At 71.5% G+C, this 56,585-nt stretch carries 50 protein-coding genes (2 of these 50 running past the window's edge); 28 read left to right on the forward strand and 22 right to left on the reverse strand.

All coding sequences use genetic code 11. The annotated features are described in order from the left end of the window. The 6 genes from PQI07_RS10525 to PQI07_RS10550 form a co-directional block, all read left to right on the forward strand. Positions 1–2,238, forward strand: the 3' portion of a protein-coding gene (locus tag PQI07_RS10525; RefSeq protein ID WP_274926575.1) for an ATP-binding protein. Its footprint begins 18 nt before the window's first position; only the last 2,238 of its 2,256 coding nucleotides appear in the window; its start codon lies off the left edge, out of view; the stop codon is at positions 2,236–2,238. Between the two features lies 1 nt (position 2,239). Then, positions 2,240–2,701: a response regulator gene (locus tag PQI07_RS10530; RefSeq protein ID WP_043353847.1), complete on the forward strand. Its 462-nt coding sequence runs from the start codon at positions 2,240–2,242 to the stop codon at positions 2,699–2,701. After that, positions 2,698–4,425, forward strand: a complete 1,728-nt coding sequence (locus tag PQI07_RS10535) for a hybrid sensor histidine kinase/response regulator (RefSeq protein ID WP_274926576.1) — start codon at positions 2,698–2,700, stop codon at positions 4,423–4,425. The genes PQI07_RS10530 and PQI07_RS10535 overlap by 4 nt, the downstream gene beginning before the upstream one ends. A gap of 200 nt (positions 4,426–4,625) precedes the next feature. Continuing rightward, on the forward strand, positions 4,626–5,756 hold the full coding sequence (locus PQI07_RS10540) for an FAD-binding domain-containing protein (RefSeq protein WP_274926577.1): 1,131 nt from the start codon (positions 4,626–4,628) through the stop codon (positions 5,754–5,756). An 88-nt stretch (positions 5,757–5,844) separates the two neighbouring features. Then, entirely contained in the window at positions 5,845–6,450 is a 606-nt protein-coding gene (locus PQI07_RS10545; protein WP_274926578.1) for an SOUL family heme-binding protein, read from the forward strand. A 290-nt stretch (positions 6,451–6,740) separates the two neighbouring features. Continuing rightward, positions 6,741–9,347 (forward strand): TonB-dependent receptor, encoded by a 2,607-nt coding sequence (locus tag PQI07_RS10550; RefSeq protein WP_043759558.1) that lies wholly within the window; start codon positions 6,741–6,743, stop codon positions 9,345–9,347. 169 nt (positions 9,348–9,516) lie between these two features. Here the strand turns inward: PQI07_RS10550 and paoC are convergent, their stop codons facing one another. From paoC to PQI07_RS10580, 6 genes are all read right to left on the reverse strand, one after another. Further along, a complete protein-coding gene (gene paoC, locus PQI07_RS10555) occupies positions 9,517–11,736 on the reverse strand; it encodes an aldehyde oxidoreductase molybdenum-binding subunit PaoC (protein WP_043759557.1) in 2,220 nt (739 codons plus the stop codon). A 3-nt stretch (positions 11,737–11,739) separates the two neighbouring features. Continuing rightward, positions 11,740–12,690, reverse strand: coding sequence for an FAD binding domain-containing protein (locus PQI07_RS10560; RefSeq protein ID WP_182592673.1), 951 nt, complete (start codon positions 12,688–12,690; stop codon positions 11,740–11,742). Next, positions 12,687–13,277, reverse strand: a complete 591-nt coding sequence (gene paoA, locus PQI07_RS10565; RefSeq protein WP_043759553.1) for an aldehyde dehydrogenase iron-sulfur subunit PaoA — start codon at positions 13,275–13,277, stop codon at positions 12,687–12,689. Before paoA ends, PQI07_RS10560 begins: the two co-directional genes overlap by 4 nt. A 356-nt stretch (positions 13,278–13,633) precedes the next feature. After that, complete coding sequence (locus PQI07_RS10570; protein WP_043353828.1) at positions 13,634–13,831, reverse strand: hypothetical protein; 198 nt, start codon at positions 13,829–13,831, stop codon at positions 13,634–13,636. Between the two features lie 140 nt (positions 13,832–13,971). After that, positions 13,972–16,434, reverse strand: a complete 2,463-nt coding sequence (locus PQI07_RS10575; protein WP_274926579.1) for a bifunctional diguanylate cyclase/phosphodiesterase — start codon at positions 16,432–16,434, stop codon at positions 13,972–13,974. A 195-nt stretch (positions 16,435–16,629) separates the two neighbouring features. Beyond that, on the reverse strand, positions 16,630–17,097 hold the full coding sequence (locus PQI07_RS10580) for an NUDIX hydrolase (RefSeq protein WP_246410830.1): 468 nt from the start codon (positions 17,095–17,097) through the stop codon (positions 16,630–16,632). 245 nt (positions 17,098–17,342) lie between these two features. On the opposite strand from PQI07_RS10580, the gene PQI07_RS10585 reads away from it, so the two are divergent. After that, on the forward strand, positions 17,343–17,816 hold the full coding sequence (locus PQI07_RS10585; protein WP_274926580.1) for a CYTH domain-containing protein: 474 nt from the start codon (positions 17,343–17,345) through the stop codon (positions 17,814–17,816). Between the two features lie 267 nt (positions 17,817–18,083). Here PQI07_RS10585 and PQI07_RS10590 read toward each other — a convergent pair whose 3' ends face one another. From PQI07_RS10590 to PQI07_RS10600, 3 genes are all read right to left on the reverse strand, one after another. Next, entirely contained in the window at positions 18,084–18,614 is a 531-nt protein-coding gene (locus tag PQI07_RS10590) for a hypothetical protein (protein ID WP_043761504.1), read from the reverse strand. Positions 18,615–18,801: 187 nt separating this feature from the next. Further along, positions 18,802–19,068, reverse strand: coding sequence for a hypothetical protein (locus PQI07_RS10595; protein ID WP_274926581.1), 267 nt, complete (start codon positions 19,066–19,068; stop codon positions 18,802–18,804). 29 nt (positions 19,069–19,097) lie between these two features. Then, positions 19,098–19,706, reverse strand: coding sequence for a PAS domain-containing protein (locus PQI07_RS10600; RefSeq protein WP_274926582.1), 609 nt, complete (start codon positions 19,704–19,706; stop codon positions 19,098–19,100). Between the two features lie 167 nt (positions 19,707–19,873). On the opposite strand from PQI07_RS10600, the gene PQI07_RS10605 reads away from it, so the two are divergent. The 4 genes from PQI07_RS10605 to PQI07_RS10620 all read left to right on the forward strand — a co-directional run bounded on the left by PQI07_RS10605 (position 19,874) and on the right by PQI07_RS10620 (position 24,447). Continuing rightward, positions 19,874–20,209, forward strand: coding sequence for a hypothetical protein (locus tag PQI07_RS10605; RefSeq protein ID WP_274926583.1), 336 nt, complete (start codon positions 19,874–19,876; stop codon positions 20,207–20,209). A 74-nt stretch (positions 20,210–20,283) separates the two neighbouring features. Next, positions 20,284–21,855 (forward strand): ABC transporter substrate-binding protein, encoded by a 1,572-nt coding sequence (locus PQI07_RS10610; protein ID WP_274926584.1) that lies wholly within the window; start codon positions 20,284–20,286, stop codon positions 21,853–21,855. A gap of 526 nt (positions 21,856–22,381) precedes the next feature. Further along, complete coding sequence (locus PQI07_RS10615; protein WP_274926585.1) at positions 22,382–23,692, forward strand: MFS transporter; 1,311 nt, start codon at positions 22,382–22,384, stop codon at positions 23,690–23,692. 341 nt (positions 23,693–24,033) lie between these two features. Then, on the forward strand, positions 24,034–24,447 hold the full coding sequence (locus PQI07_RS10620) for a VOC family protein (RefSeq protein ID WP_043386105.1): 414 nt from the start codon (positions 24,034–24,036) through the stop codon (positions 24,445–24,447). 120 nt (positions 24,448–24,567) lie between these two features. On the opposite strand, the gene PQI07_RS10625 is transcribed toward PQI07_RS10620, so the two are convergent. Next, positions 24,568–25,404: an outer membrane protein gene (locus tag PQI07_RS10625; RefSeq protein WP_083683604.1), complete on the reverse strand. Its 837-nt coding sequence runs from the start codon at positions 25,402–25,404 to the stop codon at positions 24,568–24,570. A 392-nt stretch (positions 25,405–25,796) separates the two neighbouring features. Here PQI07_RS10625 and PQI07_RS10630 point away from each other — a divergent pair, with 392 nt between their 5' ends. From PQI07_RS10630 to PQI07_RS10655, 6 genes are all read left to right on the forward strand, one after another. Further along, positions 25,797–26,327, forward strand: a complete 531-nt coding sequence (locus PQI07_RS10630; protein ID WP_274926586.1) for a GAF domain-containing protein — start codon at positions 25,797–25,799, stop codon at positions 26,325–26,327. 104 nt (positions 26,328–26,431) lie between these two features. Then, complete coding sequence (locus tag PQI07_RS10635; RefSeq protein ID WP_164706361.1) at positions 26,432–26,581, forward strand: hypothetical protein; 150 nt, start codon at positions 26,432–26,434, stop codon at positions 26,579–26,581. A gap of 132 nt (positions 26,582–26,713) precedes the next feature. Next, positions 26,714–27,319, forward strand: coding sequence for a PAS domain-containing protein (locus tag PQI07_RS10640; protein ID WP_043348037.1), 606 nt, complete (start codon positions 26,714–26,716; stop codon positions 27,317–27,319). A 643-nt stretch (positions 27,320–27,962) separates the two neighbouring features. Beyond that, positions 27,963–28,421: a Ros/MucR family transcriptional regulator gene (locus tag PQI07_RS10645; protein WP_274926587.1), complete on the forward strand. Its 459-nt coding sequence runs from the start codon at positions 27,963–27,965 to the stop codon at positions 28,419–28,421. A gap of 394 nt (positions 28,422–28,815) precedes the next feature. Beyond that, positions 28,816–29,082 (forward strand): DUF6894 family protein, encoded by a 267-nt coding sequence (locus tag PQI07_RS10650; RefSeq protein WP_210274908.1) that lies wholly within the window; start codon positions 28,816–28,818, stop codon positions 29,080–29,082. A 29-nt stretch (positions 29,083–29,111) separates the two neighbouring features. Further along, positions 29,112–29,390 (forward strand): hypothetical protein, encoded by a 279-nt coding sequence (locus tag PQI07_RS10655; RefSeq protein WP_043348032.1) that lies wholly within the window; start codon positions 29,112–29,114, stop codon positions 29,388–29,390. 9 nt (positions 29,391–29,399) lie between these two features. Here PQI07_RS10655 and PQI07_RS10660 read toward each other — a convergent pair whose 3' ends face one another. After that, a complete protein-coding gene (locus PQI07_RS10660) occupies positions 29,400–29,528 on the reverse strand; it encodes a hypothetical protein (RefSeq protein ID WP_257787387.1) in 129 nt (42 codons plus the stop codon). A gap of 218 nt (positions 29,529–29,746) precedes the next feature. Here PQI07_RS10660 and PQI07_RS10665 point away from each other — a divergent pair, with 218 nt between their 5' ends. From PQI07_RS10665 to PQI07_RS10675, 3 genes are all read left to right on the forward strand, one after another. Further along, on the forward strand, positions 29,747–30,301 hold the full coding sequence (locus PQI07_RS10665) for a DUF3016 domain-containing protein (RefSeq protein ID WP_274926588.1): 555 nt from the start codon (positions 29,747–29,749) through the stop codon (positions 30,299–30,301). Positions 30,302–30,633: 332 nt separating this feature from the next. Further along, a complete protein-coding gene (locus PQI07_RS10670; RefSeq protein ID WP_274926589.1) occupies positions 30,634–32,124 on the forward strand; it encodes a sensor histidine kinase in 1,491 nt (496 codons plus the stop codon). Next, positions 32,121–32,486 carry a response regulator gene (locus PQI07_RS10675; RefSeq protein WP_075380990.1) on the forward strand — a complete coding sequence of 122 codons (366 nt, stop codon included), beginning with the start codon at positions 32,121–32,123 and terminating at the stop codon, positions 32,484–32,486. Before PQI07_RS10670 ends, PQI07_RS10675 begins: the two co-directional genes overlap by 4 nt. Positions 32,487–32,677: 191 nt before the next feature. Here PQI07_RS10675 and PQI07_RS10680 read toward each other — a convergent pair whose 3' ends face one another. Together PQI07_RS10680 and PQI07_RS10685 are read right to left on the reverse strand one after the other, a co-directional pair. After that, complete coding sequence (locus tag PQI07_RS10680) at positions 32,678–32,875, reverse strand: hypothetical protein (RefSeq protein ID WP_043348020.1); 198 nt, start codon at positions 32,873–32,875, stop codon at positions 32,678–32,680. Positions 32,876–32,921: 46 nt separating this feature from the next. Then, on the reverse strand, positions 32,922–37,400 hold the full coding sequence (locus tag PQI07_RS10685; RefSeq protein WP_342462320.1) for a S8 family serine peptidase: 4,479 nt from the start codon (positions 37,398–37,400) through the stop codon (positions 32,922–32,924). 412 nt (positions 37,401–37,812) lie between these two features. Here PQI07_RS10685 and PQI07_RS10690 point away from each other — a divergent pair, with 412 nt between their 5' ends. Both PQI07_RS10690 and PQI07_RS10695 read left to right on the forward strand, forming a co-directional pair. Then, positions 37,813–38,835 carry a helix-turn-helix domain-containing protein gene (locus PQI07_RS10690; RefSeq protein WP_236961936.1) on the forward strand — a complete coding sequence of 341 codons (1,023 nt, stop codon included), beginning with the start codon at positions 37,813–37,815 and terminating at the stop codon, positions 38,833–38,835. A 1-nt stretch (position 38,836) separates the two neighbouring features. Continuing rightward, complete coding sequence (locus PQI07_RS10695; protein WP_274926591.1) at positions 38,837–40,051, forward strand: transporter substrate-binding domain-containing protein; 1,215 nt, start codon at positions 38,837–38,839, stop codon at positions 40,049–40,051. On the opposite strand, the gene PQI07_RS10700 is transcribed toward PQI07_RS10695, so the two are convergent. The 6 genes from PQI07_RS10700 to PQI07_RS10725 form a co-directional block, all read right to left on the reverse strand. Beyond that, entirely contained in the window at positions 40,039–41,418 is a 1,380-nt protein-coding gene (locus tag PQI07_RS10700) for an LLM class flavin-dependent oxidoreductase (protein ID WP_274926592.1), read from the reverse strand. The two genes, PQI07_RS10695 and PQI07_RS10700, sit on opposite strands and share 13 nt — an antisense overlap. Continuing rightward, positions 41,418–42,656, reverse strand: coding sequence for an SfnB family sulfur acquisition oxidoreductase (locus PQI07_RS10705; protein WP_274926593.1), 1,239 nt, complete (start codon positions 42,654–42,656; stop codon positions 41,418–41,420). Before PQI07_RS10705 ends, PQI07_RS10700 begins: the two co-directional genes overlap by 1 nt. 10 nt (positions 42,657–42,666) lie before the next feature. Beyond that, positions 42,667–43,899 (reverse strand): SfnB family sulfur acquisition oxidoreductase, encoded by a 1,233-nt coding sequence (locus tag PQI07_RS10710; RefSeq protein WP_446720944.1) that lies wholly within the window; start codon positions 43,897–43,899, stop codon positions 42,667–42,669. Between the two features lie 101 nt (positions 43,900–44,000). Further along, positions 44,001–44,654 carry a methionine ABC transporter permease gene (locus PQI07_RS10715; RefSeq protein WP_043352323.1) on the reverse strand — a complete coding sequence of 218 codons (654 nt, stop codon included), beginning with the start codon at positions 44,652–44,654 and terminating at the stop codon, positions 44,001–44,003. 90 nt (positions 44,655–44,744) lie between these two features. Beyond that, positions 44,745–45,914 carry a methionine ABC transporter ATP-binding protein gene (locus PQI07_RS10720; RefSeq protein ID WP_043386625.1) on the reverse strand — a complete coding sequence of 390 codons (1,170 nt, stop codon included), beginning with the start codon at positions 45,912–45,914 and terminating at the stop codon, positions 44,745–44,747. Beyond that, positions 45,914–46,714, reverse strand: a complete 801-nt coding sequence (locus PQI07_RS10725) for a MetQ/NlpA family ABC transporter substrate-binding protein (RefSeq protein WP_043352335.1) — start codon at positions 46,712–46,714, stop codon at positions 45,914–45,916. The genes PQI07_RS10720 and PQI07_RS10725 overlap by 1 nt, the downstream gene beginning before the upstream one ends. A gap of 782 nt (positions 46,715–47,496) precedes the next feature. On the opposite strand from PQI07_RS10725, the gene PQI07_RS10730 reads away from it, so the two are divergent. The 6 genes from PQI07_RS10730 to PQI07_RS10755 all read left to right on the forward strand — a co-directional run bounded on the left by PQI07_RS10730 (position 47,497) and on the right by PQI07_RS10755 (position 54,174). Further along, positions 47,497–48,720, forward strand: a complete 1,224-nt coding sequence (locus PQI07_RS10730) for a metallophosphoesterase family protein (protein ID WP_274926595.1) — start codon at positions 47,497–47,499, stop codon at positions 48,718–48,720. Between the two features lie 67 nt (positions 48,721–48,787). Then, positions 48,788–50,056 (forward strand): arsenic transporter, encoded by a 1,269-nt coding sequence (locus tag PQI07_RS10735; RefSeq protein WP_182592688.1) that lies wholly within the window; start codon positions 48,788–48,790, stop codon positions 50,054–50,056. Positions 50,057–50,086: 30 nt separating this feature from the next. Continuing rightward, on the forward strand, positions 50,087–51,022 hold the full coding sequence (locus tag PQI07_RS10740; protein ID WP_075380984.1) for a DMT family transporter: 936 nt from the start codon (positions 50,087–50,089) through the stop codon (positions 51,020–51,022). Between the two features lie 12 nt (positions 51,023–51,034). Next, positions 51,035–52,432 (forward strand): TAXI family TRAP transporter solute-binding subunit, encoded by a 1,398-nt coding sequence (locus PQI07_RS10745; RefSeq protein WP_043352333.1) that lies wholly within the window; start codon positions 51,035–51,037, stop codon positions 52,430–52,432. A gap of 1 nt (position 52,433) precedes the next feature. Then, complete coding sequence (locus PQI07_RS10750; RefSeq protein WP_274926596.1) at positions 52,434–53,822, forward strand: adenylate/guanylate cyclase domain-containing protein; 1,389 nt, start codon at positions 52,434–52,436, stop codon at positions 53,820–53,822. A gap of 112 nt (positions 53,823–53,934) precedes the next feature. Beyond that, positions 53,935–54,174 carry a hypothetical protein gene (locus PQI07_RS10755; protein WP_043386634.1) on the forward strand — a complete coding sequence of 80 codons (240 nt, stop codon included), beginning with the start codon at positions 53,935–53,937 and terminating at the stop codon, positions 54,172–54,174. A 43-nt stretch (positions 54,175–54,217) separates the two neighbouring features. Here the strand turns inward: PQI07_RS10755 and sorB are convergent, their stop codons facing one another. The 3 genes from sorB to PQI07_RS10770 all read right to left on the reverse strand — a co-directional run. Further along, complete coding sequence (gene sorB, locus PQI07_RS10760) at positions 54,218–54,535, reverse strand: SorB family sulfite dehydrogenase c-type cytochrome subunit (protein ID WP_274926597.1); 318 nt, start codon at positions 54,533–54,535, stop codon at positions 54,218–54,220. Positions 54,536–54,558: 23 nt separating this feature from the next. Further along, on the reverse strand, positions 54,559–55,767 hold the full coding sequence (gene sorA, locus PQI07_RS10765) for a SorA family sulfite dehydrogenase catalytic subunit (RefSeq protein ID WP_043759524.1): 1,209 nt from the start codon (positions 55,765–55,767) through the stop codon (positions 54,559–54,561). 98 nt (positions 55,768–55,865) lie between these two features. Next, positions 55,866–56,585 carry the 3' portion of an NAD(P)-dependent oxidoreductase gene (locus PQI07_RS10770; protein ID WP_274926598.1) on the reverse strand. 222 nt of this gene lie beyond the right edge of the window, so the window shows 720 of its 942 coding nt (coding positions 223–942); its start codon lies off the right edge, out of view — the gene reads right to left on this strand; the stop codon is at positions 55,866–55,868.

Here is a 56,585-nt window from a genome sequence, read left to right on the forward strand (position 1 = left end):
GCGGCTCAGCGTCTTGATGTGACTGCGTGCGATCGCGAGCCCATCCATATCGTCGGCAGCGTCCAGCCGCACGGATTCCTGCTCGGGCTCGACGCCCGGTCCCTCGCCATCGTCCAGGCGAGCGCCAACGCCCCAGCGGCGGCGGCGGTCGGGACCATCCTCGACGCGGCTCTGCCCGACCTTGCGGCCGTCGTCCGGCACCATCTGGCGGCGGCGGAGACCCAGGACGGGGCCCTCTATCTTCGCACCGTCACGCTGGAGACCGGCAGCGGGCGCCAAGCCTACGAGGTGGCGGCCCACCGGGTCGATGACCTTGTGGTGGTGGAACTGGAGGAGATCGACGCGGCCGCCGCCGACATCGGCGTCGACCTGCTCACCCCGCGCCTGCGCGCCTTCGTCGAACGCCTGCACACCGCCAGAACCGTCGAGGACCTCTGCCGGTTCGTCGCCGAGGATATCCGCCAGATCACCGGTCTCGACCGCGCCCTGGTCTACCGGTTCGACCGCGACTGGCACGGGACGGTGCTGGCCGAGGCCGGGAACGGCGTCCTGCCCTCCTACCTCGACCTGCGCTTCCCGGCCTCCGACATCCCCGTCCAGGCGCGCGAACTCTACCGCCGGAACCGCCTGCGCATCATCCCCGATGCCGGCTACGTCCCCGTGCCGATCCGGCCGGCCACCACGCCGTCCGGCCGGCCCCTGGACCTCAGCCAGTCGGTGCTGCGCTCGGTCTCGCCGGTCCATGTCGAGTACATGCGCAACATGGGCACGATGGCGTCCATGTCGGTATCGATCCTCGTCGACGGCGCGCTCTGGGGCCTGATCTCCTGCCACAACCGCGCGCCCAAGCGCGTGCCCCTCCAGGCGCGCAACGCCTGCGACGTGCTCACCCAGATCTTCGCGCTGCAGCTCTCGGCCCGCGAGCGCGGCGCCCAGTCCGAGAGGCGTCTGGCCCTGGGCGCCGTGCAGGCGCGCCTCCTCGGCTTCATGGCCGAGGAGGACAGCTTCGTCGACGGCCTGCTCAACCATCCCGACGACGTCCTGGCCCTGGTGGACGCGACCGGCGCCGCGGTGGTGACGGCGGACCGCTGCCGGCTGCTCGGGGCCACGCCGACCGAGCGCGAGATCCGTGGCCTGTACCGGTGGCTGTCCGCGCGCGAGGAGGCCGAGGAGGTCTTCGTCTCCGAAGCCCTGTCGGAGGCGTTTCCGGCGGCCGCGGTCTTCGCCGGGCGGGCGAGCGGTCTCCTGGCGGTCTCGGTCTCGAAGAAATACGCGAGTTACATCCTCTGGTTCAGACCCGAGGTCGTGCGGACGGTGAAGTGGGGCGGCAATCCCGTGAAGGCCGTCGAGCCCGATCCGGACGGCGGCCCGGACCGGCTGCACCCGCGCAAGTCGTTCGAGATCTGGAAGGAAACCGTGAAGGGCCGCTCCCTGCCCTGGTCCGACCCGGAGGTGGAGGCCGCCAAGGACCTGCGCGCCTCGGTGCTCGGCATCGTGCTGCGCCGGGCGGAGGAACTCGCCGCCATGAGCGAGGAGCTGCAGCGCACGAACAAGGAGCTGGAGGCCTTCTCGTACTCGGTCAGCCACGACCTGCGCGCGCCCTTCCGCCACATCGTCGGCTACGCGAACCTGCTCAAGACCCGCGAGGGGGCCCAACTGTCCGACAAGGGCCGGCACTACGTGGAGACGATCATCGAGGCGGCCTTCTCGGCCGGAACCCTGGTCGACAGCCTCCTGAGCTTCTCGCAGATGGGCCGGCACGCCCTGAACAAGGTCTGGGGCGACATGAACGCCCTGGTCGAGGAAGTCCGCCGCAAGGTCCTGCGCGACGTCACCCCCGACCGGACCATCCGCTGGGAGATCGCCCCGCTCGGCCGCGCCTATGCCGATCCGGTGATGCTGCGCCTCGTCCTCGAGAACCTGCTGTCGAACGCCGTGAAGTACACCCGCGACACCGCGGAGGCGGTGATCGCTGTGGGCAGCCTGCCGCCCCGGGACGGGGAGGCGGTCTACTACGTCCGCGACAACGGCGCCGGCTTCGACATGGCCTATGTCGACAAGCTGTTCGGCGTCTTCCAGCGGCTGCACCGGGTCGAGGAGTTCGAGGGCACCGGCATCGGTCTCGCCAACGTCCGGCGCATCGTCGAGCGCCACGGCGGGCGGACCTGGGCCGAGGGAACGCTCGGCCGGGGCGCCACATTCTACTTCACCCTGCCCATCCGGGAGGAGGCGCACTGAGATGGCAGGACTGAAACCCATCCTCCTGGTCGAGGACAATCCGAACGACATCGAGCTGACCCTCGCGGCCCTCGAATCGAGCCAGCTCGCCAACGAGATCGTCATCTGCCGCGACGGCGCCGAGGCCCTCGACTTCATCTACTGCCGCGGCGCCCACGAGAAGCGGCAGGCCCAGGATCCCGCCGTGGTCCTGCTCGACCTGAAGCTTCCCAAGGTCGACGGCCTGGAGGTGCTCGCCAAGATCAAGGGCGACCCGGTCACCCGCAAGACGCCCGTGGTCATGCTGACCTCGTCCCGCGAGGAGACCGACCTGGTGCGCTCCTACGACCTCGGGGTGAACGCCTTCGTGGTGAAGCCCGTGGGCTTCGAGGAGTTCTTCGCCGCGATCAAGGAGATCGGGGTGTTCTGGGCCCTCCTCAACGAGCCGCCGCCATACCGGGGAGGCTGGCCATCGAACGCGTGATCGGACGTTCCGCGGGCCCGCTGCGCATCCTGCATCTGGAGGACAGCGATCTCGACGCCGAGCTGATCGAGGCCGAGCTGGAGACGCTCGGGCATCCGGTCGAGATCGAGCGGGTGATGACGCGCGACGCCTTCGCCCGCGCGGCGGTGCCCGGCCGGTACGATCTGATCCTGGCGGACTACGTCCTGCCGACCTTCGACGGGGTGAGCGCCCTCGGCATCGCCCGGGCGCAATGCCCGGACACCCCGTTCATCTTCTGCTCGGGCACGCTGGGCGAGGACGTGGCCGTCGAGGCCCTGAAGAACGGCGCCACCGACTACGTCGTCAAGCAGCGCCTCGACCGGATGCCGCGCACCATCGTCCGGGCGCTGGCCGAGGCGCGGGCGCGCGCCGAGAAGCGCGAAGCCGAGGCCGCCCTGCAGGCGCTCAACGAGACCCTGGAGGCGCGCATCGCCGAGCGCACCCGGGAACTCGCCGCGGCGAACGACGCTCTGCAGGCTCAGATCGTCGAACGCGAACGGGCGGAGGACGCCCTGCGGCTCGCCCAGCGCCTGGACGCGGTCGGGCAGCTCACGAGCGGTGTCGCGCACGACTTCAACAACCTGCTCACGGTGATCGCCGGCAACATCGAGTTCCTGGAGCGCGCCGTCTCCGACGCCCGCTCGAAGCGCCGCCTCGACATGATGCGCGGGGCCGCCGAGCGCGCCGCCCGGCTCACGGCACAGCTCCTCGCCTTCTCCCGGCGCCAGCGCCTGGAACCCACCCCGGTCAGCCTGAACCAGACGGTCGCCTCGATGCGCGACCTGCTGCAGAGTTCGATCGGCGGCGCGGTTCGCATCGAGACCGCGCTCCAGCCCGATCTGTGGCCGGCCCTGGTCGACGCCACCCAGATCGAGCTCGTGATCCTCAACCTCGCCATCAACGCCCGCGACGCGATGGCGGTGGGCGGCCGGCTCGCCATCGAGACCGCCAATGTCAGCGTCACCGGGGCGCCGACGCGGCCCGAACAGCCGGCGCCCGGCGCCTACGTCATGGTGGCGGTGAGCGATACCGGCACCGGGATGACGCCGGACGTGCTGGCCCGGGTGTTCGAGCCGTTCTTCACCACCAAGGAGGTCGGCAAGGGGTCGGGTCTCGGGCTCGCCCAGGTCTACGGCTTCGTCAAGCAGTCCGGCGGCGGCATCCGCATCGACACGGTCGCCGGCGAGGGCACCTCGATCAAGGTCTACCTGCCCCGGGCCGCGGAGGCGAAGGGGGACGCACCCCGCAATGCCGCCGCGGCCGAGGCCGCGCGGATGCATCCGCCCGGAAGCGGCCCCCAGCTCTTGGTGGTCGACGACGACGCCGAGGTGCGCGAGGTGACGACGACCCGCCTGACCGAGGCCGGCTACGCGGTGCGCGAGGCGGCCTCCGGCCTGCAGGCCCTGGCGGCCCTCGAAGCGGATCCGGGCGTCGACCTCGTCGTGATGGATTTCGCCATGCCCGGCATGAACGGAGCCGAGACGGCTCTGGAGATCCGGAAGCGCTGGCCGACGCTGCCGGTGCTGTTCGTCACCGGCTTTGCCGACACCACCGCCCTGACGAAGGCCGGGGCCGTCGGCAGCGACGCGATCGTGCTGAAGCCGTTCCGGGTCGGCGAGCTCGAGGGCAAGGTCGCCGCCGCCCTGGCGGCCCGCCCGCCGGCGCAGCTTCGCCTGATCTCGGGCCGCGACAGGAGCGCCTGAGGCGTCCTCGACCCGGGCCGTGGCCATCGGACGGCCCGCGTCGGCGAAAGGCCGCCCCCGGCAGTCGGCGCTGCGACCGGAGCGGGGTGTCTGGCCCTGCCGGTGGTGCCGGCCTCCGGCTACACCCGCGCCCGGGCCGAGATGGGGGATCCGCGCTTTCGCGCAGCTGCCAATCGCGGCACGGGGCCTAGATCAGGGTCATGCCCCCTTCGCGCCCCATGACCCGCGCCGCCGGCCTCGAGGCCCTGGCGACATTCCTGACCGGTCCCGGCGCCGCCTACGCGGCGTCCCGGAACACGGATCGCGGCCCCGGTGCGACGCCGACGACGTCGGTTCTGTCGCCCTACCTGCGCCGCCGGCTGCTCACCGAGGAGGAGGTCGCCCGGGCCGCGCAGAGCGCCTTCGGCATCTCGGGCGCGGAGCGTTTCGTCTCCGAGGTGTTCTGGCGGACCTACTTCAAGGGCCACCTCGAAACCCATCCCGGCGCCTGGACCGGCTATCGGGAGGGTCTGGCGGCCGCACGGACGCGCCTTGCCGCCGAGCCCGGCCTGCGCCGGACCTACGAGCGGGCCGCCGCGGGGCGCACGGGCCTCGACGGCTTCGACGCCTGGGCCGGTCAGCTCGCCGAGGAGGGCTGGCTGCACAACCATGCCCGCATGTGGTTCGCCTCGATCTGGATCTTCACCCTGCGCCTGCCCTGGGAGCTGGGCGCCGACCTGTTCCTGCGCCACCTGCTCGACGGCGATCCGGCCAGCAACACCCTGTCGTGGCGGTGGGTCGCGGGCCTCCACACCCGGGGCAAGCCCTACCGCGCCCGGCGCGACAACATCCGGCAGTACACGGAGGGCCGCCACGATCCCGCCGGGCTCGACGAGGGGGCCGCGCCGCTGGAGGAGGACATGCCCCCGCGGGAGGTGCCCCTCGCCCCGGCCGACACCCCGCCGGACGGGGCGGTCGCCCTGCTGCTGCACCTCGACGACCTTCATCCCGAGAGCCTTCCCCTCGGACCGGCCCGCGTGGTCCGCGTCGGCGGCCTTCTCGCCCACGCGGAGGGGGCGGTCGACCGGGTCCGCGCGGCCGACGCGGCGGCGCTGGCGGATGCCCTGACCCGGGCGCAGGCGCAGTTCGGCTGCCCGGCCGTGCCCGTGCAGGACGGCTGGGCCGGCGACCTGCCCGTGGTGACGGCCTGGGCGCCGGCAGGCCCCTCGGCGGAGGTGCTGCCGCGGGATTGCCTCCGGGTCCGCCGCCCCTGGGATTCGCGGGCTTGGCCCCTCGCGAACCGCGGCTTCTTCCGCCTGCGCAGCGCCATCCCCGGCCTGATGGAGGCCTGACGCCGCAGATGGTCGGCGGCAGGCGCCCCCGACGCCATGTTCCCGGGACCGCGGGGCGACGCCCGCGCCCGCATCCGGAGGTTCTGCCATGGACAGGGTCCTGTACGTGCTCGTCACCCTCGTGGAATCGGTGCTCGGGATCTTCGGCGTGCGGGCGCTCTACGAGCAGCCCGCCTACACGGTGGTCGAGCGTCTCGACCGCGGGGTCGAGATCCGGTCCTACGCGCCGCGCCTGGCGGTCGAGACCGATTCCCGCGGCCAGGGCGACGGCGAGGCCTTCGGCCGGCTGTTCCGCTACATCACCGGTGCGAACCGGGGGGGCGACCGCATCGCCATGACCGCGCCGGTGGAGACCGGCGAGCGGCGCATCGCCATGACGGTCCCGGTGGAGCAGGACGGGGCCGGCACGATGCGCTTCTTCCTGCCGCGTGCGGTGGCGGCGGCCGGGGCGCCCGCGCCGACCGAGCCGGGGATCCGGCTGGTCGAGATCCCGGCCGAACGGATCGCGGCGTTGCGCTTCTCCGGCCGTCTCACCCCGGAGGCGCGGGCCGCACAGGCGCGCCTCCTCGCCGACGTGCTGGCGGCGGCGGGACGGAGAACCGAGGGCGCGCCGTTCGTCATGGGATACGATCCCCCCTTCGCGATCCCGTTCCTGCGCAGGAACGAGGTGGCCGTTCGGCTGGCCTCCCCGTGAGCCGGAGGCGGCGACGGGGGCCGGTCCCGGCCGGCATCCCGATGGCCCGTCGCCGAACTTCCCGATTGCGTAATATTCCTGGAAGTTACTTCCAAATATGCCCGAAGATCCCGGACGATCGTTCGATGATGTTATATCTACGCAACACTGTGCGTCATTCGATGGTCTTTTCCGGCACGGGCAGGGATTAAACAAAACGTGAATTGCGACCCGAACCCGACCCGAGATCAGTGACGCTCACGCAGCCGACGGGAAGCGGCGCGAGCCTTGAATTCAGGTTGGGGGAAGATATGCACGCCCTACGTGGCAGCTTGATCGCGTCCGTGGCCCTGTTGCCCGGTGTCGCGCAGGCTCAACAAGCCGTCACCCTCGGTGAGATCAGCGTCGTCTCGACGTCGCCGGTGGGGGCGGGCGGCGGCAATTCCAGCGGCGCCCAGACCCTCGATACCCTCGCCCAGACCGCGCCGACGCTGCCGGCTCCGGCCGGCGGGGTGCGCCTGCGGGGCTCGGAGCAGCCGCTCAACAAGATCCCCAGCACCGTCGAGACCGTCACGGCGCGGCAGATCGAGATCGACCGGGGCTCCGACAACGTGATCGCCACGCTGGCGCGGCAGACGCCCGGCGTGAACCTCAACGATTCGCAGGGCAATTCGAACCGGGTCGATCTCAGCTATCGCGGCTTCACCGCCTCGTCCGTGCAGGGCGTGCCGCAGGGGCTCGCCGTCTATCAGAACGGCGTGCGCATCAACGAAGCCTTCGGCGACGTCGTCAATTTCGACCTAATCCCCCCGCAGGCGATCCAGCGGATCGACGTCGTCACCGGCAACCCGGTCTTCGGCCTCAACGCCATCGGCGGCGCGGTCAACATCCAGATGAAGAACGGCTTCACCTGGCAGGGGACCGAGATCTCGGCCTGGGGCGGCTCAGACGCGCGCACCGCCGGCTACCTGGAATACGGCAAGGTCTCCGGCCCCTGGAGCTTCTATTTCACGGGCGACGGCCTGAACGACCGCGGCTGGCGCTACCAGAGCCCGAGCACGATCGGCCGCCTCTACGCGGATCTCGGCTACCGCTCCCAGGATTCGGAGTTCCACCTGATCGGGCTCGCCGCCCGCAGCTTCTACGGCGCCGCCGCCGCGACCCCGGTGGACTTCACCCACCGCGATCCGCGGGCGATCTTCACCTACCCGCAGACCCAGACGACGCAGGTCGGCACGATCCAGCTGACCGGCCGGGTGGACATCTCGCCGACCTGGGATCTCGCCGGCAACGCCTATTACCGGCGCTTCAGCGAGAACTACGTCGACGGCAACCAGGGCAACTTCGAGAATTGCAGCAGCCGCAGCAGCTTCCGGGGCTCGCTCTGCTACCAGGACGACGCGTTCAACGTGAACGCGCCGCCCACCAGCCAGGTGGCGGCCCGCCGGGCCTACGCCAACCAGTTCGCGATCCTGGGCCTGAACAACCGGACGATCCCGTTCCTGCGGAACATCCCCTACGGCACGATCGACACGACCCTGACCGAGGCCGAGTCGTATGGTGGCTCGCTGCAGGCGGCCAACCGCGACCGGATCTTCGGCCTGAACAACGCCTTCGTGGTCGGCGGCAGCGTCGACGCCTCAACCTTCGCGTTCAAGTCGTCCAGCCAGCTGGGCGTGATCAATCCGAACCTGTCGATCACCGTCGACCCGAACAACCCGTATTACGGCACCATCCCGGGGCTCGGCACGCCGGACATCCGCACCCTCGGGGCGATCGGCCTCGCGCCCAGCTCGGTGACCGGCTCGACGCTGTATCTCGGCCTCTACGCCACCGACACGCTGGACCTCACCGACCGTCTGTCGCTGACCGGCGGCTTCCGCCTCAACTACGCCCGCATCCAGACGCGCGACCAGACCGGCTTCTCGCCGGACGTGACCGGCGTGCACGAATACACCAAGGTCAACCCGCTCGCGGGCCTGACCTACCAGTTCGACCCGGCGGTCAACCTCTACGGCAGCTATTCGGAATCGAACCGTGCCCCGACCCCGCTGGAGCTGTCCTGCTCCAGCCCGACCCAGCCCTGCCTGCTGCCCAACTCGCTGGTGGCCGATCCGCCGCTCAAGCAGGTCACCGGCCGGACCTACGAGGCCGGCTTCCGCGGGGTGATCCCGAGCTTCCTGTCGGGCGGCGCCCTGACCTACAAGGCCGGCGTCTACCGCACCGACCTGAGCAACGACCTCTATCAGGTCGCTGTCGCCGGCAATGCCGCCAGGGCCTACTACATCAACGTCCCGGCGACCCGGCGCCAGGGCATCGAGGTCGGCGCCGAATACGCCGTCACCCCCGACCTGCTGGTCTACGCCAACTACGCCCTGGTCGACGCGACCTTCCAGTTCAACGCGACCCTCTCGTCGCCCAACAACCCCCTGGCCAGCACGGGGGCGACCGGCGGTGCCGTGGGCGGCGACGTGATCCCGAACGGCGGCATCCGGGTGCGGCCGGGCGACAAGATCCCGCTCATCCCCGATCACCAGATCAAGGCGGGCTTCGAGTACAACATCACCCCGAACTGGCGCTTCGGCCTCAACGTCTCGGCCTTCTCGTCGTCCTATTTCCGCGGCGACGAATCGAACCTGAACCGCAAGTTGCCGGCCTACTACGTGATGAACCTGACGACGAAGTATCAGGTCACTAAGAACCTGGAGATCTTCGGGCTGATCACCAACCTGACGAACAACCGCTACGCCACCTTCGGCACCTTCGCCGAGACGGGGGCGGTCGCCGGCAACCTGTCGATCAACGATCCCCGGACCACGACGCTGGCGCAGCCGCTCTCGGTCTATGCCGGCCTGACCTACCGGTTCGGGGAAGATCCGGTCCCGATGGCGCCGGAGCCGATCATCCGGAAGTACTGATCCCGCCCGCGGGACCCTGACGGCACCCGTGAGCGCGACGCGGCCGGGGTGAACACCTTCACCGCGCGCGCCTGCGACGCGGACGGCCGGCCCGTGCTGGTGCGGGCCGGGCCGGCCTCCTCAGCGTCGATCCAGCCGGGGACGTCCGCCGGACGTCCCCGTTCCCCGGTCAGGCCGCGTCCGGCATCCGGTCCAGGAGCTTGTCGAGGGTGATCGGGTAGTCGCGCACGCGGATGCCGGTGGCGTTGTAGATCGCGTTCGCCACCGCGGCGGCGATCCCCGAGATCCCGAGCTCGCCCACGCCCTTCGCCTTCATGGGCGAGGACCGCGGGTCGACCTCGTCGAGGAAGATCACCTCCTGATGCGGGATGTCGGCGTGGACCGGCACCTCGTATCCGGCGAGGTCGTGGTTGGCGAAGAAGCCGCGCTTGGTGTCGACCGCCAGCTCCTCCATCAGGGCCGCCCCGGTGCCCATGACCATCCCGCCGATCACCTGGCTGCGGGCCGATTTCGGGTTGAGGATGCGACCGGCCGCGCAGACCGCCAGCATCCGCCGGACCCGGACCTCGGCGGTGTAGACGTCCACGGCGACCTCGACGAAATGCGCCCCGAAGGTCGAGACCTGCTGCTCTTTCGAGACCTTGCCGAACTCGATCGTGTCCTCCGCGACCAGCTCCCCGTCCGCGGCAGCCTGGGCGAGCGGGATCGCGCGGTTGCCCGCGCGGACCTCGCCCTCCTCGAACACCGCGTCGGTGGCGTTGAAGCCGAGCTTCTGCGCCACGGACTCCCGCAGCTTCACGCAGGCCGCATAGACGCCCGCCGTCGACGAGTTGGCGCCGAACTGGCCGCCCGAGCCCGAGGAGACCGGGAAGTCCGAGTCGCCGAGCCGCACCGCCACCTTGTCGAGGGGCACGCCCATCATCTCGGCGGCGGTCTGGGCGATGATCGTGTAGCTGCCGGTGCCGATATCGGTCATGTCGGTCTCGACCGTGACCGTGCCGTTGCCGTCCAGCCGCACCCGGGCGCCCGACTTCATCACCATGTTGTCGCGGAACGCCGCCGCCATGCCGAGGCCGACGAGCCATTGCCCGTCCCGGACCTGGCCGGGCTTCGGGTTGCGCTTGGCCCATCCGAACTTCTCGGCGCCGAGCTTGAGGCAGCCGACGAGGTCGCGGTGGGAGAAGCGCAGGTCCGGCTGGGTCGGGACGACCTGCGTGTCGTTGCGGATGCGGAACTCCACCGGGTCGAGGCCGAGCTTCTCGGCCATCTCGTCCATGGCGACCTCGAGCACGGCGAGGCCCGGGGCCTCGCCCGGCGCCCGCATGGCGTTGCCCTCGGGCAGGTCGAGGTGGGCGAGCTTCATGGCGGTGAGGCGGTTCTTCCCCGCGTAGAGGAACTTGGTCTGGTTCACCGCCGTCTCGGGATCGCCGTCCGGCAGGTTGCCGGAAGTGCTCTCATGCGCGATCGCCGTGATGGTGCCGTCCTGCGTGGCGCCGATCCGGACCCGCTGGATCGTGGCCGGCCGGTGCGTGGTGTTGTTGGCGATGAGCGGGCGCGTGAGCGCGACCTTCACGGGCCGCCCCGTCGCCTTGGCGGCCAGCGCCGCCAGCACCGCGTCGGCGCGCACGAACAGCTTGCCGCCGAAGCCGCCGCCGACATAGGGGGCGTCGAGCCGGACCTTGTCCTTCGGCAGGCCGAGCATCTTGGCGAGGCTGCCGTGGCCCCAGCCGATCATCTGGTTGGCGGTCCAGAGCGTCACCCGGTCGCCGTCCCAGGCCGCCGTCGTGGCGTGCGGCTCCATCATGGCGTGGCTCTCGTCGGCGGTCGTGTAGGCCGCGTCGAGGGTCACGGGCGCCTGCGCGAAGGCCCCCTCGAAATCGCCGACGCGCTCCTCGCCGTCGCCGCCGCTGCCCTCGCCGCTCTCGGCCGGGACCGGCTCGGCGGTCTTCGCCGCCGCCGCGAGGTCGAAGGCGCCGGCTTCCGGGGCGTACTCGACCGCGACCAGGAAGGAGGCCGCCCGGGCCTGCTCGAAGGTTTCGGCCACCACCACGGCGATCGCCTGGTGGTAGTGCTGGATCACGTCGCCGCCGAACAGGTAGGCGACGTTCATCACGCCGCGCTCGATCCGGGGCGTGTCGAGGGTGGTGACGATACCGATGACGCCGGGAGCCTGCCGGGCCGAAGCGGTGTCGATGCTGCGGACGCGGCCCTTGGCGATGGCCGAGCCGAGCACGTAGCCGTAGGCGGCCTCGGGCGCCGCGTCGTGGCGCTCGTAGGCGTAGGGGGCGGTGCCGGTGGTCTTGTACTTGCCGTCGATCCGGTCGGTGGGCTGGCCCACGACCTTGAGCCGGTCGATCGGGTTCGGGCCGGCGGGGGTGTCGAACTTCATGGCTCAGGCCCTCGCTTGGTTGAGCGCGGCGCCGAGGGTCCGCTCGGCGAGCTTCAGCTTGTAGGCGTTCTCGGGGGTGGGCTTGGCGTCGGCGAAGACCCGGTCGGTCACGGCCTTCGCGCCCTTCGGCAGGTCGGCCTCGGCCGCCGCGTCCCGCCAGGGCTTGGCGGCGACGCCGCCGAAGGCGACGTGACCCGTCCCGTCCTTGCCGAGGATGGCGGCCACCGAGACCAGCGCGTAGGCGTAGGAGGCGCGGTCGCGGACCTTGCGGTAGATATGCGTGCCCGCCACCGGCTTCGGCAGCGTCACCGCGGTGATGAGTTCGCCGGGCTTGAGGTTCGTATCCCGTTCGGGGGCGTCGCCGGGCAGGCGGTGGAACTCGGCGATCGGGATCCGGCGCTCCGTGCCCGCGGCATCGACCGTCTCGACGGTGGCGTCGAGCACCCGCATGGCCACCGCCATGTCGCCCGGATGCGTGGCGATGCAGGCGTCGCTGCCGCCGATCACCGCGAGCTGCCGGTTGACCCCGTCGAGGGCCGAGCAGCCCGAGCCGGGCCGGCGCTTATTGCAGGCCTGGGCCGTGTCGTAGAAATACGGGCAGCGGGTCCGCTGGAGCAGGTTGCCGGCGGTGGTCGCCTTGTTGCGCAGCTGGCCCGAGGCGCCGGCCAGCAGCGCCCGGCTCAGGACCCCGTAATCCTTGCGCACCCGCGGATGGGCCGCGAGGTCGGTGTTGCGTACCAGGGCGCCGATGCGCAGGCCGCCCTCCGCGGTCGGCTCCACCGTGTCGAGGCCGAGGCCGTTCACGTCCACGAGGTGGCGCGGGGTCTCGATCTGCAGCTTCATCAGGTCGAGGAGGTTGGTGCCGCCGGCGATGAACTTGGCGTCGGGCGTCCCGGCGACGGCGGCGGCGGCTTGAGCGGGCGTGCTCGGGCGCTCGTAGGTGAAGGACTTCATGCCTGCCCCCCGGCGACTTCGGTCATCGCCTCGACGATGTTGGAATAGGCGCCGCAGCGGCAGATGTTGCCGCTCATGCGCTCGCGGATCTCGGCTTCGGTGACCCGGGGCGCGGCATCGAGGTCGACGGTGACGTGGCTCGGGATGCCGGCCTTGATCTCCTCGAGGACGGCCACGCCCGAGCAGATCTGGCCCGGCGTGCAGTAGCCGCACTGGTAGCCGTCGTGCTTCACGAAGGCCGCCTGCATCGGATGGAGCTGGTCCGGCTGGCCGAGCCCCTCGATCGTGGTGATCTCGGCGCCCTGGTGCATGATCGCGAGCGTCAGGCAGGCATTGATGCGCCGCCCGTCGACGATCATCGTGCAGGCGCCGCACTGGCCATGGTCGCAGCCCTTCTTGGACCCGGTCAGGTGCAGGTGCTCGCGTGCCGCGTCGAGCAGGCTGGTGCGGGTGTCGAGGTCCAGCGTGCGCCGCTCGCCGTTCACCGTGAAGGTGACGGTGGCGAGGACCGGCGCGTCGGTCCGTGCGGTGGTTTGTGAAGTCCCGGCACCCCGGTCCTGGGGCGCGGCGGCGGTAGCTCCCACCATCAAGTTTCTCTCCGGTTCAGATCACAAGGGCAGGGACGGCGCGTCTCGGTCTCCGGGCCGGCGCCGCCGCCGACGCGCGTCGGCCCATCGCAGGCGGGACACCTGGGGAAACACCGACACCCTGGATTGGCTCCAAGGTAGCGCCCACGTCCCCGATGGTCAGGGGGCGACGGGATCATCGACCCGAAAATCGCGGGCCCCGCGGTCGGGGGCCGCGGGCCCGACCGATCACGAGACGCATGCGCGCCGACCGCGGTGCGGCGCTGCGGGTGGCGCCCGGCGGCGGCCGGGGACGTTGACGCCAAACGAAAGGGCCGACCCGAAGGCCGGCCCCATCGTGCGCCCTGCGAAAATTCCTACTCGGCCGCCGTCATCTCGGGGGTGTAGTGGCCGCACCAGTCCTGGGCACCGACAATCGGCCACAATCCCTTGGACTCGGGCGCGGGCTGGCTGACCGGCGGGTTGAAGCGGCACAGGCCGGCATCGTTCTGGGCGACGGCGCCGTTGCCCTTGTGCTCGTCGAAGAACCGGCAGGTCTCGCACTTGGCGTTCATGGTCAGGCTCCTGTGAGGCCGGCGGCCGGGGCCGCCCTGGCGGGGAACGGAGAGCGTGGACCTTAGAAGTGATCCAATCTGCTGGCCCAACGTCGGACGGATCCGGCGGGTTCCCCATCGGGTAAGGCCGGCGACGGCCCTCACCCGGCCGCGGCGAGGCCCGATCCGGCGGCGACCGCCACCGCGGGTGCGCCGACCGCCACCGCGGGTGCGCCGACCGCCGCGGCGTAGTCGGCGATCGGGCGCGGCTTGCCGAACAGGTAGCCCTGCATCTCGCCGCAGGCCTCCTCCGTGAGGAACTTCATCTGCGCGTGGGTCTCGACGCCCTCCGCGACCACGCCCATGCCGAGGCTGCGGCCGAGGCTGAGCACGGCGCGCACGATCACGGCAGCCTGCGGTCCGGTCCCGAGCTGCGCCACGAAGGAGCGGTCGATCTTCAGCTTGTCGAACGGGAAGGCCTGGAGGGTGGCGAGCGACGCGTAGCCGGTTCCGAAATCGTCCATGCTGATCCGGATGCCGTAGCCCTTCAGGCGCCGGAGGATGCCCACGGCCCGCGCCATGTCGTTGATGATGATGCTCTCGGTGACCTCCAGCTCCAGGCGGTCCGGCGACAGGCCGGTCTCTGCCAGGATGGCCAGGACGGACTCGGGCAGATCGGGCTTCTGGAACTGGCGCGGCGAGAGATTGACGGCGACCTTCAGGGGCTGCGCCCATTGCGCCGCCTCGCGGCAGGCCTCGCGCAGCACCCAGTCGCCGAGCACCACGATCAGGCCGGTTTCCTCGGCGAGCGGCACGAAGACGCTCGGCGCCACGCTGCCGCGGACCGGGTGCGTCCAGCGCAGCAGCGCCTCGAACCCGACGAGCGCCCCCGTGTAGCCGTCCACCTGCGGCTGATAGTGCAGGCTCAGGGTATCGTCGTCGAGAGCCTGCCGCAGGTCGCGTTCGAGCATCCGCCGCTCCTCGGCCTCCTCGTCCATGGCGGGGGTGAAGATCCGGTACGTGCCGCGGCCCTCGGCCTTCGCCCGGTAGAGGGCGAGGTCGGCGCGGCGGTAGAGGGGCTCCGCATCCATTCCGTGCTCGGGCGCCAGCGCGATGCCGATGCTCAGGCCGACGCCGACCCGGTGCCCGGCCACGCTGAACGGGCTGTCGAACAGGGCGATGAGGCGCTCGGCCAGGGCGGCGGCCTCCGCCGCGCCCCCGTCCGAGAGCACGGCGAACTCGTCGCCTCCGAGCCGGGCCACCGCCCCGTCCCCCGCGGCGCGCCGCAGGCCGGCCGCCACGCGGCGCAGGAGTTCGTCCCCCGCTTGGTGGCCGAGGCTGTCGTTCACGCTCTTGAAGCCGTCGAGGTCGAGGTAGAGGACCGCGCAGGCGCCCCCGCGCAGGGCGATGTCGGCGAGGCTGCGCGCGAGGGTCTCGTGGAAGAGCGCCCGGTTCGGAAGGCCGGTGAGCACGTCGTGGCGCGCCAGGCGGGCCACCTCGGCCTCGGCGGCCTTCCGCTCCGTGATGTCGGTGAAGGTCCGGACGAAGCCGCCATCCGCCAGCGGCACGGTGCGGATCTCCAGCACGAGGCCGTTCGGCCGCGCCCGCTCGTGGACCTGCGTCTGCCCGGCCTCGCCGCGCTCGATCCAGGCCCGGGAGGAGCGGTCCGTGAGTCGGCGCTCGCGGCGGCTTGCCTCATGGCGCAGCACCGCCCGGTAGCTCGGCTGCGCCTGCATCATCGCCCGGGGCAGGTCGAGGAGCGCCAGCGCCCGCTCGTTGCACACGCGCACCGCACCGCCCGCGTCGACCATGATCAGACCCTGGTCCATGCTGTCGAGGGTGGCGTCGAGCAGCAGGGTCTTCTCCCGCAGCATGTGGCTCTGTCGGGCCAGGGCGACGTTGATCCGGCGCAGGTGGTCCAACATCAGCGTCAGCGCCGCGAAGGCCAGGATCACGGCCATCATGGCGGCGATGCCGCCGGCCAGCACGCCGCGGGCGAGACCGAGCTGCGGGATCGCCAGGGCGGGATCCAGCACCACCCGGGCGGCCGACATGGCCAGGAAGTGCAGGACCGCGATGGCGAGGGTCAGGACGGTCGCGGCCGCGAACCGGGCCCGCGGGCCGGCGGGCCCGACATGGATGGCCATCCCCACCGCCGAGAGCAGGCAGCCCGCCGCGATCGCCGTGACGGCCAGGGCCGGGTCCCAGGTGAAATGCCCGGGCAGCCGCACGCCGGCGATGCCGAGGAAATGCATGCCGGCGATGCCGATCCCCAGCACCAGGCCGGCCCCGGCCCCCGCCCAGCGCGACGGCGTGGCCCGGGCGAGCAGGAAGGCCGCGGTGGCGGCCGCGATGGCGACCAGCAGGGAGAGCAGGGTCGTGCGCGGCTCGTAGCCGAGCACCACCCCGGGATCGTAGCCGAGCATGCCGATGAAGTGCGTGCTCCAGATCCCGGCTCCGATCGAGAAGCCCGAGGCCAGGAGCCAGATCGGCCCGTGCCTGTGGGCCTGGACGCGCTGCTCGAGCTTGAGGGCGACCGCGCAGGAGATCCAGCAGATGCAGGCCGCCAGCGCCACCACCCAGGCGGTGTGTTCCTCGGTCAGGCAAGCGAAAGCGCGATACATCGAGGTGCCCCGCCCATCTGCGATGGCCGGAACCGTAACCTGCGGATACTAATCAGAAGTTGCATAAGCTGCGGTCGCGGACGGCCCGGCACCCGCGGGCGGGCGTTTCCGGCGCGATTGTCACATCCCTTCAGCGCAGCCTCTTTGCCCTATAGCCTCGCCCGGGTCGCGGCGACGAACGGGCCGCGCCGGCCTTCAACCGTGGCTTTCAACCGGCCGCACCGCGAAACCCGCCAGCAGCTCCTGGAGTTCGTCCTCGTGGACGAGGCGTGCCGCCTCTTCGGGGGGGAACCATCGCAGCGTGCGCTGATCCTGCTCCGGCCAGCGCGCATGCTGGGCTTCGACCCGCAGCGGGTAGACGCGGACCATGCAGGGGAACGCCCGGCCGTGATCGAAGCGCTTCTGATAGTGGTACCGACCGACCGGGCTCGCCGCGATCTGCCCTTTGAGACCCGCCTCCTCGAAGGCCTCCCGTTCGGCCGCCTGATGGGCCTTCCGGCCGGACATCGGCCAGCCCTTCGGAATGATCCAGCGGCCCGTATCCCGCGAGGTGATCAGCAGGATCTCGATCCGGCCCTCCGCGTCGACGCGGAACGGCAGGGCCGCCACCTGCTTGAGCGGCTTCAGCGGTTTGACATGCGCCTTCCGGAGCAGCTTCTTCAGGTTCGGCCGCTTGGATGACGTCTTCAGCGCCGACCTCGGGGATGTTGGGGGGCGGGGTTTCTGATGTTGCTTTTGCAAGGCCAAGACTCCTCGCGCTTTTACATAAGTTTAATACGATCCCAATTCAGCCCGTGCGAATCGGCACCGAGCCATGCCCGCAGCGCTGTGCTCATCCCCGGCAGCCCGCTTGTCTCGGGCCGGCTCCTCCGCGAAAGCTCCTGCGTCAAATGTCCACGAGGCACGGTATGCCGGTCGAGATCGAGCGCAAGTTCATCGCGAACCCGTCGGTTCTGGCGCTGTGCCGGGAGGGGACGCACTTCGTTCAGGGCTATCTCTTCACCGACGCCGCCAACACGATCCGGATCCGCCGCGCCGGGGCGCGCACGCTCATCACGTGGAAGAGCCCGCGCCGGGGCGCCTGCCGGGACGAGATCGAATTCGCCATCCCGCCCGAGGACGGCGCGGCGCTCCTCGCCACGGTGCCGCCCGACCGGCGGCTGGAGAAGACCCGCTACCGGGTCGTCCATGCCGGAGCGACGTGGGACGTCGACGTGTTCGGCGGGGGGCTCTCGGGCCTGATCCTGGCCGAGATCGAGCTGGAGCGCGAGGACCAGCCGGTGGTGCTGCCCCCCTGGGTCGAGGGCGAGGTCACCGGCGACGCGCGCTACCGCAACTCGCGCCTGTCCGCGGGATTGGTGCCGGAGCGGCAGGCGGCTTGACCGTCTGCGCCCCCGCCGGATCCATCGGGTTGGACAGGCGGCGTTCCGATGGGACGCCGCCAAGCGCCGGATTGCCGGGACGAGCCGCCCGGCGTGCCGCTCCCGGGGCTGACGGATCGAGCCGGTTCCGGACCTGATGGAGCCCGCCGGCCGAGGGCGCCGGGCCGGATTGCGAAGCCTGTCTGCGCGGATGGCTCGAGACCTTCGGACCGTGCTGTCCCTGACGGATCCGGGCGAAGGCGCCAGAACCGGTCAGCGCAGCCTGGGTCAGCGCAGGGCCGGCGGAAGGCGCCGCTTCCAGCGTTCCCCGAGCCGCAGGTCCTTCGTTCGCCGCCCGGCCGTCGATCGCGGCGACGGACCTTGACCGGACGCGGCCGCCAGGGGGGGCGCCTCCGCGACGGGCAGGGGCGGCTCTGCGGCCGGACGCGGCGGTGCCGCCTGCACCTGGGGGGCGATGTCCTGCTCGGACGCGGGAGCCCGGGTACGACGCGGCCGCCGCACCCGAGGTGCCGGCACGGCCTCGTCCGCCGGTTCGGCCACCGGCTCGTCCGGAATCTCGAACATGGGGACGAGGCTCGGCAGAACCCGGCGAGCCGGTGTCTCCGGCGCCTTCCGTTCCGGGCGTTGGGCCGGTGCCGCCTGAGGCACGGATGCCGGCGGCTCCATCGCGGCCTGCGCCAGTTCCGGCCATAGAGTCTTGTCCGGGCGGGAGCGCGCTTCAGTGGCAGTCAGCGATGTGCGGGCCGGACGGGTCTGCTTGACTTCGACCATGAACGGTCGCGCGCTGCGGCGCTTCATGTAAGACGATCCTTGGAAGCATTCGAGCCCGCACATCGGCGGCACGAACATATCCAGGTTAAGCCTGATCTCGGCCGTTGTCCAGAAAGACGGGCGCGTACTGATCAAATTTCTTTGTAGTTGAAATCGGCTGCCGTCATATCCAAGCGGTGAGCCGAGAAATGGAAGTCGTGTTCACCGGGGCCATTCAGGAAGGTGTTGCGTGCTGCCGCAGGACGGGCGCCACCCGGCCGGCCCGCGTGCGGGAGCGGCGGCGGCGAGGACCAGGGTCCTTCCGGATCGGGCGGCCTGCGCCGGCGCGGAGCTCGGCCGGCGCCCGCACCCGGACGCTGCCGTCCGTGATCGTCACCGCGGCGGTGCCGGACGCGGCGCCTTCGGCAGCCTGGAGGGCGCCCTGGATCGTCGCCGACAAAGTCATCACCTCGGCGAGAACTTGCTCATGGCCGATCGTCACGCGTGATGATCGGCGATCGATCGCCGACGTCAGTTCAGGCGCCGTCGCTGCTCCACCACGTGCCGCTGTGCCAGCCGCCGTCCCAGCGCCATCAGCAGCGCGTCCGCCTGGGCCTTCAGCACCGGATCCCCGGCGGCGACGATCGCGTCCTGCGCGGCGATGGCATGCTCGACCGCCCGGTCCAGCAGCGTCTCCCCGGCACCGGGCGTGACCTCATCGGAGAGGCCCTCGCTCGCGCGCAGCCGCGTGACATCCACCAGGATTCCGCGACCGCCGGCCGGCCGGCCCGTATGGTCGCCGAAGATGCGGCCGCGGGCCAGAACCCAGTGCGTCCGGCCGTCGATGGAGATCACCCGGTACTCGGCGATGTACGGGCTCCCCTCCGCGGCGCTGCGGCGGATCAGGCCGATGACCCGTTCGCGGTCGTCGGGATGGGTGATCCCGTCGTAGAACGCCAGCGGGAGACCCGCTTCGGCCTCGGCCGGATCGACCGTGAAGAGGCGAGCCGCGAAGGCATCGACCCGTACGCGGTCCGTGGCGGCGTCCCAGTCCCAGTGTCCGATCATGTCCGCGGTCTCGCCCGCGATCGGGAACGCCCTGGAACGGTTCCGACCGGCGTGCGGCTTAGTCTTGGGCATGGCGGTGTTCGTATTCGTCCCCGATCACCTCTTATTAGGATGTCTGTCACAACCTCAAGGGATTCTTAGCGCAATTATGCAACTGTTGCTTGCTGGGCACTCGCGTGTCGGCATTCTTCTGTATTATGAATGCTCCCGCCAGCCTGCGTGCCGAAGCTTGACCGCCGATGGGACCCAAAGCACCTGATCCGGGCGGATCCTCCGGGGATGCGGCGCCGGAGGACAACCCGTTCGATCACCGGGCCCGTCCGCCCGAATCGGCGACGGGGCGGCTCCTGCAGCGGATCGCCGAAGCCCTGGCGATTCCGGCAGCCACCCTGTACGGCCCGCGCGCCGCCGAACGGGACGATGGCGGTGCCGAACGGCGCGCCGACGAGGCGGAGGCTCTCCTGTCCGCCTTCCGGCGGATCGAGGATCCCGAGCTTCGCCATCGTCTCCTGGACCTCGTGCGGAATCTCGCGGAGCGACGCGCATCGGCTCACCGTAACGCGCTTCGCCCCTGATCCGCTTCGCCCGTGACGTGCTTGGCCCGCCACGTGCTAACCTTTGCCGGGTTGCAACGCTCGGGCGAGTCGGCATGCTGAACAGACGATCCTTCATGGCCCTGTCGGGCGCCGCCCTCGCGGCCCCGGCCTTGGCGCAGGGCAGTGCCGCGCGGACGCTCAAATTCATCCCGCAGGCCGACCTTACTGTGCTCGATCCGATCTGGACGACCGCCTACGTGACCCGCAATCACGGGCTCGCCGTGTTCGACACGCTCTACGGCACCGATGCGCGCTATGCCGCCCAGCCGCAGATGGTGGCGGGCCACACGGTGGAGAACGACGACAAGCTCTGGCGCGTGACCCTGCGGCCCGGGCTCACCTTCCACGACGGCAGCCCCGTGCTCGCCCGCGACTGCGTGGCGAGCATCGCCCGCTGGGGCAAGCGCGACGCCATGGGCCAGACGCTCATGGCCTACACGGACGAACTCTCGGCCCCCGACGACCGGACGATCCAGTTCCGGCTGAAAAAGCCCTTCGCACTCCTGCCGGAGGCCCTCGGTAAAGTCGGATCCTCGATCTGCGCCATCATGCCGGAGCGGCTCGCCAAGACCGACCCGTTCACGCAGGTGACCGAGATGGTCGGTAGCGGCCCCTTCCGCTTCAAGGCGGACGAGCGCGTCGTCGGCGCCCGGGTGGTCTACGAGCGCTTTGCCGGCTACGTACCCCGCGAGGGCGGCGAGCCGCAATGGACCTCAGGTCCGAAGCGCGTCTTCGTCGACCGGGTCGAGTGGCACGTCATTCCCGACCAGGCCACCGCCGCCTCGGCCATGCAGACCGGCGAGCTGGATTGGTGGGAGCAGCCGCCGGCCGATCTCGTTCCGACCCTGGGCGGACTCACGACGCGGATCACCGACCCGACCGGCCTGATCGGCTGCCTGCGGATGAACCAGCTTCAGCCGCCCTTCGACAACCCGGCCATCCGGCAGGTGCTGCTGAAGGTCGTCGACCAGACCGACTTCATGCAGGCGGTGACCGGCACCGATCCCAAGCTGATTCACGTGCCCACCGGGTTCTTCTGCCCCGGCCTGCCGATGGCGAGCGATGTCGGCCTCGATGTCCTCACGAGCAAGCGCGACTACGAGGCGGCCAAGACGGCGCTGGCGGCGGCGGGCTACAAGGGCGAGAAGGTGGTGCTGATGGGCGCCTCGGACTTCCCCAGCCTCAAGGCGCTCGCCGACGTGGCGGCCGACATGCTCACGCGCGCCGGCTTCAACGTCGACTATCAGGTCATGGACTGGGGCTCTGTGGTGCAGCGGCGCGCCAAGAAGGATCCGATCGCCCAGGGCGGCTGGAGCGCCTTCTGCACCTTCTGGGCGGGGCTCGACCAGGCCAACCCGGCGGTCAGCGCCTTCCTGCGCGGGACCGGGCAGAGCGCCGCGATCGGCTGGCCCACCAGCGAGAAGATCGAGGCGTTGCGGGACCAGTGGCTGGACGCCCCGGACACCGCCGCGCGCAAGCAGCTCGCGGGCGCCCTTCAGCGGCAGGCCTTCACCGACCTGCCCTACCTGCCCCTCGGGCAATACTTCAACCAGACCTCGTACAAGCCGTCCCTGACCGGCGTGCTCGACGGCGTGCCGATGTTCTGGAACGTGAAGAAGGGGTGACGGGCGGCGGACCGCCGTCCCGACCCGGACCTGCGGCACGGCGGTCGCTCCGAACCAGACCGAGGCCCCGGCGTCGGGAGCCGCCCGCCGTGTCTCCGTCCCGGCGAGCGGCGCCGGCAACCCGGAATCGCGGGACGTCGCCGAGCGTCGCGCGGCCTGGATGGCCGCCGGATGGCGCTTCGCGGCCCGCAGGTGCGGCAGCCCGGCGCGCGCGCCTGCAGGCGATCGCGGCCGTCAGCCTGGCGGACGCATACGCCGTCGGGCTTCGACAGATCCGATCCGTTGAAGCCCGATGGCGCTTCCCAGCCGCGGCGGCCGCGGGTTAAGCTGAGGTTGGCACAGGTCACAACCAGAGATGACCGGCCCGCGAGGAAGCCCGAGACGAGACGCCCGGCCCGCCGCTCACGGGGGGCCCCGCGGCGACGTCGAGCCCCGTGCGGGCCCGGCCGTGATCTGGAGCCGTGACCTGGATCGATCCGGACCCCGGGGGCCCGGCCCGAGCCCACGACACGCGCAAGGATAGGCCATGGACGACGCCGCCCTGGAACGCTCGGCGATGCGCAGGATCGGCTGGCGGCTCGTGCCGTTCCTGATCCTCGCCTACTTCGTGTCCTTCCTGGACCGCGTGAATGTCGGCTTCGCGGCGATCCAGATGAACCACGATGTCGGCCTGTCGGCGACCGTGTTCGGCTGGGGCGCCGGGATCTTCTTCCTCGGCTATTTCCTGATGGAGATCCCCAGCAACCTGATGCTGGAGCGCTTCGGGGCGCGGCTGTGGATCGCCCGGATCATGGCCACCTGGGGCCTGATCTCCGCCGCCATGGCGCTGGTGCAGGGGCCGCGGTCTTTCATCGCCCTGCGCTTCCTGCTGGGGCTCGCCGAGGCCGGCTTCTTCCCCGGCGTGATCCTCTACCTCACCTACTGGTTCCCCTCCGCCTACCGGGCGCGGATCATCGGGATCTTCATGATCTCGATCCCGATCTCGTCCTTCCTCGGCTCGCCGATCTCCGGCGCGCTGCTCAACGTGACGGGGTTCGGCCTCGCCGGCTGGCAGTGGCTGTTCATCCTCGAGGGCCTGCCGGCGGTGGTCCTGGCCGTCGCGGTCCTGTGGTTCCTGCCGGACGGGCCGCGGGAGGCGGCGTGGCTGCCGGCGGCCGAGCGGGACTGGCTGGAGCGGCAGCTCCGGTCCGAGGCGGCGCGCAACACCCGCCGCGGCGCGCCCGCGAAGCCGCCGCTCTGGGAGATCCTGCGCGACCGGCGGCTCGCCCTCTTCGCGGCGATCTATTTCGGCTCGACGGCGAGCAGCTACGGGCTGTCGTTCTGGACGCCGCAGATCGTCAAGAGCTTCGGCCTCGGCAATGTCGAGACCGGGCTCCTGAACAGCATCCCGTACGGATTCGCGTCCTTGGCCATGGTCCTCTGGGGCCGGCACAGCGACCGGACCGCCGAGCGGCGCTGGCACCTCGCGCTCTCGTTCCTGGTCCTGGCGCTGGGGCTCGCGGGCGGGACGGTCCTCTCGGGGCTCGGCCCGGTCGTGGCGGCGCTGACGGTCGCGGCGGTCGGCGTCTACATGCTCAAGGGGCCGTTCTGGGCGCTCGCGACCGAGCAGATGCCGCCCGCCACGGCGGCGGCGAGCATCGCGGCGATCAACGCGGTCGGAAATCTCGGCGGCTTCCTGGGCCCCTACTTGATCGGCGCGATCAAGGACGGGACCGGCAGCTTCACCCTGAGCCTTCTGCCCCTGGTGGCCTTCGCCTTGCTCTCGGCCGCCCTGTCACTGGTGCCGGGCCGTGCCCCGCGTCCCGACCGGGGTACGCCGCGCCCGTCGACCGTCTGAGCCCGGCGCGGCGGCGAACCGAGTCCGGGACCGGCCGGTTGGCCCTGGTGCCGCCATCGCCCGGCACGGGGCCGATCCGGACCGGATCGGGGCCCGCCGGCCGGGCGCACCGATGACCGGGAGCCGGACCCAGGACGTTGGACGACGCCTTGCGGGACGCCATCCGGGCGGAGCCGACGCGTCAGGCCGAGGCGGATCGACCGCGAGGCTCTGCCGATGGTGACCGCCGGCGCGGTCGCCGGCGGACCGCGCGGCTCGCGCGCCGTCGCGGAACATCCCCGCCGGACGATCGAGCCCGGCGGCCGGGCCGCCCGTGACAGAGATGCCGTCAGGAGATCGCCGTGCCCAAGCTCAACGCCATCCTGGAGACGGCGCTGTACGTCGCGGATCTCGACCGCGCCGAAGCCTTCTACCGCGACACGATGGGATTGCCCTGCCTCTTCACGGATTTCCGCATGCGCGCCTTCGACGTCGGCGGCCGCGGCGTCCTCCTGCTTTTCCCGGAGGGCGGGTCCCTGCAGCCGATCGAGACGCCGGGCGGGCTCATCCCGCCGCATGACGGCCGCGGCCCGGCCCATGTCGCGTTCTCGATCGACGCGGACGCCCTCGCGTCCTGGGAGGAGCATCTCGCGGCCTCCGGCGTGGCCGTCGAGGGGCGCACCCGCTGGCCGAGGGGCGGCGTCAGCGTCTACTTCCGCGACCCGGACGGGCACCTGCTCGAGCTGGCCACCCCCGGCCTCTGGAAGGGCTACTGAGGCGGCGCCGGGCCGCGTCGGGGCGGCCCTCAACGCCGAAGGGGCCGCGTCCTTTCGGACGCAGCCCCTTGCGAGCTCGGCTTGGCGCGGCGGTCGGGATCCGACCGCCGCGGCGCGGTCTTAGTAGGAGCCGAACTTGTAGTTCAGGCCGGCGCGGACGACGGCGAACTCGTCGGAACGGCGGCCGATGCCGCTGTAGACGACGGGGAAGTTGTTGGCGGCGTTGATGACGAACGCGCCCTGGTTGCGGGTGTTGCGGTCGAGGTTGACGTACAGGCCTTCGACCTTGAGCGTCACGGCCGAGGAGCGGAAGAAGTTCAGGAAGGAGTCGGTGGGGAGCGCGTACTCGACGCCGCCGCCGACGGCCCAGCCGGTGCGGAAGCTGTCGTTGCCGGCGTAGCCGCCGAAGGAGCGGTCGGCGCTGCCGGAGCCGTAGGCGAAGCCGCCGGTGCCGTACACGAGGGTGCGGTCGAAGGCGTAGCCGAGGCGGCCGCGGACGGTGCCGAAGAAGTCGAGGCTGGAGAGGCCGCGCGGGTCGGTGACGTAGTAGCCGGGGGCCAGCGCGCCGGCGACGAAGGCGTTGTTCCGGTTACGGCCGAAGTCGAGGTACTGGGCATCGGCCTCGATACCGAACACGACGCCGGAGCCGGGGGTCAGCTGCCAGTTGTAGCCGATCTGGCCACCGCCGGAGAAGCCGTCCTGGCTGCGGTTGCGGAAGGAGGCGACGGTGCCGGGAGCGGCGTAGGGGAACGGCACGGCGAAGGTGTTGCCGGTGTTGCGGTCGCTGGCGTCGAAGGCGTAGCCGGCGTTGATACCGAAATAGGCGCCGGTCCAGGTGAAGACCGGGACGGGGGTGAAGACCGGCGGCGGGGCGGCGCGGCGCGGCAGGTCGGCGGCCGAGGCGGCACCGGTCAGGAGGGCCGTGGCGGCGCTCGCGAGAAGAAGCTTCTTGATCATCTGGTCCTCTGTCTCCCGTTAGGCGGGATGTGTGCGGGGCGGACAGGACGTCAGGATGTGCGGACGCGATAGTGCATTGTTGCAACAGCGTCGGCGGGGGTCCGGAGGCGGTGGACCGGAAGGTGCGCTGGAGCACATCATCTCGGCGTCGTGATCGAAGGATCGGGAACTATTTCGTGACATCTGCCGCGTCGCCCCGCCGCGATGACCAATATGTCGGGCGTCGCCCGCTCATCTCTCCGCGTCTCGCCACGCGCGGGCGATCCGATCGCGCCGAACCGCTTCGGCGAAACGCTTGATCCAAGTTGTTGTCCGCGCCGTCGCGCGCAGTGAGGCTTCGACCGAAGAAGACGCCCGAGGCGACCCCGAGGCGACGTCGCGGAGGGCGCTTCATGGATCGATCGGCCTGCTTCCACGACGCGTCCCAGATGGCTGAACGTCCCCTGGATTCCGACGCCGGTCTGGTTCGGGCCTCGTGCCGGCTGGCGACCGCCCGCTTCCTCGAGGACATCGTGACGATCCTGCGGGAGACGGCCCGGGAGATCGCCGGCTCCGATGGGATTGCCGTGGTGCTGCGCGAGGGCGACGCCTCATTCTACGCCGCCGAGGACGCCATCGAGCCGTTGTGGCGCGGCCGCCGGTTTCCGTTGACCGACTGCGTTTCGGGACGGGCCATGCTCGATGGCGCGACCATCGTCGTGCCGGACATCGAGTGCGATCCCCGGGTGCCGATCGCGGTCTACCGACTGACCTCGATGCGCAGTCTCGTGGTGGTTCCGATCGGCTCCCCCGAACCGGTCGCCGCCCTCAGCGCCTATTGGTGCGCCTCCGTCATCCCCGACGACGGGACCGTTCGCCGGCTCGAGGGTCTGGCCCGGCATGCGGCGGCGGCCTTGGATCGGATCCGTCCGAGCGGGCCGTGACGGTCGGTGCCGGCCGTTCGGATCCTGCGGGCCGGCGGGATCGATCGGCCGCTCAGGCCGTTCCCCGCCTTCATCGCCCTGCACGGAAGTCCCAGACCCTCCTCATGAAGCGCCTCACCCTCATCGGCATCTTCGTCGCCCTGCTGCTCGCCATTGTGGCGATCGCGGCCACGTGGTCGACGGTCACGCCCGTCAATCCGGCCGTCGCGCCGGATACGTCGTCGACACCCAACCCCACCGCCCAGCGGAAATGATGCGGCATGACGGGCCGCCCGGCGTGCCGATCCTGATCGACCGGACCCGCTGATGAAATCTCCGTCGAGATTCTGGCAAAGAGGCACATTTCTATGCCAGATCATCCCGGTTGTGCGGCCGGGATTCGCGTCATGAGTGAGATTTCGAGGACGCCGATCGACGCGACCGACGGATTCAATACGCCGTTCGACCGGTTGCAGGCCGCCCTCGATGCATCCGGCGTGGTCGGCGCCTGGGACTGGGACATCCGCCGCGGCACCATAGTCTATGATGCCGGTGCGGCCCGGCTGCTCACCGGCGATCCGGCCCTCGCCGGTACGGAGATCAGCGGCGCCGACGCGCTGGCCGCCGTCCATCCGGACGACCGTGCGTGGCTGCTGGACCAGGTCCAGCGGGCCGTGCGGTCGGGTGGTCTGGTGCTGGCCGAGTACCGCGTCGTGCAGGGCGGAGCCGAGCACTGGCTGATCAGCCGCGGACGGACCGTCCCGGATTCCGCGGGGCGGCCGGTCCGGGCGCGTGGCATCATCATCGACATCACGGAACTCCGGGAAGGCGGCGACCGCTACATCTTCACCAGCGCGGCGGCGCCGGACGACCCCTTGAGCCGTGCGGCCGATCTGGCCATCGCGCTCAGGCAGGCGCTCGGCGAGGATGCGGCGGCGGAACTCCGCCTCGCGGCCGACGGATTGTTGATGAGCCTCGGCCGCGCCCTGGCCCGGACGATGGGTCGACGCTGAGCGGGATCCGGGTGACCTCCGACCGGACCGCCCGCGCGATCCTCCGGGAGGGTCCGCCGGGCTGGCCGGGAGGAACGCAAGGCACAGGATCTCGAGGCCGCCCGCGAAGCGTTCGGAACGCGTGCGCCGGACGTTCGGCCGGCCCGGCGAAAGCGTCCGATCCTGCGGCTCTCGGCAGCGGTCCCGCGTCCGCGGCCCTGCGGATCCCGGGTCCGACGAAGCTCCCGAAAGCGGCGGCCAGGACACCCGGCCGCCCGAGCCGCTGCGCGGCATGCCAACCTGGAGCGCCTGACGGCGATCGCCGGCACGGTCCGGGGCCGTCGCGCCGGCCCACCGCCGACCGTCGCGTCGGCGACGCGCCTGTTCGCGGTGCCATTGCCGGTTCCGGCAAGCGGGCGGCTGCGCCGCACGGGTGCCGAATCTGGCCGCCACCCGGGTGTCCATGATCCCGGACGATCTTCGGTGGCACGAGACGGGTCGTCACGCGATCCCGGTGACCGACGCGGCGCCATCGCCTCTCGGAGGCCGTAGGGCACGAGAAAATCGGAATCTATTCGATGAGTCTTCGTTCGATTTTTACCTTGTTTAAACCCTTGTTGAGCCCAAACGATCTGAACGTAAACCGCTATTTGGAAATCTGCACATGAACGAGACCTTCGATGAAGCCTCCAACACCTTGGCCGTTATAACGGCCGAGCTTGTTGCGGCCTACGTGTCGAACAATCCGGTTCCGGCCTCGGAGTTGCCGGCCCTGATCGCGCGGGTGCATGGCGCGGTCAGCGGGCTCGTCGCCGGGACCCTGACGCCGGAATCCGGGGCGGCGCCCCAGGCCGAGATCGAGAAGCCGGGCGCGGCCCAGGTCCGCAAGTCGGTCCGGCAGGACGGGATCGTCAGCTTCATCGACGGCAAGACCTACAAGACGCTGAAGCGCCACTTGGCCAGCCACGGCTTCGATCCACGCAGCTACCGGGACCGCTACGGCCTTCCGGCCGACTACCCGATGGTCGCCCCGGGCTATGCCGAGCAGCGCTCCGCCCTCGCCAAGGCGATCGGCCTGGGCCAGCCCGGCGCCATGGCCCGTCGCGGCGGCGCGAAGCGCTGATCCCCCGCGGGCGTGACGCCGCCGGACGGCGCCGCGTCCCGTTCCCCCCCGACGGAGCCGGGATCGTCAATCGTCCGTCACGGCGACGGATCGGCCGGGGGCAGCCGCGGGGAGATCTTCCGCCTCCGTCCGGCCACGGCATAATCCCAGGCGATCAGCTGTCTTGCCGGTCGAGGCGCTGCGCCATCGCCTTTCGCCGCCCGGTGATCGGCAAAGGCGATCGGCAAAGGCGATCGTCTCGGCCTCCCTGAGACGAATCTCCGCAGGTCTCGTCTCGGGACCAGGGTGCATCGCGCTTCGAATCTGTATAGAACAGATCATGAACAGAGCGCTTCGGATCGGCAGTTTCAACCGCCGACGCGTCCTGTCTCGGATCGCGGTAGAGCCCTGTGGATTGATCGAGAGAGCCTCAAGGCCGACGCGGCTGTACCGTTTCCACTGTACGGACGGCCACGAGCTGGTGACCGACCTGTGCGGCAGCCGGTTGCCCGACGGGGCGCCGATGCGGGCCCATGCCGAGCGCGTCGCCCTCGCTCTGATGGAGCGGGTCGTGGAGCGGTTCGATTGGTCGGGCTGGCAGGTCGAGGTCTACGACGCCAAGGGGCGGCGCGTCTGGATCCGGGCCTTTCCCGACGTGAACGTCGACACGCGGGCCGCCTGAGGCGGGCGGCCGCCGAGAAGGAGAAGCAGATGGCCTACAAGCCGAAATCCGCCGCGGAGACCAAGGCGCGGGATCTGGGGCTCGCCCTGGCCCGGATCGCCGAAGGGGCGGGCCTGCCGGCGAGCATCGGGGTCGATCAGGTGCGGCGCGCGAGTCCGCGGCTGACCCCTCTGGCGGTCGGCCAGATGGTGCGCAAAGAGCGGGACACCGTGGAGGCGACCCTGGCCGAGCGCGGACTGGCGCTCGTCGATTATTCCGATCAGGGGCCGGGTCGCGGGATGGAATTCTGCATCGACACGGCCACCTGAGCGGCTCGATCAGGCGGTCGCCGGGCGGCTGCGCAGGAGGCGGCCCAGGAGGCGGAACGGCAGCAGCGGCAGCTTGATCAGCGCCGTGACCACCAAAACCGCCACGACGGTAAGAAGCGCCAGAACAGAGTTCATCATGCGCGTCGGACTCCCATGACCGGCTCGCCCCTCGGGCCGGGAGTGCTACGAGGCGCCCGGAACACGGCGAGACTATGAACGGGTCAGGGCCATTCGGTCGCAGCCGGGCGTCGGGTATGAGCGTGGGCTCTGTGGTTCCGCTCGGGTGGTCCCACCCCGCAGGCCCACGCCGCGCCGTCGGGAAGCGGTTCGGGGAGGAGTTCGGGGAGGAGTTCGACATGTGCAGGCGTCTCGCCGGCGGCTTGGCCGTGTTCGCGGTCACGGCTGCGCTGCCCCTGGCCGGGCCAGCCGCCGCCCAAGTTCAGGCTCAGGTCGTCCAAGCTCCGATCGTCCAGGCACAGGTCCATGTGCGCTATGCCGATCCGGATCGGTTCACCGATGCCGAGAACCGGTTCGGCTCCGGGCAGCCGCTCCGGGTCACCCTCGCCGAGCTGACCCGGATCTTCCGGGATCTCGGCACGGCGCGGCTCCGCCCGGATGAGCGCCTCGACATCATCGTCCTCGATGTCGATCTCGCCGGCTTCGAGCGCCCCGGCTTCGCGACGCCGACGGGCCTGCGGGTCGTGACGGATGCGACGCCGCCACGGATCCGCCTCGCCTATGTCCTGCACCGCGGCGGTCGAATCGTCGCGCAGGGCGAGGACACGGTGACGGATATCAACTTCCTGCTGACGTCCAACCCGCGCTTCTCCACCGGCAGCCTGTATTACGAGCGCCAGCTCCTGCGCGACTGGTTCGCCCGGCGCTTTCCGGAGCCGGCGGGCCGCCGCTAGGGCACGTCACCGGCGGTTCGTCCCTGCATTCGTCCTGTCGGATCCGACAGGGCCGCGGACATCCGCCGTGGCCCTCGTGGAGCGCGCTGTGGCGTGGTGGCGTGAAGACCGATGCGATGTCGCGACATCCGGCCTTCCGGACCCGTCGGATGGTTGCAAGACCCGGAGCCGATGGCCGCTTCGACGATGAGGGCGCCCCTATCAAGCCCCGGGGCGGTGTAGTACCTGGTCGTGATCTGCACGACGGGCCGCCCCCGGGCCGGTCGCGGAACGATCCCCGCTCCAGTCCCGCGGCGCTCGCCCGGGCTGGAGCCTCTTCAGTCGGTCACCGCATGAGCGAGGCCTGCATCTTCTCGGCCGGCTGCAGCGAACTCGCGGACCTGGTCCGGACCTATGATTGGACGCAGACGCCGCTGGGGCCCCTGGCGGATTGGCCCCAGAGCCTGATCTTCACGGTCAGCACCCTGCTGCAATCGCCAGTGCCGATCGTGCTGCTGTGGGGCGAAGACGGCATCATGATCTACAACGATGCCTATTCCGTCTTCGCGGGGGCGCGCCATCCCAAGCTCCTCGGCTCCAAGGTGCGCGAGGGCTGGCCCGAGATCGTCGATTTCAACGACAACGTGATGCGTGTCGGACTGGCCGGCGGGACGCTCTCCTACAAGGACCAGGAACTGACCCTGCACCGCTACGGCCAGCCCGAGCCGGTCTGGATGAACCTCGACTACTCGCCGGTCTTCGGCGCGGATGGTCGGCCCGCCGGGGTCATCGCCATCGTGGTCGAAAGCACCGAGCGGGTGTTGGCCGAGCGCCGCCTGCGGGAGAGCGAGGAGCTGTTCCGCACCCTCGCCCAGGGCATCCCGCAGCTCGTCTGGCGCGCCGCGATCGACGGTGCCTGCATCTGGTCCAGCCCGCAATGGCACGCCTATACGGGTCAGACCGAGGCGACGAGCCGGGGCTGGGGCTGGCTGGACGCGGTCCATGCGGACGATTACGCGGCGGCCGAGACCGCTTGGCGCGAGGCTCCGGTGAGCGGCCACCTCTCCTTCGAGCACCGGCTCCGCAACACGGCCGAGCAGCGCTTCTGCTGGTTCCAGACCCGGGCCGCCCCGGTCCGCGACGCGCAGGGCCGGATCGTCGAGTGGCTCGGAACCTCGACCGACATCGACGATCTGCGCCAGTTTCAGGAGCGGCAACAGGTCATGGTCGCCGAGCTGCAGCACCGGACCCGGAACCTGCTCGGCGTCGTGCGCTCCATCGCCCAGCAGACGATGGCTCAGACCGGGCCCGGCGAGACGTTCCGGGAGCGCTTCAACGACCGCCTGTCCGCCCTCTCCCGGGTCCAGGGCCTCCTCTCCCGCTCGGATCAGGAGCCGATCACGCTCCGCGCCCTGATCGAGACGGAACTCGCCGCCCTCGACGCTCCGGCCATGCAGGGGCGCATCCGGCTCCACGGCCCCGTGGTGCGGCTGCGCAAGGCGACGGTGCAGACCTTCGCGCTGGCCCTGCACGAACTCGCCACCAACGCGCTGAAATACGGCGCGCTCACCAGCGAGGAGGGGCGCCTGACGGTGACGTGGCGGACCTACCGGGCGGACGATGGCGGCGGCCGGCTGCTGGTGGAATGGGTGGAGGACGGTCTCGTCCGTCGACCGGATTCGGCGGACGCGCCGCCGCGGGGCGGATACGGGCGGGAACTGATCGAGCACGCCCTCCCCTATGCCCTCAAGGCGACCACCAGCTACGAACTCGGCGACACCGCGCTCTATTGCGCGATCAACATTCCCCTCCCCGACGGAGAAGCCGCAGGCAGCCCCGCATGACCCCGACTCCACGCACGCTGGCCGGCAGGCGGGTCCTGCTGGTCGAGGATGACTACTTCATCGCCATCGATCTCAAGTCCGGCTTCGAGGCGGGCGGTGCCGAGGTGCTGGGACCGGTGCCCAGTGTCGGCGAGGCGCTGGCGCTGATCGCCCGCACGGCCGCGATCGACGCCGCGGTGCTCGACATCAACCTGCAGGACGAGCTCGTCTATCCCGTCGCCGACGCGCTGTACGCGCGGGGTGTGCCGTTCCTGTTCGCGACCGGCTACGATCCGGTCGCGGTGCCGTCCCTCCACGGAGCCGTGGCCCTCTGCCAGAAACCTCTCGACCCGCAGATCGTGGCGCGCGCGCTGTTCGGCTGAAGCAGCGGGTCCCGCGCCCGCGCCGGACCCGGTTGTCGGGGCTTTGGCCAATCGGGCGGGTGTTTCCCGTGAAACATCTCCGCCTGCGCGCCGCTCTGCATCGGAGCGCCGTTACTGTCCCGAACGACACGAGACGGGCTTCGGACGGAGCGGCCATGCATCGGCAGGGGATGGTGGGGCCACCGTGCGGCTCATCGATCTCCGAAGGCGCGCACGAGGGCCCCGGCGGCCAGCCACAATCCTCTCAGGAGCCATCCGACCAGCCGAACCGCCTGGACCAGCAGCTCGATCCCTTCGAGCAGATCGACCAGCCGCCGCAACCGGCCGGGCCGGCGCGATGCCGGCTCGGCCTCGATCGACGGATCGCCCGATTCTCTGCGGTCCTGCATGCCTCTCTCCGGAGCACGGCGCCGGCCTGCGTGCGGTCGGCGTGCCTCACCATGCGGCCTGGAGGCCTGCGGCGAAGACCTGGGCGGTGGCGCCCGGACGCACGTCACCGGTGTAGCCCAGGGTCAACCGCACGCCGTCCGCCACCGGCCCGGTCAGGCTCACCCCCAGGACCGCCCCGTCCCGGCCGACGGCGCTGGTGCGGGCGGCAAACTGCGCCCCGAACAGGCCGGAGCGGACCACCGCGTAAGTGTCGGCCAGCTCGTGCGCCCAATAGGCCCGACCCTCCAGCCGGAGGTCCGGCACGCCCGCGAAGGCCACGCTCGCCACGCGGCCGCCCACGAGGCTGCGCGCCGCGTCGAGATCGGCCACCGCGAATCCCTGGCCGCCCAACCCTTGGCCCCCGAACCCCTGGCCGCCCAGGCCGCCCCGCTCGGCCACCCGGCCGCGCGTCAGCCGGTCGTAGCTGAACCCCACCTCCGGCACGACCTCGACCGGCAGATCCACGGCCAGCGCGTACCCGGCAAAGCCCGCCACCCCGCCGTTCCAGCCCGAGGCCAGACCGCTCGCCTGCGACACCGCCGTGCCCAAGGCCACCGTCCGGTCGATCCGCCCGTCCGCGTACGACACCCCCGCCGTCCCGCGCAGCACCACCGGCCCCAGACGCGTCTGCGCGTACAGGCTGCCGCCGTAGCTGTCCGTGGTGAACCGGCCGAGCCCCGCCCCCCGCGACGTGCCGGTCTCGCGCAGGTAGCTGAACGCCCCGCCCACCTGCGTCTCCGCCCCGACCTGCCGGTCGACGCCCACGAGCAGGCCGCCCGCGCCGTAACCGGCGCCCGAGGCCGCCCGATCGCCGGCCCGGTCGCCGAACCCGTACAGCGCGTCCGCCCAGACCCGGCCCTCGCCCACCGCCAGCGGCTGGTCCGGCACCCCGGCGGCGCCGCGCACCTGCAGCGCCGTGCGGTTCGGGCCCAGGCCCGGATCGCCCGCGCCGAACGCCGCCGTCCCGCCGCCCAGCCCGCGCTGGTGCCGGTCGATCGCGTCGGCGATCAGCCGGCGCGCGGAGAGATCGGTCATCACCGCGTCGCCGTAGCTCTGGCCCGACAGGCTGGCCAGGCCGCCCGGCAGGGTGGCCGGGCTGGCCGCGTAGAGCGGATCGTAGACCCGCGCCCGGGCCGCGTCCGGCCGGGTGCCGGCGGCCGGCCGGGCGACGTCCAGCGCCGCGCCCACGGCCTGGGCGTTGCCGGTTTGGGAGAGGCCCAGCCCGGCGAGGTTGCCGTAGGCCGCCGGCGTGACCACGAGGTCGAGGCCGGTGGCGGCGTAGAGGGCGTCGAAGCGCGTGCCGGCCGGAAGCCCCGTCGTCGGCTGGGCGAGGCCGGTGAACGAGCCCGACAGCCCCCCTTGAGCGGTGAGCACGCCGAAGCGCTGGCCGAGGGCCGGGGTGAAGGCGTTGGTGGCGTTGCCGGTGAGGCCGCGCAGCTCCGGCACGAGGGTGCCCCCCGCCGACACCGTGCCGGTGGCCCCCAGCGCCAGGAGCCGGGCGTAGCTGCCGGCACCCGTGCCGGTGCCGGGTCCGTCGATGTCGAGGCCGAGACGGCTGCCGGGGGCGAAGGCCACCGGGCCGAGCACCGTGAGGGTGCCGGGGGAGTTGCCCGGCCGCAGGGCGCCGGCCACCGTGACCGGGGCGGCGATCGTGCCGATGCCGCGCAGGGTGCCGGCGGCGGCCACCGTCACGGGCGAGGCCCAGAGGCCGTTGAGCGCGAGCGTGCCGGCCTGGATCGTGGTCGGGCCGGAGAAGCGGCCGGTGCCGGTGAGCGTGAGCGTGCCCGTGCCGGCCTGGGTCAGGCTGGTGGGGCTGGCGGTCTCCAGGATGGCGCCGGCATAGGTGGTGGAGGCCGGGCCGGCGACCGTGAGGGCGCCGTTGCCCAGGACGGCGGAGGCGGGGCCGGACAGGCTCGCCACCGTGAGGGCGCCGCCGCCGAGGTCGAGGGCGCCGGCATTGGTCAGGGTGGTGAGGCCGGCCAGCGGCCCGGTGACCTGGATCAGCCCGGTGTTGGTCAGCGCGCCGTTGAGCTGCCCGGACAGGCGGGCGAGGCCGGTATTGGTCAGGTCGGTGGTGAGGGTGCCGTCGCTGGCGACGAGGCCGGCATTGCCGAAGCCGGCCGGCGCGGTGAGGCTGGCGGTCTGGGCGAGGACGACGATGCCGGCATTGGCGAGTGGCCCGGCGAGGCTGTAGCGGCCGCCTGCGGTGACGGCGAGGGTCGCGCCGGCGGCGTTGGCGAGGGTGCCGTCGCTGGCGACGTTGCCGGAGACGGCGAGCAGCCCGGCGTTGTTGGCGATGGCGCCGTCGATGCGGCCGGCGCTGGCCAGCACGGTGCCGGTGTTGGTCAGGCCGCCCGCGATGGTGCCGCTGCTGGCGAGGCTGCCGGTGTTGGCCACGCCGCCCGCGATGGCGCCGGTGTTGAGGGCTGTGCCGGTGTTGGTCAGCCCGCCCGCGAGGGCGCCGCTGTTGGCCAGGCTGCCGGTGTTGGCCACCCCGCCGGTGATCGTGCCGGTGTTGAGGGCCAGCCCGGCATTGGCGAGGCCGCCCGCGATGGTGCCGCTGTTGCCCAGGACGCCGAGATTGCCGACGCCGCCGGAGACCAGGCCGGCATTGAGGAGGCTCGCCGCGGGGCCGATGCGGACCGGTGCGGCGAGGCTGCCGGTGGCGGTCAGGGTCAGGGTGCCGGCGCCGACCAGGGCGCCGCCGGTGACGGTGTTGGCGGCCGACAGGATGGCGGTGCCGGGTCCGGTCTTGACGAGCACGCCCGGCTGGCTGCCGTCGGCGATCGGACCCGCGAAGGTGGACGTGCCGCCGTCGATCTGCAGGGTGCCGGGGCCGGAGAGGGTGAGCGGGCGGGCGGTGGCGAATCCGTCGGCCAGGACCTCGAGGGTGCCGCCGTCGAGGGTCAGGCCGGTGCCGGCGGCGCCGAGGTTGGCGTCGCGGGAGACGGCGAGGGTGCCGCCGTAGACGGCGGTGCCGCCGGCATAGCTGTTGGTGCCGGCGAGTTCGAGGGTGCCGAGCCCGGTCTTGATCAGGCCGCCGACGCCCGAGATGTCGTTGGCGAAGCGGCCGTAATAGGCTTGGCCGTTATAGGTGGTGTTGACCGTCCAGGTCGAGGTGAACTGGCCCGGACCGTCGATCGCCTTGCCGAGGTTGAGCAGGCCCCAGCCGAAGGTGGCGTTCGGGGCGTTGGCCGGTCCGTCGCCGAGGTGGGTGGCGGTGGTGAACATGGTCTGGGCGATCTGCGGCGCCGTCAGGAACGGGAACGCCTGCATCAGCACGGCTGCGGCACCGGAGACGTGCGGCGCTGCCATCGATGTACCATTTTTCAACCCGTATCCGCCGCCCGGAACGGTCGAGTAGATACCCACGCCGGGCGCGGCTATACACCAAGCTGCTGTCACGCCGCATAGATTGCTGAAAGATCCGATTTGATTGTTTTTGTCAGTTGCGACGACTGAAACGATGTAGCCTGACAAGTCGGAAAAATCGACCTTCGACTGATCGATCGGCCGATTTTGACCATCATTGAGCTGATAGACGCCGATGTTTGCGTTGCTTGGACGTATGAAAGGATAGAACGCAACGCCGGTCGGATTGACGGCGACTTTTTCCTGATCTTCACGCTCATTGCCAGCCGCAAAGACTAGCAGCATACCTTTGTCTGCGGCACGTTTGAGGGCGCTGTACTCCGCCAGTGCGTCGCCGTATTCGTATGATTGTATTTTCAGCTGAACGTAATAAGGATTAGATATTACATTGCCGTTATCATCGAGAATGAGCTTGGTCGGCAAGGAGGGGCCATAGCTGCCATTGAGAACTCGCGCCCCATTGGCTGCCGCGAAATCAACCGCGGCATTGGCATCGGTCGAGATTTCGTTGAGGCCCAATCTCTGCTTGATAAAATTGGCCTCGGCCGGGCCCATAATCGCATTCAGTGAGAGCAGCGTGCTTTCAAAAGCGACGCCCATCATCTCGCCGCCGGCTGCAGATGCCCCGATCGTTCCTGAAACGTGCGTCCCATGACTGTTGAGGTCGACGAGAAGAGTGCTGCGGATCGCTCCAGGGGGATCGGTGAGCCAAAAGTTCCGAGAGGCAGACGATATCCGCCCAGCAAATTTCGGGTGATTGGGGTCGATGCCGCTATCGACAACTGCCACCGAGACGCCGAGCCCCGTATAGCCATGCGCGTAAGCCGTCGCGGCATTGATCGCGGCGAGCCCCCAATCACCTTGGTAAGCCGACCAGTTCGAGAAATCAGCCGCTGTCAGTCCGAAAGTCGAGGGCGAGCGCGCCGGCACGGTCTGCGCCGCCACAGGTCCCAGAGCCAGCGCGAGCGTGGCGAGCGAGCTGCCGACCAGCAATCCCATCCGGACGGGGCCGCACCGTCGCGTTCCGGCGCCCGTGCTCCTGCTCGGATCACAGGATCCGGTCGCATGCTCGACGTCGCTATACTGTTGGACCATCGGACTGACCCCCGTCATGCCTGTCACAGACTTTGCGCGGGGGTTAGAAAATGCGGCTTTAACGAACTATCACATTGCAGCCACACTCTGCGCCGCGCGCAACATTCTGAAACGGGGATCCCCCTTTCTGAGACGGAAGGAACCATCCCACCGGCGCGCAGGTCAGAATCCTCCGATGCTGGGCCCGCTGCGGCCCGGTCGGGCGACACCTGCGTCGAATCGCACGCCGCAGCGACAAACGACAGTGTACAGCTGCTCGGGTCGGCGGGAGATAGGAGGACTGTCCGGATGGACGCGGCTAACGTGCGGGACGACCCGACCGCGTTGCCACGCGTCACCTTGGGGCAGGCCCTCGTTCTTCATCGGTCGCGCTAACAGCAGGTGTCAGGCTCCACGTATGTCTTCCGAGGAGAGAAACCGGGACCCGGACGTGGCACCGGCCGGCGGCGCCGCCCCGGGCGGCGAGGTCGCCTGCCTGCGGTTCGAGCCGCCCGGTGATCCGGAGGCGCTCGGCCGGGCCTGGCAGGACCATCTCGCGCCCATCTTCGACGTGAGCTTCCGCCCGGAGACCGATCTCACCATCCCGATCGCGATGCGCAGCTACCATCTCGGCGACCTGCTGGTCGGCGACGTGGTGGCGCCGGCGCACACCCTCGTGCGGACGCGGGAGATGATCGGCCAGCAGGGCCTCGATCACATCCTGCTGCAGTTCTACCGCCGGGGGCAGAGCCGCGTGGAGACCGATCACGGCACCGGCCCGGTGAACGAGGTCCAGTGCATCGTCTTCGATCTCGCCCAGCCCGTGCGCATCGTCGCGGGCGCGGTCGACGCCACCAACGTCGTGATCCCCCGCGCGCTTCTGGAGAAGCAGGGCTGCCACCCGGACGCCCTGCACGGCCGCCCCCTCGACCATGACGGCGACCCGTTCGGGCGGCTGGTCCACAATTTCGTCGCCAACGTCGTCGCCTGCGGCGACCTCCTCGACCGGCGCGAGGCCCTGGCGGCCTCGACGGCGATCACCCAGCTCTGCGCCAGCTGGCTGCGCGGCCAGGAGGAGGGGCGCCCGTCCCAGAACCAGGACGTCCGGATCCGCGTCCGCCGCCTCGTCGAGGCGGAACTCGGCAACCCGAAGCTGACGCCCGCCCTGGTCGCGGCGCGGCTCGGCCTGTCGCGCTCGACCCTGTACCGCCTGTTCGCCCCCAACGGCATCGTGGCGTATATCCGCGACCGGCGCCTGATGGCGGCGATGCGGATGCTCGTGCGCGACGATGCGTCCAAGCCCCTGCGCATCTCGCAGGTCGCCTTCGCGGTCGGCTTCTCGGACGAGCGGACCTTCCGGCGGGCGTTCAAGCGCCGGTTCGGCTTCATCCCCAGCGATGCGTCCCAGCGCCTGGACGCCCACCCCGACCCCGCGCCCGGGGCCGTCCTGCGCAACTGGATCGAGAGCCTCTGACATGCCGCGCCCGTCCACCGGTCGACGGCGCGCCGTCGCGCCTGCGGGCGTCGTGGCGTTCTGCCTCTGCCTCGCGGCCGCCGTGCCGGTGGCCGCGGACCCTTTGCGCGCCGAGACCCGGGACACGGCTCGGGCGGCATCCGAGGGCGTGTCGGAGGGGCCGTCCCTCGCGCTCCGCACGAACGATCCCGAGACGTGGCGGGTCGCGACGCATCCGGTGCCGCCCCTGGTCATGGAGGCGGAGGGCCGGCTGCGCGGGTTCAGCATCGATCTCTGGAACGCCATCGCCCGGGAGCTGGGCGTCCGGACCGCCTTCGTCCGCGTCGACGACCTGCCGGCGCTGTTCGGGGCGGTCTCGGACGGGCGCGCGGACCTCGCCATCGCGGCGGTGTCGATCACCGCGGAGCGCGAGCGGCGGTTCGACTTCTCGGTCACGATGCTGGAGACCGGCCTGCGCATCGCCGTCCCGGCGGCGCCGGACGCGACCGGCTCGGCCACCGGCCGGGCCCTCCGGGCGCTCCTGAGCGACGCCACCTTCCTGCAGGTCCTCCTGGGGCTCGCCGCCCTCATCCTCGCGGTGGCGGCGCTGATCTGGTGGCTCGAACGCCGCCATCCCGGCGGCATGGCGGCGCGGGCCCGGCCGGCGCACGGCTTCGCCCATGTCCTCTGGTGGGCGCTGAGCAGCCTCGCCGCGCAGGCGGAGGAGATGCCGCGCAGCCCCCTCGCGCGGGCCATCACGGTGGTCTGGCTGTTCACCTGCATCGCCCTGGTGGCGTGGTTCACCGCCGGCCTGACCAGCACGGCGACGGTGGAGCGCCTGCGCGGCGCGATCAACGGCCCGCAGGATCTGCCGGGCAAGCGGGTGGGCACGGTCGCCCACACCACGTCGGTCGCCTATCTGGCGGACCACTTCGCCACGCCGGTGGGGTTCGCGAGCCTGGAGGAGGCCTGCGCGGCCCTGCAGGCCGGCACGGTCGCCGCGGTGGTCTACGATGCCCCCGCCCTGAGCTACTACGCGACGCAGCCCGGCCACGCGCCGCTGCGCCTGATCGGGCCGGCCTTCAACCGGCAGGCCTACGGCATCCTGTTCGCGGCGAACGACCCCCGGCGCAAGCGCGTCAACCAAGCCCTCCTCGGCCTCAGGGAGGATGGCCGCTACGACGAGATCTACAGCCGCTGGTTCGGCTCCGAGAGCGGCGAGACTCAGGATCGCTGAGGCGCGCCGCGGTGGCGGTGGGCCTCGGCCGGGTGGCGCGCGGGCAGCCGGTCCCCCTGGCCGAAGAGCTTCGCCCGCAGCGAACCCTCGGCATAGGTGGTCTTGTAGAGGCCGCGATCCTGCAGTTCCGGGATCACGAGGTCGATGAAGTCGGAAAAGCTCTCCGGCACGACGATCCGGCTGAGGTTGAAGCCGTCGACCTCGCCCTCCTCGATCCAGGCCTGGAGCTCGTCGGCGATGGCGACCGCGTCGCCGGTGAGCACCGGGTAGCGGCCGCCGAGCTGCAATTCGGCCAGGAGGTCGCGCTTCGTCAGCCCGCGCTTGGCCGCCGCCGCCGTGGCCGACTGGATGGCGTTGCCCGGCGCGTAGGGGATCGCCTCGTCGAGGCCGTAGCGGGCGAAGTCGATCCCCGTGGAGGCGGAGAAATGCGCGAGCCCCGCCTCCGGGCTCGCGTAGGACAGGTATTCGTCCCGCTTGGCCTCGGCCTCCGCCCGGGTCCGGCCGGGGATCACCGCGAGGCCGACGAAGACCTTCACGTCGTCGGGATTGCGGCCGGCCGCGACCGCCTCGGCCCGGATGGCGCGGACGGACTCGCGGGCGGTGGCCGTGTCGCGGGCGGAGATGAACACGCACTCGGCGTGGCGGCCCGCGAAGGCGCGGCCGCGGCCCGAGGCGCCCGCCTGGTAGAGGACGGGCGTGCGCTGGGGCGACGGCTCGGACAGGTGGTAGCCGTCGACCGCGAAGAACTCGCCCCGGTGGGCGACCTTGCGGATATGGGCCGGATCGCTGAACACCCGGGCCGCCCGGTCGCGGCGCACGGCGGCGTCGTCCCAGCTGCCCTCCCAGAGCCGGTAGAGAACCTCCAGATACTCGTCGGCATAGTCGTAGCGCCGGTCGTGTGCCGGCAACGTGCCGCCGCTCTGGGCGCGGTGGGCGCTGTCGAGGTAGCCGGTGACGATGTTCCAGCCGATCCGGCCGCCGGTCAGGTGGTCGAGGGTCGAGAGGCGCCGGGCGAAGGTGTAGGGCGCCTCCTGGTGGACGTTGATCGTCACCCCGAAGCCGAGATGTTCGGTCACCGCCGCCATGGCGGTGATCATCACGGTCGGGTCGTTGACCGGGAGCTGCACGGCCTCCCGGGCGGTCACGTCGATGCCGTCGCCGTAGACGTCGTAGACGCCGATGATGTCGGCGATGAACAGGCCGTCGAACAGGCCGCGCTCCAGGAGCTTCGCCTGGTCGGTCCAGTAGCCCAGCGTGTTGTAGGCCGACGAGCGGTCGCGCGGGTGCGTCCAGAGCCCGTGATTGATGTGGCCCACGCAGGCCATGTTGAAGGCGTTCAACAGGATCTGCTTCTTCTGGGCGGCCATCAGAGCGCTCCGTGCCGGGGCGGCAGCCGGCCGTCGAGGTGGTAGGCGCCGATCCAGTGGTACTTCCAGCGCACCGGATCGTGCAGGGTGTGGGTGCGGACGTTGCGCCAGTAGCGGTCCAGGGCCTCGGCCCGGTCGGTGGCGGAGGTGCCGCCGAGTTCGAGGAGCCTGTTGGACGCCAGCAGCCCGGCCCGGTGGCTCGCCGCCCGGGCCTCCGCCACCGCCACGGAGGCCGCCGCGACGTTGTCCGCATCGGGGGCGTCCTGCGCGGCGTCCACGAAACGGCCGGCCCGCGTCAGCAGGGCGTCGGCCGCCGCGAGGCGGACCTGGACGTCGCCCAGCGCGTGGAGGGTCAGGGGATCCTCGCTCGCCCGGGTGACGCCGGAATCGATCCAGGGCCGGGCGCGGTCCCGCACGAAGGGCAGCGTCGCCGCGAAGGCGCCTTCGCCGATGCCGAGATCGATCCCGGCGTGCAGGATCTGCGCGAAGGGGCCGATGGCGGTGGGCCGCTCCAGCGAGGCCTGGAACGGCACCACCCAGCGGGGCTCCACGGCGACCCGCTCGAACAGGACCGAGCCCGAGCCGGTGACCCGCTGGCCGAACCCGTCCCAATCGTCCACCAGGGTCACGCCCGGCGCGTCCCGGGGGATGAAGACCAGGTAGGTGGCCGTGCGGCCCGCCTCCTCGGCCTCGACCAGCGTCGGGATGCGGTGGGCATAGAGCGAGCCGGTGCAGTAATACTTGCGGCCCTCGACGAACCAGCCGGCCGGATCGCGCACGAGCCGGGTGCGGCGGGTGTGGTCCCGCGCGCCGATCTCGGCCAGCGCATTGCCGAATCGCTCGCCCGCCAGGACGCGGCCGTAGAGGTCGCGCTTCTGGGCCTCGGTGCCGCCGTTGCGGAGCACCTCCAGGGCGTAGAAATGGTTCTGCGGGATCTGGCCGAGGGACCCGTCCGCCGCGGCGATCCGGGCGATCACCTGCGCGACCGTGGCGCTGTCGAGGCCGGGGCCGCCATAGGCCTTCGGCACCGTGATCGCCCAGAGGCCGGATTCGCTGAAGCGCTCGACCTCGGCGACCGGCAGGCGCCGCTCGAGATCGCGCGCGACCGCGGCCTCCGCGAACGCGGCCGCCAGCGTGTCGGCGATGGCCAGCGCCGCCGCGGCGTCGGCGATCACCGGCACCGGGCGCGGCGGTGCGGGCGCCTGCGTGAAGGCGGTCTCGTGGGGCTGGAGCGGCATGGCCCGATCCTCAGTTCCACTGGTGGCGGGCCGGCAGCACGCCGTTCAGGGCGTGGTTGCCGAGGAGGTGGTACTTCCAGCGCACGGGGTCGTGCAGGGTATGGACCCGGGCATCCCGCCAGAACCGGCCGAGATTGTACCCGTCGCGGGTCGCCGAGGCGCCGGCGAGTTCGAGCAGCCGCTCGGAGGCCTCCAGGGCGACCTCGGTGGTGAGGATCTTCGCCTGCGCCACCGCCACCGAGGCCTCGGCCGCGCTCTGGGCGGTGACGGGGGCCGCGGCGATCCGGTCCAGGGTCCGGCCGGCCCGGGCCAGGACCGCCTCGGCGGCGTGGAGGTCGACCGTGAGCCGTCCGACCTCGCCGAGGATGTGGGGATCCTCCGCGACGGTCTCGGCGGTGAAGGGATAGGGCCGCGTCCGGGTGCGCAGGAAGTCGAGGGCCGCGGCGACTGCGCCCCGGGCGAGGCCGGCATCGATCGCCGCGTGGATCAGCTGGGAGATCGGCCCGAACAGGCCCGGGTGCCCGGCGAGGGGCGCGAGGTCGATCGTCAGATCCGCCTCGACGGGGGCGTTCTCTAAGATCACGCTGCCGCTCGCCGTGGTGCGCTGGCCGAAGCCCTGCCAGTCGTCCACGACCCGCACGCCCGGGGCGTCCCGGCGCACGAAGACCAGGAGCGGTCCTCCGTCGGGGCCGACCGCGCGGGTCGGGATCCAGTGGGCGAAGAGTGCGCCGGTGGAATAGAAGCGGTGGCCGCTCAGGCGCGGGCCCGCCGGCCCGGATGTCAGCCGCGTCTCCACGCGGGTGATCGCCTTGCCGTTGCGGGCGGGGCCGGCATTGCCGATCCGGTGGCCGGCGAGGACGTCGCGGTAGATCCGCGCCTGCTGGGCGGGGCTGGCGGCGACCGCGACCAGCGCCAGGACGCCGAACTGGTTCTGGGGGATCTGCGCCGCCGAGCCGTCGGCGGCGGCCAGGATCGTGAACACCTCGGCCAGCGTCGCGTAAGAGACTTCCGCGCCGCCATGGGCCCGCGGCACCGTGAGGCCGCCGAGCCCGCTGTCGGTGAACGCCGCGATCTCCCCCCAGGGCAGGCGCCGGTCGCGGTCGCGCTCGGCCGCGCCCGCCGCGAAGATCCGGGCCACGGCCTGTGCGGCTGCGATCGCCTCGGCGTCGGATCCGATCCGGTGCGGGGGCGACGGCGGCGGGGGCATCGGCTCGGCCGCCCCGTCGGCGACGGATTCGTCCATGTCCAGGCTCATGGGTGCAGGCTCATGGGTGCAGGCTCATGGGTTCAGCCTCAGGGATGCGGCCTCGGGTGTGGGCCGCCTCGTGCCGGGGCGCGGGGCCGTCAGCGGGCCCGGAGCCGCCGCACCGCGGTGTCGCCCGCGAACTGGACCACGCACACGAGGGCGATCAGGATCGCGATCACCACCATCATCACGGTGGTGTCGAAGCGCTGGTAGCCGTACCGGATGGCGACGTCGCCGAGGCCGCCCGCGCCCACCGCCCCGGCCATCGCGGAGGCGCCGATCATCGACACCACCGTGATGGTGAAGCCCGCGACGATCCCCGGCAGCGCCTCGGGCAGGAGCACGTGGGCGAGGATGTGCCGGCGTCGGCAGCCGATGGACTGGGCGGCCTCGATCAGGCCGGCATCCACCTCCCGCAGCGAGACCTCGGCGATCCGGGCGAAGAACGGGGTGGCGCTCACCGCGAGCGGCACGATGGCCGCCCAGACGCCGATGGTGGTGCCGGCCACCAGCCGGGTGAACGGGATCAGCGCCACCAGTAGCACGATGAACGGCACGGCCCGGAAGCCGTTGACCACGGCCCCGACCACCCGGTTGGCCGCCGGTGCCGGGACGATGCCGCCGGGCCCGGAAATGACGAGGAACAGCGCCAGGGGCAGGCCGGCCAGCACGGCGATCCCGGCCGAGACCCCGACCATGAGCCCGGTGTCGAGGAAGGCCTGCCAGAGGCGGTCGATCATCTGCGGGGTCATGCGGGGCTCCGGGTCGGTGGGTTCGAGGGGGAACCGCTTGCGCGGCGGAGTCTCTGCCGGGGTCCGCGGGGAAGGCGGCCCATCGTCGCCTCACCCCGCCTCCGCTTCCGGGGCGACGTAGCCGAGCCTCTCGACGGCCCCGCCGAGCGCCCGCAGGCGCGCCTCCACGTCCGGATCCGCGCCCGGGACGGCGACCAGCATCCGGCCGACCGCGTGGCCCTGGATCCGCTCGATGCCGGCCTGGAGCAGGCGCACCGGCGTGCCGGCCGCCACGGCGAGGCCCGAGAGATCCGGCGTCCCCTGCCCGGCCCAGGTGATCCGCAGGATCGCGGATCCGCCGGGTGTCGGCAGCGGCTGCAGCCGGTCCGCCAGATCCGGCGGCAGGCCGCGGGTCAGCGGTTCGAGCAGCGCCTGCGTGGTCGGGTGCTCGGGCGCCCCGAAGACGCGCCAGACCGGCCCGGTCTCGACCACCCGGCCCCGTTCCAGCACCACCACGTCGCTGCAGATCTCGCGGATCACGTGCATCTCGTGGGTGATCAGGATGATGGTGATCCCCAGGCGCCGGTTGATGTCGCGCAGCAGGTCGAGGATCGCCAGCGTGGTTTCCGGGTCGAGGGCGGAGGTCGCCTCGTCGCAGAGCAGGATCTCCGGATCGCTCACGAGGGCCCGGGCAATGCCGACCCGCTGCTTCTGGCCGCCGGAGAGCCGCGACGGGTAGGTGTCGGCCTTGTCCTCCAGGCCGACGAGGCGCAGCGCCTCCGCGACCCGCGGGCCGATCGCGCTTCTGGGGACGCCCGCGACCGTCAGCGGCAGCGCCACGTTCTGCCGGACGGTCTTGGCCGCCAGCAGGTTGAAGTGCTGGAAGATCATGCCGACGCGCCGGCGCAGGGCCACGAGCCCGTCGGTGTCGAGGGCATCGACGGGGGCGCCGTCGACCAGAACCCGGCCGGAGGTGGGCGCCTCCAGCCGGTTGACCATGCGCAGGAGGCTCGACTTGCCCGCCCCCGATCGGCCGATGATGCCGAAGATCGCCCCCGCCGGAATGGCGAGGTCGACGCTGTCGAGCGCGCGGACCGGTCCGGCGGCGGACGGATAGGTCTTGGAGACCGCCTCGAACCGTACCGTGCCGGGCCTCCGGCCGGGCGCTGCGGCCGGACCTGCGGCCGGACCTGGGGCGGTGGCCGCGGCGCCCGGACTCCGCCGTCCGGTCGCGACCGGCGTGCCCGGAGTGTGCAGGCTGTCGAAGACGAGGCCGACCATCAGTTCTGCCACGCCAGCAGGTAGAGCTTGTCGCTGTCGGCGAAGGACTTGCGGATCTGCCGCTTCACGGCGTCCGAATTCTGAAACAGGGTCACGAACTTCCGGATCGCCGGGTCGTCCTTGCGGGACGTCTTGGTGACGAAGCTGACCGTGAACAGCTTGTCCTCGATGCCGGAATAGATCAGCCCGCTGGTCGGGTCGAAGCTTCCGGCCGCCACGATGAAATGCGGATAGCCCTGCGCGAGATCGACATCGCCGGTGATCCGCGCGAGCTGCGGTCCCTCGACCTCGGTGAATCGCAGCTTCTTCGGGTTCTCGACGATGTCGTCGAGGGTGCCGAGGAAGCCGACACCGTCCTTCAGCCTGACCAGCCCGGCCTTCTGGAGGAGCAGCAGGCCGCGGCCCTGGTTCACCGGATCGTTGGCGAGCGCCACCGACCCGCCCACCGGGATCTCGTCGAGGCGCTTATGCTTCAGGGAGTACAGGCCGATATTGGACAGGATCCCCTGCCCGACGATGTCGAACGCGTAGCCCTTCTGCTTGGCCGCGTTCTCCATGAAGGGGCGGTGCTGGAAGAAGTTCACGTCGATGTCGCCGGCATCGAGCGCGACGTTGGGCGTCGTCCAGTCGCTGAACTCGACCACCTTCACGTCGAGGCCCTCCGCCTTGGCCTCCCGGGCCGCCACCGTGACGGCATCGCCGTAGGCCCCGGGCACGACGCCGATCCGGAGGGCCTCTGCCCCGGCGGAGGATGCGCCGAGGCAGAGCGCCGCGACGGCGAGGAGACGCAGGATCTTCATCGGGCAGGACTCCGGCGGGGCAATGATCGGGCAATTCCGGATGTGGAGCCGCGAGACAACGGTCGGCATCCGACGCGCAGGCGCGGGCGATCCATCGATTCGATAGGCACAATCTTGTCCGGATGAGCTTCTTGAGAAAGTCTAGATCAGCTCAACGCGATCCGAAATTCCAAAGATGATCGTTTGGCGACATGAAAGATCTCCGGAAGGCCCGGTCAGGGGGATGCGGATGCTGCGTGCATCCCGTACGGCGCCTCTCGAGCCTCGTCTCGGACGAGACCGGACCAGTGCCCGTCGGATCGGGACCGTACCGGTCATCGAGCACGAACCGTGGCTCATCCAAGACCGCGTTCGTCCGCGAACAGGCCGCGACCGATAGCCCTGGATCCGGGGGATGAGCCTGCGCGGGAGGATTCCGTGCCCCGTTGGGCGGCACCCAGGCGACGCCGGCACAGCCTGGGGACCGCGCCCGACGTCCGCGTCCCCGGCCGACGGCGATCCCCGCAGATCTGTCGCGCGAGAAGACATCGAGTGTCTGTTTTCGCGACACTTTCCCGGCTCGACGGCGCGTATGGCCCTGACTCACGAAAATGTAGGCTCCCGCCACCGCGGGCATCATCCCGGATCCGGAACCCGGCCGTGTCCGAAACGTCGGGCCGGTCGCGACCACCGCGGCCGATCCCCGGCCGGGGCGGGCTGGCCTGTCCGGGGAGCATGATGGCGCAGGGGAACGACAGAGCGCGCGCGGCCCACGCGGCCGTGTCCGGCCCCGTGGGCGCGCCATGACCGCAGATCACGGTGTCTTCGCCTTCGCGCATGTCGGCGATCTCCATCTGGAGCGGAGTTCCGACCCCCATGCCGCCGACCTGCGGGCGATCCTCGCGGAGGTGGACGGGCTGCACGGACACGGCCTCCTCGACTTCGCCTACCTCCCGGGCGATCTCGCCGAGGACGGGCGGGCGGAGCAATACGCGGTCCTGCGCGAGGCCCTGCACCGGCACCCGGACCTGCCGGTGCGCCTGATCGCCGGCGACCACGACCGCCAGCACGGCACGATGACGGATTTCGACGCGCTGTTCGCCGCGGTGGCGGGCAGCCCCCGCGGCGGCGGCCACGCGGCGCGGCGCCACGACCTGCCGCGCCCGCACGACCCGGCCCCCGTCACGCATTACTACTTCGCCGAGACGTTCGCGGGCGTGCGCTGCCTGTTCCTCGACATGGTCAGCCCCGGCTACGGCCGGAAGGGGTTCGGCCTCGACTTCCGGCTCGGCCCCTGCCAGCTCGCCTGGCTCGCCGAGGAGCTGGCCCGGGCCGACGAGGAGGGCCGGCCCTGCGCGGTCTTCACCCACACCTACCCGGACGATCTCTGCGTGCCCGACGAGAAGGCGGCGCTGGCCGGCCTGATCCGCCACCACGGCGTGCGCCTCGTCGAGATGGGCCACACCCACTACAACGAGCTCGCCCCGGACGGGCGCACCCTCTACGCGGCGGCCCGCTCCGTCGGCCAGAACGAGGACGGCTCGGTGGGCTACGCGGTCGCGGCGATCGACGGGCTGGTCACGAGCTGGCGGTTCAAGCCCCTCGACCGGGCGCTGCCCTTCGTGATGATCACGAGCCCCGCCGACCGGCGCCTCGCCACGGCGCCCCTCGCCATGGCGGACGGCCGGATCTCCGTGCGCGCCCTCGTGCTGTCGGACAGGCCGCAGGGCGACTGGTGCTGCTGCGTGCGCGTCGATGACGGGCGGCCCCACGCGATGGTGCCGGACGGGCCGCGCACCGTCCATGCCCGCATTCCCTGGCCGGAGGGCGCCCGCCGCCTCGCGGTCACGGTCACGGACGGCACGGGGCAGGCCGATACCGAGGTGATCGAGCCCGTGGGCCGGAGCTTCGTCCCGCCGCCCGCACCCGATCGCCCCGGCAGCGACGCCACCCGGCTCCCCGCCTGGCCGCAGAAGGGGCTTCGGGGCGACCAGCTCGGCCCGAACCGCAACGGCCGGCCCTGGTAGCCGGACTCACCCGAATCGCTGCACACCGCACCGCACGATCCACTCCACCAGAGGACCACCGGACCCGATGGGCGCGCTGACGCTGACCCCCAATATCGCGACCTGGGCGATCGCCGCGCTCGCCACCCTCGGCGTCATCCTGCGGCCGTTCGCGTGGCCGGAGGCGATCTGGGCCGTGCTCGGCGCTGGCGCCCTCGTGGCCCTCGGCCTGCTCGCCCCCGCCACCGCCTGGGACGGCGTCCTCAAGGGGACCGACGTCTACCTGTTCCTCGTCGGCATGATGCTGATGTCGGAGGTAGCCCGGAAGGAGGGCCTGTTCGACTGGCTCGCCTCGATCGCCGTGCGCGCCGCCAAGGGCTCGGCGACGCGGCTGTTCACCCTGGTCTATCTCGTCGGCACCGTGGTCACGGTGTTCCTGTCGAACGACGCCTGCGCGGTGGTGCTGACGCCCGCCGTCTACGCGGCCACCAAGGCCGCCAAGGTGGAGAACCCCCTCCCCTACCTGTTCATCTGCGCCTTCATCGCCAACGCGGCGAGCTTCGTGCTGCCGATCTCGAACCCGGCGAACCTCGTGGTCTTCGCCGAGCACATGCCGCCGCTGGTGCGCTGGCTCGGCCTGTTCGCGCTGCCCTCGCTGCTGGCCATCGCGACGACCTACGCGGTGCTGCGGCTGACCCAGGCGAAGACCCTGCGCGGGCAGGAGGTCGCCACCGACGTCGAGGCGCAGCCGCTCTCCCGCACCGGCCTCGTGGCGGGGATCGGCATCGTGGCCACCGGCGGCGTGCTGATCGCCGCCTCGGCGCTCGGCCTCGACCTCGGCCTGCCGACCTTCGTGGCCGGGCTCGCCACCACGATCGTCGTGCTGCTGCTCAAGCGCGGCGGCCTCGTCGAGGTGGCCAAGGACGTGTCGTGGAGCGTGCTGCCGTTGGTGGCCGGCCTGTTCGTGCTGGTGGAAGCGCTGGAGAAGACCGGCGTCCTGGCGATGCTGGCGGACCTCCTGAAGGGCTACGCCCACGCCGCTCCGGAGGCCACCGCCTGGGGGGCGGGCGGCCTGGTCGCGGTGCTGTGCAACCTCGTCAACAACCTGCCGGCCGGCCTGATCGCGGGCGCCGCCGTGCAGGCCGCCCACGTCCCCGAGAAGGTCGCGGGCGCGATCCTGATCGGCGTCGATCTCGGGCCGAACCTGTCGGTGACGGGCTCGCTCGCCACGATCCTCTGGCTCACCGCCATCCGGCGCGAGGGCCAGGATGTCGGCGCCTGGACCTTCCTCAAGCTCGGCCTGCTGGTGATGCCGCCGGCCCTCGCGCTGGCGCTCGCCGGCCTGCTCCTCGTCTGATCCTCCCCCCGCCAACCCGAAGGTCCGCGCGTGACGGCTGCCCTCCTCTATCCCTTCATCCTGGTGGCGGGCGCGCTGCAGGCCATCGGCAACGCCATGAACGCGCAGCTGCGGGGCCGCATGGTCAATCCGTGGCTCGCCGCGACGGTGTCGTTCCTGCCGATCGTCTTCGTGTTCACGACCCTGTTCTTCACGATGCCGACGCCGCTGCCGAGCCTCGACAGCTTGAGCAAGATGCCCTGGTACGCGCCCCTCGGCGGCCTGGCCGGCGCGGTGGCGGTGTTCGGGGGGCTGGCTTTCATCGACAAGGTCGGCGCCGGGCCGTTCAACGGCCTGACCCTCACCGCCAACATCCTCACCTCCCTGGCGATGGACGCGCTCGGCCTGTTCGGCCTGCAGGCCGCGGGCTTCAAGCCGATGCCCTGGCTCGGCGGCCTGCTGATGGCCGTGGGCGTGATCTTCATCGCGCGCTCGGGGGGCAGGAGCGACGGCGGCGAGGGCCACGGCGAGGGGCACGGGATGTCGGGCAAGCTGCTCTACCCGTTCATCCTCGTGGCCGGCGCCCTGATGGCGATCGGCGTGGTCTGGAACGCGCAGCTCCGCGGCGCCCTGGAGAACCCCTGGCTCGCCGCCACGGTGTCGTTCGTGCCCGTGGTGTTCGTGTTCGCCCTGATGTTCCTGCTGCGGCCGTCGCCGCTGCCGACCCGGGACGACATCGCGGGCGTTCGCTGGTGGATGCCGCTCGCCGGGATCACCGGGGCGGTGGCGGTGTTCGCCGGGCTGCTCTTCGTCGACAAGGTCGGGGCCGGGGCGTTCAACGGCCTGCTGATCACCGCCAACCTCCTGACCTCGGTGGCCCTGGACCATTTCGGCTGGTTCGGCATGAAGCAGGTCAAGGCCGGCCCGCCGCGCCTGATCGGCGCCGCCGTGATGGTGGCCGGCATCGTGCTGATCTCGCTGTTCTGAGCATCCGGACCGATGTGGAGCCTGCCCGCCTGGTTGCTGCGCCGGGAAATGCTTCTCCTGGCGGGCGCCGCCCTCCTGGGCGCGGGCGGGATCGCGGCGTGGGTCCTGCTCCAGGCGACGGTCCTGACCATCGCGGTCGCGCCCCGCGACGGCACCGAGCCCGGCCTGATCAAGGCCTACGCGGACGCGCTCGAGGCCGCCCACGAGAATGTCCGCCTGAAGATCCTGTCCTTCGACGACGTGCGCGAGAGCGCCGCCGCCCTGCAGGACGGCCGGGCCGACCTCGCGGTGGTCCGCCCCGACGTGCTGCTGCCGACGAACGGGCTGACCCTGGCGATCCTGCGCGACCAGGCGATGGTCATCGCCTCGCCCGAGCAGGCCGGGATCACGAGCTTCCCGAAGCTCGCCGGCAAGCGTCTCGGCATCGCGGCGCACCGGGACGCCGATCTCTGGCTGCTTCGGAACCTCCTCGGCTATTACGGCCTCACCCTGGAGGAGGCCGCCGGCCCGGCCCGGGACTCGACGGTCCTGCTGGTCCCGGTCGATCAGGAGGCGGTGGCCGGCGCCTTCCGCGAGAGGCGGATCGACGCCTTCGTCAGCATCATCGCCCCCTCGGCGCCTAAGGCGCTGGCCCTGGTCTCGGCCGTGCAGGGCGTCGCCCGCGGCGGCAAGGTGGCGTTCGTCGCCGTTGAGGATGACGGCGCGGTGATCGAGCGCTTCCCGCGGCTCCAGGCGGTCACCGTCCCGGGCGGCCTGTTCGGCGGCCGCCCGAAGCTGCCGGCCGACGACGTGAAGACGGTGGGCGCCTCGTACCGGCTGATGGCCCGGGCCTCCCTGAGCCGCGTGGTGGCGGCCGACGTGACCCAGCAGCTCTTCGAGAAGCGCAGCGCCGCCGCGCTGGCCACCGACGCTGCCGAGTACGTCCAGGCCCCGGCCTACGACACGACCGTGGCCGCCACCAGCGCCCGGATCCCGATCCATCCCGGCGCGATCGACTATTACGAGCGCGACCAGCACGGCTTCATCGAGCGCTACGGCGACACCCTCTACCTCCTGGGCGCGCTGGCGGGCGGCCTCGTCTCGGTGCTCGCCTGGATCCGGAAGCGCCTCGCCAGCCTGCGCCGGGAGCGCATCGACGAGATCATGGACCGGCTCCTGGAGATCGCCGGGCAGGCCCGGGCGCTGCGCGACCCGGCGGCGATCGAGGCACTCACCGTCGAGGTCGACGCGCTGGCCATGGACGTGGTGCGCTACGCCCGGGAGCGGGAGCCGGACACCCGGATCCTGTCGGCGGCGTCCGTCGCCATCGACACGGCGCGGGCGACCATCGCGGATTGCCGGACGCAGGCGGTCGAGGGCGGGGGGCGGATCGGGCGGTCCGTCCGGCTGCACGGCGCGGGCGGGGCCTGACATGTCCGGTCCCGCCACCGTGCCCGCGCCGGACGTCGCCTCCGTCCGGGACCGCGTCGAGGCGCGGGTGCAGCGATCCCTGCGCTCGCGCACCGTGACCTGGATGACGGTGGGCTTCGCCACGATCCTGGTGATGACCGCCATCGCGCTCGGCGCCTTCGTCTACCAGCAGCGCGGCATCGACGCCGTGCGCCACACCGTGGCGGTGGACGGGCGCCTCGCCCGGGTGCTGTCGGCGGTGCAGGACGCCGAGACCGGCCAGCGCGGCTACCTGCTCACCGGCGACGAGGCCTTCCTGCTGCCCTTCACCGAGGGCCGGCTGAACGTCGACCGCCAGCTCGATTGGCTGCGCGACCTCGTCCAGGATGACGCCGACCAGAGGGCCGAACTCGACACCCTGGCCGCCCTGATCCGCGAGAAGCTCGACGAACTCGGTGCCAGCGTCGCCCTGATGCGCGGCGGCGACAGCGCCGCGGCCCACACCTCGGTGGCCGACGGACGCGGCAAGCAGGTGATGGACGCGATCCGCGACCGCGTGCGCCGCATGGAGACGTACGAGGCGGACAGGATGGAGCGGCGGCAGGCGACGGTGTCCCGGATCGCCCTCGCCCTCTGGATCATGGTCGGTGCCCTCGCCGTCCTGTTCGTGCTGTTCGCCGTCTCGGCCCTGCGGGAGGCGACCCGCCGCAACCGGCTGTCGCGGTTCCTGCCGCAGGAGCTGGTCCTGCGGCTCGCCGACGGCGACGGGAGCCTGAAGGCCGGCCGCCGCCAGCAGGCCGCCATCGTGTTCGTCGACATGCGCGGCTCGACCACTCTGGCCGAGAACCTGGATCCGCACCGGCTCTCCGAGTTCCTGTCCGCCTTCCGGCGGCGGGTGACGCGCCTCGCCCGCCTCCGGGGCGGGGTGGTCGACAAGTTCATCGGCGACGGTGCCCTGGTGGTGTTCGGCCTGCCCGAGCCCAGGTCTGACGATGCCGCCCGTGCCCTCGCCTTCGCCCAGGATCTCGTCGCGGTGATCGCCCGCTGGACCGACAGAGCCGGGCCCACGGGGACCGTGCGCATCGGCGTGGGCGTCCATTACGGCGAGGTGTTCTGCGGGATCATCGGCGAGGAGGCGCGCTACGAGTTCACGGTGCTGGGCGATGCGGTCAACGTCGCCGCCCGCCTGGAACAGGCGACCAAGCTCCACGGTGTCCCGATCCTGGTCTCCGAGGCCGCGCGGCGCGCCGCCGGGGCCCCGGTCGAGGCGTGGCGCGAGGTCAGCCGCGAGCCCCTGCGGGGACGCCGGGAGCGCATGGCCTATCATACCCCCGCCGGCCCGGGGCCGGCCGCGCCGGAGCCCTGTGGAGACGAAGATGTGCCGCTTCCGGCGGCAGGAACGGCGGTCTGAGAAGAACCTGTCTGCCGCCGATGGCGGATAGAGAACAAGCATCTCCCCGGACAGAGAAATACGAAAGACGCGTCCATTGCGAAGGGACAGGCCGAGCGCGACATTCGCCATCATGCGCAGCGCCTCCGAAAACCAGTCGCCGGCCTTCGATCCGTTCGGCGAGCCCGTCGCCGACGGCGTCGCCCGCGCCTGCCCGGCCACCGCGGCCGGCGACCGCACGGCCCGTCGCGTCGGCGGTGCGGTGTTCTGGACGCTGGCCCTGGCGATCCTGGCAGGTCGCGTCTACGCGTACGATCTTCCGGCCGTTCAGGCCGTCGCCACGCACGCCGCACAGGCCCTCGCCCTGCGCTGACAACCCGGATCGGGTTTCCGGCGGGGGCGTCGTTCCAGGCCTCTCAGTACGTATCGGCCAGATAGGCGGCGATTGCGCCGGCATCGGCCTGTTCGATGGGGGCGTGGTAGGCCTTGATCATCTTGGACACCTCCGCATCCCAGAACGCCTTCCCGCGGCCGGGCGGCTGCGTGGCGATGTAGTCCACCGAGTGGCAGGTCTGGCAATTGGCCTGGGCCGCCTCGTAGCCCGGGGTCAGGCTGTCCGCCTTCGGCGGCCGCAGCTGCGCGGTCGGGTCCGGAACCGCGTAGGTCCGTGGCGCGGCCCAGGCCGAGCCGGCCGTCAGGCCCCCGATCATCGCGCCGAGCAGAAGTATACGCATCCCGTTCGTCCTCCCGTTCGCGTTCACGCCGCCTGCACCCGGGTGGTCTCGACGCCGTTGCGCATGTAGCCGGACGGGTTCCAGCGGGACGCCGTCGGCTGGCTGCTGCCGTCGTTGGCGGTGGCCCGGACCCGGATCGCGTGGGCGCCCGGCGTGAGCGCGGCCGTGAGCGACCAGGGCCGGAACGCGTAGGGGCCGAGATCCCGGCCGAGCGCGGCCTCGGTCCAGGTGGCGCCGTCGTCGGTGGAGACCGCGACCGTCCGGATGCCGGAGCCGCCGTCGAAGGCGATGCCCCGCAGGGAGACCGGACCGGCGGTCACGCGCGCGCCGTCGGCCAGATTCGTGAGGAACGACCGCACGTTGAGGCGCCCGATCGGCACCGTGGCGGCGGCCGCCTGGCCGGGTTCGGTGCAGGCGCAGGGATTGTCGGGGATGCGGTAGGCGGTCTTCATGAAGAAGCCCTCGAAGGGCTTGTCCAGCACCGTGACGGTATCGAGGTGCTTGACCCAGTAGGTGCCGTAATAGCCCGGCACCACGAGGCGGAGCGGGTAGCCGTTGAGCCAGGGCAGGTCCTCGCCGTTCATGCCCCAGGCGAGCAGCACCGCGCCGTCGCCGGCCTGGTCGAGGGTGAGCGCCTTGGCGAAGTCCGGCGTCTCGGGCAGCACAGGCCGGTCGAGCCCGTTGAAGGCGACCTGTACGGCCCCGGCCTTCACGCCGGCCCGGTCCAGCACGCTTCTCAACGGCACGCCCGTCCACCGCGCGCAGCCCATGGCGCCGTTGCCGAGCTGGCCGCCGGCCATCCGGGGCTCGAAGAAGCCGCGGGAATTGCCCGAGCACTGGTTGACCGCCACGATCTCGGTCCGGCCCGGCAGCGCCTTCAGCTCCGACAGCGACAGCGCGACGGGTCGCTCCACATGGCCGCCCACGGTCAGCCGGAACGCCTCCGGGTCGATCTCCAGGGGGATGTCGGCGAGGTGGTAGCGGACGAAGAAGGCGTCGTTCGGCGTGATCGCGCCCTCGTCGAAGACCGCGAACGGCGTCTCCAGCTGGGGCGGCCGGGCGGTGGTCTGCAGCAGCGGCCGCTTGCCCGGATAGGCAACGAGCGGACGCTCGCCGTTGCCGAAGGGCAGCTGCGCGTCCTCTCCGGCCCAGGCGGGCCGCAGGCCGCTTCCCGCCGCCAGGGCACCGAGCGCAGCGCTCTTCAGGAAGGCCCGTCGTGCCGGATCGGTCATCCCCTGCTCCCTCCCGGTCTGCCCCGACAGCCTCGGTCGCGCGGCGCCGGATCCATGGGATAGCCTGCGCCGGGCGAAAGGCCCAGATCCCCCCGCGTTCAGCCCTGCGTGAGATGCCGGCGCACCGCCGCGGCGATGACGGCCGAGACCCGGACGTTCGATTCCTGCGTCACCCCGGCGATGTGGGGCGTGAGGATCAGGTTCGGCACGCCCGCGAACGGGGCGCCGGCCGCGGCGTCGAGGGGCTCGCGGTCGAACACGTCGAGGGCCGCGCCGCCGAGATGCCCGCACCGCAGGGCGGCCGCCACCGCGGCCTCGTCGACCATGCCGCCCCGGGCGGCGTTGATCAGCACGGCGCCCGCGGGCATCCGGGCGAGGGCGGTCGCGTCGATCAGGCCGCGGGTCTCCGCGGTGAGCGGGACGTGCAGGGAGAGCACGTCGCTCTCCGCGATCAGCGCCTCCAGATCCCGGCGCCGCACCGGACCGTATGGGGGCGTCCAGGCCGGATCCTCGGCGGCCAGGAACGGGTCATGGGCCGCGATCGCCATGCCGAGGGCAGCGGCGCGGCGGGCGGTCTCCCGGGCGATCGATCCGAAGCCCACGAGCCCGAGGCGTTTGCCGGCGATCTCGCGCCCCATCAGGGCGTTGCGCGGCCACGTCCCCGCCGCGACCGCCTCGCTCGCCCCATAGGCCCCGCGCAGCAGCAGCAGCGCGGTGGCGACGACGTACTCGGCGACCGCGCCGTCATTGGCGCCCGTCGCCGGCCGGACCGTGATCCCCCGCGCCCGGCAGGCCGGAACGTCGATGTTGTCGAGGCC

Origin of the sequence: Methylobacterium sp. 092160098-2 (assembly GCF_028920805.1) — a bacterium.
In the GTDB taxonomy this organism is placed as follows: Bacteria; Pseudomonadota; Alphaproteobacteria; order Rhizobiales; family Beijerinckiaceae; genus Methylobacterium; species Methylobacterium fujisawaense.

Excerpts from the sequence above, each read along its gene's own strand:
- PQI07_RS10530 (WP_043353847.1), top strand. The coding sequence starts at position 2,240 with ATGGCAGGACTGAAACCCATCCTCCTGGTCGAGGACAATCCGAACGAC.
- PQI07_RS10540 (WP_274926577.1), top strand. The coding sequence starts at position 4,626 with ATGCCCCCTTCGCGCCCCATGACCCGCGCCGCCGGCCTCGAGGCCCTG.
- PQI07_RS10545 (WP_274926578.1), top strand. The coding sequence starts at position 5,845 with ATGGACAGGGTCCTGTACGTGCTCGTCACCCTCGTGGAATCGGTGCTC.
- PQI07_RS10550 (WP_043759558.1), top strand. The coding sequence starts at position 6,741 with ATGCACGCCCTACGTGGCAGCTTGATCGCGTCCGTGGCCCTGTTGCCC.
- paoC (WP_043759557.1), bottom strand. The coding sequence starts at position 11,736 with ATGAAGTTCGACACCCCCGCCGGCCCGAACCCGATCGACCGGCTCAAG.
- PQI07_RS10560 (WP_182592673.1), bottom strand. The coding sequence starts at position 12,690 with ATGAAGTCCTTCACCTACGAGCGCCCGAGCACGCCCGCTCAAGCCGCC.
- paoA (WP_043759553.1), bottom strand. The coding sequence starts at position 13,277 with ATGGTGGGAGCTACCGCCGCCGCGCCCCAGGACCGGGGTGCCGGGACT.
- PQI07_RS10570 (WP_043353828.1), bottom strand. The coding sequence starts at position 13,831 with ATGAACGCCAAGTGCGAGACCTGCCGGTTCTTCGACGAGCACAAGGGC.
- PQI07_RS10575 (WP_274926579.1), bottom strand. The coding sequence starts at position 16,434 with ATGTATCGCGCTTTCGCTTGCCTGACCGAGGAACACACCGCCTGGGTG.
- PQI07_RS10585 (WP_274926580.1), top strand. The coding sequence starts at position 17,343 with ATGCCGGTCGAGATCGAGCGCAAGTTCATCGCGAACCCGTCGGTTCTG.
- PQI07_RS10590 (WP_043761504.1), bottom strand. The coding sequence starts at position 18,614 with ATGAAGCGCCGCAGCGCGCGACCGTTCATGGTCGAAGTCAAGCAGACC.
- PQI07_RS10600 (WP_274926582.1), bottom strand. The coding sequence starts at position 19,706 with ATGCCCAAGACTAAGCCGCACGCCGGTCGGAACCGTTCCAGGGCGTTC.
- PQI07_RS10605 (WP_274926583.1), top strand. The coding sequence starts at position 19,874 with ATGGGACCCAAAGCACCTGATCCGGGCGGATCCTCCGGGGATGCGGCG.
- PQI07_RS10610 (WP_274926584.1), top strand. The coding sequence starts at position 20,284 with ATGCTGAACAGACGATCCTTCATGGCCCTGTCGGGCGCCGCCCTCGCG.
- PQI07_RS10615 (WP_274926585.1), top strand. The coding sequence starts at position 22,382 with ATGGACGACGCCGCCCTGGAACGCTCGGCGATGCGCAGGATCGGCTGG.
- PQI07_RS10625 (WP_083683604.1), bottom strand. The coding sequence starts at position 25,404 with ATGATCAAGAAGCTTCTTCTCGCGAGCGCCGCCACGGCCCTCCTGACC.
- PQI07_RS10630 (WP_274926586.1), top strand. The coding sequence starts at position 25,797 with ATGGATCGATCGGCCTGCTTCCACGACGCGTCCCAGATGGCTGAACGT.
- PQI07_RS10635 (WP_164706361.1), top strand. The coding sequence starts at position 26,432 with ATGAAGCGCCTCACCCTCATCGGCATCTTCGTCGCCCTGCTGCTCGCC.
- PQI07_RS10640 (WP_043348037.1), top strand. The coding sequence starts at position 26,714 with ATGAGTGAGATTTCGAGGACGCCGATCGACGCGACCGACGGATTCAAT.
- PQI07_RS10645 (WP_274926587.1), top strand. The coding sequence starts at position 27,963 with ATGAACGAGACCTTCGATGAAGCCTCCAACACCTTGGCCGTTATAACG.
- PQI07_RS10655 (WP_043348032.1), top strand. The coding sequence starts at position 29,112 with ATGGCCTACAAGCCGAAATCCGCCGCGGAGACCAAGGCGCGGGATCTG.
- PQI07_RS10660 (WP_257787387.1), bottom strand. The coding sequence starts at position 29,528 with ATGATGAACTCTGTTCTGGCGCTTCTTACCGTCGTGGCGGTTTTGGTG.
- PQI07_RS10665 (WP_274926588.1), top strand. The coding sequence starts at position 29,747 with ATGTGCAGGCGTCTCGCCGGCGGCTTGGCCGTGTTCGCGGTCACGGCT.
- PQI07_RS10670 (WP_274926589.1), top strand. The coding sequence starts at position 30,634 with ATGAGCGAGGCCTGCATCTTCTCGGCCGGCTGCAGCGAACTCGCGGAC.
- PQI07_RS10675 (WP_075380990.1), top strand. The coding sequence starts at position 32,121 with ATGACCCCGACTCCACGCACGCTGGCCGGCAGGCGGGTCCTGCTGGTC.
- PQI07_RS10680 (WP_043348020.1), bottom strand. The coding sequence starts at position 32,875 with ATGCAGGACCGCAGAGAATCGGGCGATCCGTCGATCGAGGCCGAGCCG.
- PQI07_RS10685 (WP_342462320.1), bottom strand. The coding sequence starts at position 37,400 with ATGACGGGGGTCAGTCCGATGGTCCAACAGTATAGCGACGTCGAGCAT.
- PQI07_RS10695 (WP_274926591.1), top strand. The coding sequence starts at position 38,837 with ATGCCGCGCCCGTCCACCGGTCGACGGCGCGCCGTCGCGCCTGCGGGC.
- PQI07_RS10700 (WP_274926592.1), bottom strand. The coding sequence starts at position 41,418 with ATGGCCGCCCAGAAGAAGCAGATCCTGTTGAACGCCTTCAACATGGCC.
- PQI07_RS10705 (WP_274926593.1), bottom strand. The coding sequence starts at position 42,656 with ATGCCGCTCCAGCCCCACGAGACCGCCTTCACGCAGGCGCCCGCACCG.
- PQI07_RS10710 (WP_446720944.1), bottom strand. The coding sequence starts at position 43,899 with ATGGACGAATCCGTCGCCGACGGGGCGGCCGAGCCGATGCCCCCGCCG.
- PQI07_RS10715 (WP_043352323.1), bottom strand. The coding sequence starts at position 44,654 with ATGACCCCGCAGATGATCGACCGCCTCTGGCAGGCCTTCCTCGACACC.
- PQI07_RS10720 (WP_043386625.1), bottom strand. The coding sequence starts at position 45,914 with ATGGTCGGCCTCGTCTTCGACAGCCTGCACACTCCGGGCACGCCGGTC.
- PQI07_RS10725 (WP_043352335.1), bottom strand. The coding sequence starts at position 46,714 with ATGAAGATCCTGCGTCTCCTCGCCGTCGCGGCGCTCTGCCTCGGCGCA.
- PQI07_RS10730 (WP_274926595.1), top strand. The coding sequence starts at position 47,497 with ATGACCGCAGATCACGGTGTCTTCGCCTTCGCGCATGTCGGCGATCTC.
- PQI07_RS10735 (WP_182592688.1), top strand. The coding sequence starts at position 48,788 with ATGGGCGCGCTGACGCTGACCCCCAATATCGCGACCTGGGCGATCGCC.
- PQI07_RS10745 (WP_043352333.1), top strand. The coding sequence starts at position 51,035 with ATGTGGAGCCTGCCCGCCTGGTTGCTGCGCCGGGAAATGCTTCTCCTG.
- PQI07_RS10750 (WP_274926596.1), top strand. The coding sequence starts at position 52,434 with ATGTCCGGTCCCGCCACCGTGCCCGCGCCGGACGTCGCCTCCGTCCGG.
- PQI07_RS10755 (WP_043386634.1), top strand. The coding sequence starts at position 53,935 with ATGCGCAGCGCCTCCGAAAACCAGTCGCCGGCCTTCGATCCGTTCGGC.
- sorB (WP_274926597.1), bottom strand. The coding sequence starts at position 54,535 with ATGCGTATACTTCTGCTCGGCGCGATGATCGGGGGCCTGACGGCCGGC.
- sorA (WP_043759524.1), bottom strand. The coding sequence starts at position 55,767 with ATGACCGATCCGGCACGACGGGCCTTCCTGAAGAGCGCTGCGCTCGGT.